Source organism: Plastoroseomonas arctica (assembly GCF_018128965.1).
GTDB classification, from domain to species: domain Bacteria; phylum Pseudomonadota; class Alphaproteobacteria; order Acetobacterales; family Acetobacteraceae; genus Plastoroseomonas; species Plastoroseomonas arctica.
Window position 1 is genome coordinate 1 of sequence record NZ_JAAEDH010000025.1, and the last position, 55467, is coordinate 55467.

A 55467-nucleotide genomic window follows, 5' to 3' on the forward strand; every position below is an offset into this window, starting at 1 on the left:
GCTGCCGGCACGCGGCACGGCGCCCAGCGCACCGCGCCCGCCGTCACGCGCCCGGCGCCCGCGCTCGACACGCGAGGGCACGCTCTCCGCCAGCCTGCCCTGGCTTCGCGCCAGCGGCGCATTGCTGGAAACCGCCTCCGGCCAGCCGGTGATACTCCGCGGCCTCTCCGCCACACCCGCCGACCCACCCGGCGCGGCGCTCGGGCTGCTGCGCCGCGCCGGGATCGGCACCGGTGCCGCCTGCATCTGGGTGGACCTGATCGCGCGCCCGGAGATCACCGCGGACAGCCCAGCGCTCGACGCCGCCATCGCATGCCACGCGGAGACCGGTGCCTACACCGTGCTCCACACCGACGCCCCGCTGACGCTCGCCTCCCGCTACGCGGATGAGCCCGCGGTGCTGTTCTCGCTCGCCGGCAACGCTGCCGCGCTGCCCGCCCTTCTCGCCGCGCTGCGCGCCGTGCATCCGCGCGCGCTGGTGCTGGTGCCGGCCACCGCCGATGTCCTGCCCGGCACCGTGCTGCGCTGGGACCTCGCCGATGGGCTGCCCGCGCGCATCGCGCCAACGCCGCACCAGCCCATGCTGATCGCGGGCTGGCAGCCGATGCGCACCTCCGCCTTCGGCAATGAACGGCTGATGCAGCTCTGCGGCCGCGCCGGCATCTCCTGGATCGCGGCCGACGCCGCGCCGTGGATGCGCATCCATCGCGGCGTCGAGGATTGGAGCCGCGCGGCGCATGCGGTGCTGCGCGCCCTGGTGATCAGCGCCGGCTTTGTGGCACCCGGCATGGCGTAGCGCCCGGCGCCGATGGTGGCGTCAGGCGAGGAAGAGGGGATCGGACCATGGCCATCGGCCAGGAACTGCTGGATATCCCGTTCGCCGACATGGTGCGCAACCTCGCCGCCGCCGTCGCCGAGGGGCAGCTCTCGCTCGACCAGTCGTCAATGGCGACGCTGCAATTCCTGGCCGACGAGGCGAACGGTATCGCCATCATCCCCGAGATCATCGAGACCATCGCGCCGGCCAAGCTCAACACCACCGCCAACGGCCAGCCGGTCGAGATCGACACGGTGAGTGTCACCTCGGTGCCGTCCCCGCCAGTCAAGATGACGCTGCTCCAGGCCGGCATCGTGCCGACCTTCTACCAGTTCACCGAGGCGAGCATCGAGGTAAAGCTGTCCATCTCGATGAAGCGAACCGGCCCGCAGGAGACCAACGCCCGCCCCGGCTTCGTCAACCGCACCGTCATGGCATTCGGCTCACCGGTGAATTTCCGCTCCGCCAACACCTTCTCCTACACCGCCGAGGGATCGTCCGTGCTGCGCGTGACGATGAAGCCGGTGCCGCCACCGGTGCGGCTGCTGCCCGACATCGTGAGCGTCAACGCCACGCTCACGCCGCCCAGCGTCACCCGCACCACCCGATAGGAGACGCCGCGCCATGGCCAACGAGGTCGACTTCGCCGAGATCCTGATCACCCCGGCAGCCACCATGATCCGCGAGATCGGCGCGAGCGTGGCGGCCGCGCAGCAGGCGCTCGACCAGGGCAGCATCGCCGCCCAGGCGGCGCTGCGCGCACAAGCACCAGAGCTCGAAGCCGCCGGCTACCAGGTCACCTGGTACCAGATCCCCGAGGCGCAGGTGGAAATGAAGGTCGCCGTGCACTTCGAGAAGAAGACCACCGATGCGCCGTTGCGGATGTACCTCACGCCGTTCAACGCGAAGTATCGCACCGGGCTCGACTTCGCCGCCGAGGGCACCAGCACGCTCAAGCTCAGGATCGTCCCGGTGCCGCCGGTGACGCGGCCGGAATAGGCAAGGAGGCAGATCATGCCCGTCACCACGACCTTCACCGTCGACCGCGTCACCGACACCCAGCTGCGCGACGCGGCCTTCGTGCGCGGCAAGTTCGACGAGGCGACCCGCGCCGTCGCCGACCGCGACCGCGAACTCACCACGCTGAACACCCAGGTCGCCACGCTCGCCACGCGCAACACCCAGCTCGAGGCCAGCACCAAGACCCAGACAGCGGAGCTGCAGCAGGTGCGCGAATCCCTCGCCTCGGCGCTGTCGCGCAACCAGGCGCTGAGCGACCGCATCACCGCGCTCGAAACCACCACCCCGAAGATCGCGGTGGAGAGCCTGGTCACGCGCTTCAAGGCCGACGTGGACAAGATCAACCGCGAGGTGCGCGCCAACCCCGGCCTCGCAGGCATGCTCGTCGACAGCGTCGAGGTCGAGATCAAGGGCGGACTCGATGTCTCCGACGGCGTCGCGATCACCCAGCTGCCCGCCGGCGCACTGACCGCCGGCAACGCGAGCACGCTGCGCTTCAATCTCCGGCCCGGCCCGGTGTTGCGCATCGTCGACGAGGAGAACGATACGCGACGCTGACCGCCCCCGCTTTCGCCCAAGGCATGGCCAGGCTACCGTCCCGCCATGCCCCTCATCGATGCGCTCGCGCCCTACTATCTCTGGACGAAATCACTGCACCTGATCGCGGTCTTCGCCTGGATGGCGGGGCTGTTCTACCTGCCGCGCCTCTATGTCTATCATTCCCAGGTCGCGGCCGGCACACCCCAATCCGACCTCTTCATCACCATGGAACGCCGCCTGCTGCGCGCCATCATGAACCCCGCGATGATCGCCGCCTGGATCCTCGGCATCGTCCTCATCCTCACGCCAGGCGCGGTCGATTGGCACGCCGGCTGGTGGCACACGAAACTGCTCGGCGTGCTGGCCATGACCGCCTTCCACGGCCACCTCGCCGTCGCACGCAAAGCCTTCGCCGATGGGAACCGCCCCCACACCGAACGCTACTGGCGCGCGATGAACGAAGCACCGACCCTGTTGCTGGTGTTGATCGTGGTCATGGTGATCGTGAAGCCGTTCTAGGCAAGCCAGGCGGGGGGCTCCGCCCCCTCGACCCCCGCCGGGGATCGCGCCGATCCCCGGGCCCCTGCGTGTGTTGGTCCTCGGTTTGGGAGGGCTGTGTTTCATCGACGTGCGCCGGGGTTGGGAGGGGGCGCATCGCGCGAGCTCCCGTGCAGCTGGTGCTCCAGGCGCCCCCTCCCAACCCCGGCTCGCCTTCGGCGAGCCTCAGCCCCCTCCCAATTCAAGAACCAACAGATGGAGGTCCAGGATCGACACGATCCTGGCGGGGTCCAGGGGCAGAGCCCCTGGCCTTGCATGCCTACACGGCCTCGCGCACCTCGACCTCGGCCTCCGCGCCCATGGCGGCGGCCAGGGCTTCGACCCTTCGCATCACAGATTCGCCGGCGAACACGCCGCCGCCTTCGCGCAGTCGCAGCCTCACGCGGCTGCCGTCGCGTTTGACGCTGGTGCCGTCGAGCAGGGCGGTGGTGCCGCCGGAGAGCGTGTAGGCCAGGCGCAGGGCGGCGCCGAGGATTTCGGCGCGGCGGACGGTTCGGACGTCGAGCAGGACGCGGCCCATCTGCAGGTAGGGTGCGTCGGGTTCGGCTTCGTAGCGCAGGGCGACGACCATCGCGAGGAAGGCGCGCGCGTGGTGGTCGAGCCCGACGCCGGGTTGGCGGAGGACGCGGAGGAAGCTTTGTTCGGCGCGGTAGTCGGGGTGGTCATGGCTGCCGATGTCGGAGACCCAGCAGGCGGCGCCACGCAATGCCGCCTCGGCCTCGGTTTCCTCGGGGAACAGGGCGGCGGTCCATTCGGTGAGTGCGAGTGGCAGGCGCAGGTCGCGGCCGAAGCTGGCGGCGAGTTCCCGCGCGGCGGCCTGCAGCGGTGGTTCCCGGCGCACCTCGTCGTCGAGCAGGCTGGCGTACCAGCCTTCGCGCAGGCCATTGGCGGAGAACACCACGCGCGTGGCGCCGGTTGCGCGCAGCAGGCGGCGCAGCACCACGGCGGCGAAGGGCAGGTCGGCCAGGCGCTTGGCCGGCGCGCCGGCCATGCGTTCGAGCGTGCGGCGCGTGGCGGCGGTGACGACGCCGGCGAGGTCGCGCGCTTCCTCACGCTTCAGGCCGTAATGGTGGACGATGAACAGCGGGTAGGCGGTCTGCGCGATGTGCATGCGTGCCAGGGCGCGGAAGGCACCGCCGACGAGGTAGAGATCGCGGCCCTCGCCTTTCTTGAGCCAGCCGACGCCGCTGAGTTCCTTCTCGACCACGGCGCGGGCGCGCACCACGTCGTTGTTGGCACGCTCAGCGAGGCGGATGGCGCCGATCGGCAGGCTCGCGACGTGGCCGACGCGCCCGTGGCGTAGCTCGACCAGCTCCAGCGATCCGCCGCCGAGGTCCCCGAGCACGCCGTCAGCCTCGGGGAAGCCCAGCAGCAAGCCGTCGGCGGAAAGCCGCGCTTCCTCGTCGCCGGCAAGCACGCGGATCGGCACGTCGGGCATTCGCTCCTGCAGAGCGGTGACGAAGGCGGCGCCGTTCTCGGCATCGCGCACCGCGGCGGTCGCGAGCACCTGCAGCGGGTCGGCGGCCATGGCTGTGGCGACGGCGTGGTAGCGCAGCATGATGGTCAGCGCCTGCTCGATCGCCTCCGGATTCAGCTGTCCGGTGGATTGCAGGCCGCGCCCGAGGCCGAGGACGGCTTTTTCGTTGAAGATCGCGACCGGGTTGCGGGCGCGGCCCTCGAAGATGACCAGACGCACGGAGTTGGAGCCGAGATCGACGACGCCGCATCGTTCATGCGTGCGCGGGGCGAACTCGATTGCGCGGTGCTTCTTGGCTGCCATTAGAAGCGCTCGGGGGCGCTGCCCCCGGACCCCCGCTGGGGTATGGAGGCATACCCCAGACCCCACTCAACGAAAGAACCGGGCATCAATCCTGGGCGATGCGGTCTTGGCGGCTGCGCTTGCCGGCGGCCACGCGCGGGGGCCGGCTGAGTGCGCTGCCGCGGCCCGAGAGCGACGGGTTGATCATGAAATACTGGTGCGCGGAGACCGGGCTGGCGCCCTCCGGCGTGCGGATATAGGCGCCGTCTCTGCCGAGGTCCCAGCTCTGCATCGTATCCTTCAGGTTCACCACCATGATCTGGTCCAGCACCTGAGCGTGCACGGTGGCGTTCTCGATCGGCACCAGGGTCTCCACGCGCCAGTCCATGTTCCGTGCCATCCAGTCGGCCGAGGAGATATAGACCTTGGCGCGACGGTTGGGCAGCTTGCCGCCATTGCCGAAGGCATAGACGCGGCTGTGCTCGAGGAAGCGGCCGACGATCGACTTCACGCGGATATTGGTGCTGAGGCCCGGCACACCCGGGCGCAGGCAGCAGATGCCGCGGATCACGCACTCCACCTGCACGCCGGCCTGCGAGGCGCGGTACAGCGCATCGATCAGCTGCTCGTCGACCAGGCTGTTCATCTTGAGCCAGATCGCGCCGGGCTTGCCCTCGCGGGCAATGGCCGTCTCGCGCTCGATCAGGGCGAGCAGGGTCGGGCGGATCGTGAGCGGGGAGAAGGCCAGCGCCTGCATCGTATCCGGTCGCGCATAGCCGGTCATGTAGTTGAACAGCTTCTGCGCGTCGCGTGTCAGCGCCGCGTCGGTCGTGAAGAAGGAGAGGTCGGTGTAGATCTTCGCGGTGAACGGGTGGTAGTTGCCGGTGCCGAAATGCGCGTAACTGCGCAGCGCATTGCCCTCTCGCCGCACCACCAGCGAGACCTTGGCGTGGGTCTTCAGCTCGACGAAGCCATAGACGACTTGGACGCCCGCGCTTTCCAGCTCGCGCGCGAGGGCGATGTTGCGCTCCTCGTCGAAGCGCGCCTTCAGCTCGACCATGGCGGTGACGGACTTGCCCGCCTCCGCCGCCTCGATCAGCGCCTTGGCGATCGGGCTGTTGCGCGTCGTGCGGTACAGCGTCTGCTTGATCGCGACCACGTTGGGGTCGTGCGCCGCCTGGCGGAGGAACTGCACCACCACGTCGAAGCTCTCATAGGGGTGGTGGACGACGATGTCCTTGGCGCGGATGGCCGCGAAGCAGTCGCCGCCGAAATCGAGGATGCGTTCGGGGAAGCGTGGCGTGTAGGGCGTGAACAGCAGATCGGGCCGGTCGTCGACGATCATCTGCGTGATATCGCCCACGCCCAACAGGCCATCGACGACGAAGAGGTTGCCGCGCTCGGCATCCAGCTCCTCGGCGACGAAGGCGACAACGTCAGGCGGCGTCTCGGCGGTGACGGAGACGCGGATGGCCTTGCCGCGGCGACGGCGCTTGAGCGCGCTCTCGTAGCTGCGCACCAGGTCCTCAGCCTCTTCGGCGAATTCCACGTCGGTATCGCGGATCAGGCGGAACTGGCCCTGCTCGGCGGATAGGAAGCCGGGAAACAGCCGGTCCAGGAACAGGCCGATCACATCCTCCAGGATGAGGAAGCGGATCGCCGGCTGGCCGCGCGTCGCGTCCGCTGAGGCATCGGGCGGCAGGCGGATGAAGCGGTCCACCTGGGAGGGCAGCGGCAGAAGCGCGCGCATCACGCCGCCATCCTCCTCGCGCACCAGCTTGAACACCAGGCACAGCGCGAGGTTTGCGATGAAGGGAAAGGGGTGCGCGGGATCGACGGCGAGCGGCGTGAGGACCGGGAAGATGCGGTCCATGAAATAGTCCTGCAGCCAGGCCTTGTCGGCCTCGCTCACCTCCTCGGGCTGCACCAGCGCGACGCCGGCGGTGCGCAGCAGGGCACTGAGCTCGACCCAGCTGCGCTGCTGCTCGTGGATCAGCTTGCCCGCCTCGTCATGGATGGCGGCGAGCTGCTGGCCAGGGGTGCGGCCATCGGGCGAGACGTGGGAGATGCCGGCGCGCTCCTGCCCGATCAGGCCGGCGACGCGCACCGAATAGAATTCGTCGAGGTTGGAGGCGGAGATGGCGACGAAGCGCAGCCGCTCCAGCAGCGGGTGGTGCGGGTTCGCCGCCTCCTCAAGGACGCGGGAATTGAACGCCAGCCAGGAGAGCTCGCGGTTGATGAACCGGTCCGGGCTGTCGGCGGCGATCGCGGGAGCGATCTCGGTCTGAGCGTCCATGGTGGGGTTCTTTCTCCCAAATCGGGCGCAAGCTACAGCAGGGGGGGGTCGTCGCGCGAGGCGTCGGCGGTCGATTCCTCCAAAGCTTCATCTGTGGCGGGAAACCCCTGGCATCCCGACAGTGCGCGGCGTACGAGCGGCCTGGTGACGGCGCCGCCCTCGGCCAGGGCCAGACGATCGATCCGCGCCACCGCCTCGCCCAGCGCCGCAGCCGAGCGCGGCAGCAGGCGCAGCAGCCAGCCCTGCAGGTCGGCGGCAACCAGCACCTGCCGGTCGGCGAAGAGCTTGGCGAGCAGCGCTTCCAGCAGCGCGTCCGAGGGCGCCCCGATCCCGGCCGCCGCCGTGGCGCGCAGGCGCGAGGCGAGGTCGGGCAGCGCCACGGTCCAGCGCGCGGGTGCCGTGCGGCCGGCCATCAGCAGCGTCACCGCGCGCTCGCCGCAGAGATTGATCAGGTGGAACAGCGCGGCCTCGTCCTCGACGCAGTCGGCGTCATCGAGCACAAGCCCAACGCCCGAAACCTCGGGCAGGCCGCGCAGCGTGGTGGCTTCTGCGCGCGCCCAGCCGCGCTCGCCGGCGATGGCGGCGAGCATGTGCGACTTGCCCACGCCGGGTGGACCGAACACGCAGAAGCGCCCGCTGGGCCAGGAATCGGGCCGGTCGAGCCAGGCCAGTGCCTCGCGGTTCGAGGCGTCCTCGACGAGATCGGCGCGCGCGCGCGACGGCGTCGGCGGCAGGGCAAGGGTGAGCTGGCGTCCGGAGGCCTGACGGGTCATGGCGCGCGCTGCCCGAGGGCATGGAACACCCTCATCAAAGCCCCGTCCTGGGCGGGTCGAGGTAGAGCGGGCTCTCCAGGTAGCGACGCAGCCAGTAGCGCGCGACCACACCGATCGCCGCCGCGATCGGCACGGCCAGCAGGACGCCGAGGAACCCGAAGGCCACGCCGCCGGCGAACAGCGCGAAGATCACCCATACCGCGTGCAGCTCCACCCGGTCGCCGAGCAGCCGCGGATAGATGATGTAGCCCTCCACCACCTGGCCCACGAAGAACACGCCGGCCACCAGCAATACCCCGGTCCAGTTGCCGAACTGCCCCACCGCCAGCAGCAGGGCCGCGATGAAGCCGGTGAGGCTGCCGATATAGGGGATGAAGGACAGCACGCCGGTCACCAGCCCCACCGTCAACCCCAGCTCGAGCCCCACCAGTTGCAGCCCGGCGGCGTAGATCATCGCGAGAATGGCGCAGCAGATCAGCTGTCCGCGCAGCCAGGCCGCCAGCACCCGGTCCATGTCGCGCCCCAACGCCCGCAGCGTCGAGGCCGAGCGCCGCGGCAGCCAGCTTTCGATGCGCGTGACCATGCCCGGCCAGTCGCGCAGCAGGTAGAATGCGACAATCGGCATCACCACCGCGAGCATGAAGATGTTGGCCAGCGCGAAGCCGCCGCCGATCACCCGCGTGGCGGAACTGCCCAGGTAGGAGAGGAAGGACGCCACCTGGCCCACCGCCAACTCGCGCAGGCGCACATCCACCAGCTCCGGCCCCAGGGCTTCCTCCAGGCGCAGCAGCGCGTCGCGCAGCGCCGCGCCGACGCCGGCGACATAGGCGGGCAGCCGCGTCACCAGCACGCCGATTTGCGCGATCAGAAGCGGATACAGCAGCAGCAGCCCGAGAAGCGCCACCGCCGACAGCAACAGGATCATCAGCCCGGCGGCGAGCCCGCGCGGCACGCCGTAGCGCTCCAGCCGCGACGTCGGCGGGTCGAGGAAATAGGCGATCACGGCGGCCAGCACGAAGGGCGTCAGGATCGACTGGAACAGCCACAGCGCAAACAGAAGGCTGCCGAGGAAGCCCGCGATGAGTGCCACGCGCTGCGTGCGCGTCGCGCTGCGCGGTGCCGCGGGCGGCAGCAGCGTGCCGCGCCCGGGCGGCGGCGCCCCGCTCACGCCCGGCCCGCGGCGCGGTTCATGCCGCCGAGGCGCGTGCCGCGCGCACCACGTAGATGCCGCCCGACAGCAGCGTTGACGCGGCGGTGAGCCAGAGCGTCGCGTCCAGCAGCATCTCCGGCACGCCGGCCAGCGCGAGTGCGACGAGCGCGATCTGCAGCGCGGTGTTCGCCTTGCTGACCAGGATGGGCTCGATCGGCATCCGGTGCCCCGCGACCCAGAGCACGAGATAGCCGCCCACGATCAGCAGGTCGCGGAACACGACCAGCACGGCGATCCAGTCGGGCAGCACGTTCACCGCCGCGAGTGTCACATAGACCGAGACCAGCAGCGCCTTGTCGGCCACCGGGTCCAGCACCGCGCCCAGGGCCGATCGCGTGCCCGTCGCGCGCGCCAGCCAGCCATCCAGCCCATCGGAGATGCCGGCGGCGATGAACACCATCAGCGCGATATCCAGCCGCCCGCGCAGGATCAGCAACACCACGGCCGGGACCGCGCACAGGCGCAGAAGCGTGATCAGGTTGGGCCAAGTGAGCGGACCCCGCCTCCGGTCAGGATCGTGCAGCGCCAAGACCCACGCGCCAGGCATCCGGCGCCCCGACCTGCGGCGCCCCGCTCTGTGGCACGAGGAGGATGCCGCCCGTCGCCAGGGCTTCCGCCGCGGCCGGCGGCTGGGCGCGCAGCGCGATGCGCAGCCGGGCGCGGTCCATGGCGATCGCCACCACGTCGATGCGCGCGACCTCGGGCGCCGCAGCCAGGCGGCGGCGGATCTCCATCCATTCCGTCATGCCGCCGTAGCGGGCCACGGCCTCGATCGTCGCGACCGTCGCCGTGTTGCGCGGAGCGAGGGCGGTCGCCGGGTCGACGCCGCTCAACACCGCCTGGCTGCCGCTGCGGCGAAAATTCACCGTCACCACGCCGGTATAGCGGGTGGGTCCGGTGCGCTCCTCCTCGATGACGATCGATTCCACCAGCGCCTCGAGCTGCCCGTCCGAGAGGCTGCGCGCGGCATTGTCGCCGGCAATGCGGCCCCAGGCGATGCGCCGGGCCGACGCCAGGGCACGGTCGCGCGCGATGACGCCGTTCTCAGCGCTGGCTTCGGCTGGCACGCCGCGCTGGGAGTAGTCCGGCTGCTGCGCTTGCGCCGGCAGCGCCAGCAGGATCAGCATTGCGCCGAGGCGCGCGCCATGGTTCACCGCGCTCGACCACCCGCGCCGGGAGCATTCCCGCATAGCCGCGTCTCCCTGCCTGAACTCTCACCGAGCCAATAGCCCATCGGAGCCCGCCATGACCAGCCTCACCTACCGCGATGCGGGCGTGGACATCGATGCCGGCGACGCGCTGGTGGACGCGATCAAGCCGCTGGCGAAATCCACCGGGCGCCGCGGCACCATGGGGGGGCTGGGCGGGTTCGGCGCGCTGTTCGACCTCCGCGCGGCGGGGTTTTCCGACCCCATCCTGGTCTCCTCGACCGATGGGGTGGGGACCAAGCTCAAGCTCGCGATCGACGCCGGCAACCATGACCATGTCGGCGTGGACCTGGTCGCGATGTGCGTCAACGACCTGGTGGTGCAGGGCGCCGAGCCGCTGTTCTTCCTCGACTACTACGCCACAGGCAAGCTGCGCGTGGACCAGGCCCGCGCGGTGGTGGCCGGCATCGCCGAGGGCTGCCGGCAGGCCGGCTGCGCCCTGGTCGGCGGCGAGACGGCCGAGATGCCGGGCATGTACGCCGCCGAGGATTACGACCTGGCCGGCTTCGCGGTGGGCGCGGCGGAGCGGGGCAACCTGCTGCCGCGCACGCTGGCGCCCGGCGACCTGATCCTGGGCCTGGCCAGCACGGGGGTGCATTCCAACGGGTTTTCGCTGGTCCGCCGCGTGATTGCGCATGCCGGGCTGACGCTGGCCTCGCCCGCACCCTTTGCCGAAGGGCTGACGCTGGGCGAGGCGCTGCTGACGCCGACGCGGATCTATGTGCGCGCGCTCCTCGCCTTGCACCGCGCCGGGCTGCTCAAGGCGGCCGCCCACATCACCGGCGGTGGCCTGCCCGGCAACCTGCCGCGCGTGCTGCCGGATGGGCTGGGCGCGGTGCTGCAGGGCGGCAGCTGGCCGGTGCCCCCCGTCTTCGCCTGGCTGGCGGAGGCCGGCAACGTCACGGCGGACGAGATGCTGCGGGTGTTCAATTGCGGGGTCGGGATGGCGGTGGTGATTGCGCCGGGCGACGTTGCGGCCGCGACCGCGATCCTGGCGGCGGAGGGCGAGGCGGCACCGGTGATCGGCGCGCTGGAGGCGGCGCCCGGCCCGGCCGGGCTGCGCATCGACGGGCTGCCGGATGGGTGGCCGCGCGCGTGAGCGCGGTGTCGGCTGCCTCCATCTCTGCGTCTCTGCCGGTTGCGAGCCCGGTTCAAGGGCAAGCGGCCTTCGGCCGGCGCTGCGCGCCCCCTGAGCCGGACACGCGACCGGCAGAAAGGCTGTGATCGAGAAATGCCTGGTTGTCAGCCCGCCCCCTTTTTCGACCCAGACCGTCGTTCCGGCCGGCGGGCGCGGGTCAAGGGGCGCGCAGCGCCGGCCGCAGGGCGCTTGCCCTTGACGCGCGCTCGACGGACGGGCCCAGCATCATGGGGCGACGAAGGGGCAACCAGCCCATGACGCGCCGCCGCACCGCCATCCTGATCTCCGGCCGAGGCTCCAACATGGCGGCGCTCATCGCCGCCGCGCAGGCGCCCGACTATCCCGCCGAGATCGCTCTTGTCCTCTCCAACCGCGCCGATGCCGGCGGGCTGGCGCTGGCGCGATCCGCCGGCATCGCCACCGCCACCGTGGAAAGCCGCAGCTTCAAGGGCGACCGCGCCGGCTTCGAGGCCGCCATGCAGGCGGTGCTGGACCAGAAGGGCATCGACCTGATCGCGCTGGCCGGCTTCATGCGCGTGCTGACGCCAGGCTTCGTCGCGGCCTGGGAGGGCAGGATGGTGAACATCCACCCCTCGCTGCTGCCGGCGTTTCCGGGGCTCGACACCCATGCCCGTGCGCTCGCCGCCGGGGTGCGGCTGCACGGCTGCACCGTCCATCGGGTCAGCGCCAGCGTGGATGAAGGGCCGATCCTCGCCCAGGCCGCAATCCCGGTGCTGGTCGGCGACACCGAGGCGAGCCTCGCCGCGCGCGTGCTGGAACAGGAACACCGCCTCTACCCGGCAGCCCTCGCCTGGGTCGCCGCCGGCCGCACCGACCCGCCCGAGGCCCGGGGCGCCCTGGCAAACCCCTTGCCCGACACCGCCTGGCTTCCTAAAAGCCGCTAGAACACGCCCCATCGCGAGGACCACCCATGGCCGACCCGCAATATGAATTCGGTGGCAGCGACAACGCCGCCATCGCCGAAGACCGCGCCAAGATGTGGGACGCCTTCACCGGCGCGACCAAATACGCGGTCATCGCCGTGGTCGTCATCCTGGTCGGGATCTACCTGCTCTGGGGCTGAGGGGCGGCCCTCAGCCGACCAGCTCGCAGCCGGCGAAGAAATAGGCGATCTCGATCGCCGCATTCTCCGCACTGTCCGAGCCATGGACGGAATTCGCCTCGATGCTCTCGGCGAACAGCTTGCGCACCGTGCCTTCGGCGGCGTTCGCCGGGTTGGTGGCCCCCATCAGGTCGCGGTGCTTCGTGACCGCGTTCTCGCCTTCAAGCACCTGCACCACCACCGGGCCCGAGATCATGAACTCGACCAGGTCCTTGTAGAAGGGCCGCGCGGCGTGCACGGCGTAGAAGGCCTTGGCCTGCGTCTCGCTCATCAGGATGCGCTTCTGACCGATGATGCTGAGGCCGTTCTCCTCATAGATCGCGTTGATCTTGCCGGTGAGGTTGCGGCGCGTCGCATCCGGCTTGAGGATGGAGAAGGTGCGTTCGATGGCCATGATGCCGGTTCCCTGATCGCTGGTTTCGCCGGGCGATTAGGCGGGAAGCGGGCCTGACGCAACCCCAACTCGGAGGTATCCCATGCGGCTTGCGGGCAAAACGGCCATCGTCACCGGCGGCTCCTCCGGCATCGGCCGGGCGATTGCGCGGCTGTTCGCCCGCGAAGGCGCGCGCGTGCTGATCGGCGACGTATCGGAGACGGTGCTGGAAGGCGGCGAGCCGACCTGCGCCATGATCGCCGCCGACGGTGGGTCAGCGCTGTTCCAGCACTGTGACGTGTCGGCCTGGGCCGATGTCGATGCGCTGGTCAATCGCGCGGTGGCCGAATGGGGCGCGCTCGACATCATGGTGAACAACGCCGCCATCCGCGGCGCCGGCGTGCCGCTGCTGGAGACCACGGAGGATGACTGGGACCGGGTGATGGCGATCAACGCGAAGGGCGTATTCTTCGGCTGCAAGCGCGCGGTGCAGCAATTCCTGACCCAGCCAGTGCAGGGCGATGCGCGGGGGCGGATCGTCAACATCTCCTCCCAGCACGGCATGGTCGCGGCACCGGGGAAGCTCGCCTACGGCACCGGAAAGGCGGCGGCCGCCTACATCACGAAGCAGGTCGCGGTGGACTACGCGAAGGATCACATCCTGTGCAATGCGGTGGCACCGGGGCGCATCCTGACCGGCCGGCCGAACCCGGAGGCGCTGGAGTATTCGCACAGCCGCACGCCGATGCCGCGGCTGGGGCGACCGGACGACGTGGCCAGCGCGGCGCTGTTCCTCGCGAGCGATGCCAGCTTCGTCACTGGTCACAACCTCATGGTCGATGGTGGTTGGATGGCGTTCTGATCGCCATCGCGATCAGAATGCCCTTTCTCGTGCCTCAAGCGGCGGGCGCCGCGTGCCGCGGCTAGCCTCGCGCCACGGGGTGCGCGACGCGTTCGCGCCGGGCGGTCCGCGCAAGGGCTCGGCCCGATGGGGTGGTCTCAGAGCGCCGCACCGGTGATATAGACCCGCCCATGAACCGTCTCTGGATCGCGCTCGGCGCGCTCGCCGGCCTTGGCGCCGTGGCCCTCTCCGCCTGGTCCGCCCATGGCCTGCCGCAGATGCTGGAGCCGGCGCCGCTCGACGCCGTGCGCAGCGCCATCACCCTGCAGGGCTGGCACGCACTCGCCCTGGTGGCAACCGGCCTCTTTGCCGCGCAGCGCGGCGGCATCCTTCCGCAAATCGCCGGCGCGGCCTTCTTCCTCGGCATGCTCATGTTCTGCGGCGCCGTCTATTCGGCCAATCTCGCCGGCATTCGCCTCGGCCCCGTCGCCCCCGTCGGCGGCATCACGCTGATGCTCGGCTGGGCGCTGCTGTTCCTGGCGGCCGTGAAACGCGCGTGATCGCCGCCGTCTACCGCGCAGACCCCGGCTTCATCCCCGAACTCGCCGAGGAACTCGCCCGCTCCGGCCGCACGATCTCGGATTGGTGCGGCCCGCTCGCCCTCTCGCCCGAGCCACCCGTCCCCGCCGCCTGGGCGATCGACATCTGGACCGCCCCGCGCGAGGCATCCTTCGCCTCGATCAAGGAAGGCGCCGACGCGCTGCGCGCCATCCAGCGAAACTGGAGCCACGTGCCCGCCCTGCATCACCGCCGCTCCGCCCTGCTCGAAGACAGGCTGCCCCCACTCAAGCAGCGTCCCACGGCCTTTCCCGAACCCGCGCCGAGCGGCCATCTCGGCGCCTGGACGCTGCTCGCGCCCGACCGGCTGCTCTATTCGCCGACCAAGACCAGCCCCTATCCGGCGAGCGCGCCGATCTTCATCGAGGATCGTGAAGGCCCGCCCTCCCGCGCCTACCTGAAGCTGTGGGAAGGGCTGACCCGCATCGGCCGGCACCCGCAGCCTCGCGAGACCTGCCTCGACCTCGGCGCCGCGCCGGGGGGATGGAGCTGGGCGCTCGCGCGGCTCGGCGCCAGCGTCATCGCCGTGGACAAGGCCCCGCTCGCGGAGAATGTCGCGGCCATGCCGAACGTGACCTGGCGCCAGGAGAGCGCCTTCGGGCTTGACCCCGCCACAGAGCCACGGCCCGATTGGCTGTTCAGCGACATCATCTGCTACCCCGAGCGTCTGCTCACTTTGGTGAACCGCTGGCGAACAGCGCATCCCGCGACGAAGATCCTGTGCTCGATCAAGTTCCAGGGTGCCACCGACCATGACGCAGCGGCGCAATTCGCGTCGTTGCCAACCGCGCAGCTGTTCCACAGCACGCATAACAAGCACGAGCTGACCTGCGCGATCCTGGACTAAGCGGGAAAATCGTGCCACGACACAAGCATCGCGGGAATACGGATCGCCGTATCTCCGTAGGACGCGTTTTCCGAGGCGGAGTCGAGCGATACACGATGCGAACCCGGCGCTTAAACGCGCAGAGCGCGCATCCAAAACGGTGCGTACTCCGACACGCAGCACGTGTATTTACCAGCCTCGCCGGCATCTGCCATGCTTCGCCGATACCGTTGCAAGGCGTCGGATCAGGCCCATGGAGTTCCACTCGCGCCGGCTACCTCCATGAGCGCGTCCCGTCGCGTCGCCCTCGTTGAGGATGATCCCGTCCAGCGCCACATCGTGGCCGAATACCTGGCGCAGCACGGCCTGCGCCCCGCCCCCTTCGGCAATGCGCGCGACTTCCGTCGTGAATACGCGCAGGAGCTACCCGACCTCGCTTTGATCGACGTCCATCTCAACGACGCCGAGGATGGCTTCGCCCTCGCGCGCTGGGCCCGCGCCCGGTCGGCGCGCATGGGGATCATCATGCTGACCGCCGCGGGCGACGTGATCGACCGCGTCGCCGGCCTCGAATCCGGCGCCGACGACTACGTGACCAAGCCGTTTGAACCGCGCGAACTCCTCGCCCGCGTGCGCGCCCTGCTCCGCCGCGCCGCCGATGCGCCGGCCCCGCCCGCGCTGCAGGTCGAGCACCGCGTCGGCACCGCCCGGCTCGATCTCGAGCGCCACGTCCTCACGCTGGCCGATGGCAGCGAGGACACGCTGACGGCCAGCGAGTTCGACCTCCTCGCCCTGCTGGTGCGCCACCCGAACCGGCCGCTCACGCGCGAATGGCTGCTCGAACAGGCCGCGCATCGCGAGGCGGAGGCCTTCGACCGTGCCATCGACAACCGCATCATGCGGCTGCGCAAGAAGGTGGAGGCCGATCCGGCCAAGCCGCAGGCGCTGAAATCCGTGCGCGGCGTGGGCTACATGTTCGTCCCGCCCAGCGACTAGATCCCGAGCGCCGGGCGCGCCGCGGCGAGCGTGTCCTGCAGCAGGCGCGGCAGCTTCGCCGCGATCGCCGCCGTCGCCTCCGGGTTTCCGCTGCGCGCGGCCTCCTCCAGCGCCTGCGCCGCTTCCGCGAGCAGCCGCGCGCCGATCATCCGCGCCGACCCCTTCAGTCGATGCGCGATCTCCGCCTGGCGCGCCGGCGTCAGCTCCGGCAGCGAGGCGATGTCGTTCGCCGCCTGCTGCGCGAAACCGTCGAGGATGCCGCGCAGGCGTTCGCGCTGTTGCCCGAACAGGCCGCGCAGCGCGTCCGGGTCGAACAGGGCACCGCCGCCCTCCGCCCCCTTCACAGCATCGGGGTGGAAGCGCCGCAGCACGCGCGAGAGACCCTCGATCGACACCGGCTTGGCGAGAAACCCATCCATCCCCGCCGCATAGCAGCGCTCCGCCTCGCCCTTCAGGGCATTGGCCGTCACCGCGATCAGCGTCGTGCGCGGCAGCGACAGGCGCTGTTCCTCGGCGCGGATCGAGCGCGCCAGCTCGAACCCATCCATCACCGGCATGTGGATATCGAGCAGCACCGTGTCGAAGCGTTCCTTTCGCCACAGTGCGAGCGCCTTCTGGCCATCGGAGGCCGCCATCGCCTGGACGCCGAGCAGCTCCAGCTGCGCGGTGATCACCTCGAGGTTGGTGGGGTGGTCGTCGACCACCAGCAGATGGCCCGGGCCGGACGCCGTCTCGCTCATCAGCTCGGCTTCGCGCCCCGGTGCCGCGAGCAGCGATGCCTGGACCGGCTTGAGGCGCAGGGTCACCGTGAAGCAGCTGCCCCGGCCTGGCGTGCTCTGCAGCGTCACCTCGCCCTGCATCAGCTCGGCGAGCCGACGCACGATGGACAGCCCGAGCCCGGTGCCGCCGAACCGCCGTGTGGTCGAGCTGTCCGCCTGGGTGAAGGGCTGGAACAGCCGCTCGATGGTCTCGGCATCCATGCCCACGCCGCTATCCTCGACCGCGATCGCGACCAGTGCGGTCGGCCCTTCCTCGCGGATCTCGGCGGTGATGCGGACGAAGCCGCGCTCGGTGAATTTCAGCGCATTGCCGACCAGGTTGAACAGGATCTGGCGCACGCGGGTGGGATCGCCTTCGAAGATGTTGGCCGCGCCGTCCGGAATCGTCGCGAACAGCGCGAGGTTGCGCCGGCTGGCCTCGGGCGTGAGCGTCTCCACCGTGCCCTCGATGATGCCGCGCAGGCTGAACGGCACGGCTTCGAACTCCAGCCGCCCGGCCTCGATCTTCGAGAAGTCGAGCACGTCGTCGATGATGCGCAGCAGCGAATGGGCGCTCTCGCGCATCACCGTGACGCTGCGCGCCTGGTCGGGGCGCAGGTCGGACCGGCTCAGCACCTCGAGCATGCCCAGCACGCCATTCATTGGTGTGCGGATCTCATGGCTCATCGAGGCGAGGAAGGAGGCCTTGGCGCGGCCGGCCGCCTCGGCCGCATCGCGTTCCTCGCGCAGCGCCGCCTCGGTGCGCTTGAGCTCGGTGATGTCGCGCTGGATCAGCAGGCGGCGGTCGGCGGGCAGGCGCACCGTGCGGTGCTCGATCCAGCGCCCGTTTGTGCGCTGGCGCTGGTAGGGCGCATCGTCGGCCTGCTGCAGGCGCTCCATGTAGAGGTCGAGATCGCCCTCGATGGTCGGGCAGACGCGCGGCACCTCGCCGCTCTCGAGCATGTGGCGATGGTAGCCGTCGCGGATATTGGCGTGGTCGTCGAACAGCGCCCTCGGCAGGCCGTTCATCTCCCACATGGCGCGGTTGTGGATGATCCAGTCGCCATTGTACTCGACCAGCGCGACGCCGTCGCCGAGCGTATCCAGCACCGAGCGCAGCGTGGTTCCCGCGGCTTCCGCGCGGGCCTGGGCGCGCACCGCATCCTCCTCTCGCGCCTTCAGCGGCGAGATGTCGCGCGCATGGCCGATGACGCGGCCGCCGGAGATCGGGCGATAGGTGAATTCCACCCAGGCGCCGTGCGGCATGCGGCGGCTGTAGCGCAGCGGCTGGCCGCCATAGATCGTCGCGACGCGGTCGCCCACCGTCGTGTCCTCGTCGCGCGCAAAGCCGAAATCGCCGCGGCGGTAGAGCCAGCGCAGCCCGGCCTCGAGCGAGCTGTTCGCCGTGAACAGGTGGTCCGGCATGCCCAGCAGGTCGCGGTAGCGGTCGTTCGACAGGACGACATCGCCATCGGCGTCGAACAGCACCACCATCGCGTCCATGCTTTCCAGCACCTCTCGCAATAGCCCCCGTTCGGATTCGAGCTCCGCCTCGCGCCGCTTCAGCTCGCTGATATCGCGGTAGAAGGCGAGCAGCCCGCCATCGGGCAGCGGGATCATGTTGAACTCAATCCAGAAGCCGCCCGCGGTCAGGCGAACGTAGCGATTGCCGCCCGGCTTGCGCATGTAGCCCACGCGCTCACTCACCAGGGCTTCGAGTGCGACGGGATCATCGGGCACTGGGCCGAAATCGCCGCGCATGGCCTGGAAGCGGACGATGTCGGCACCGCTTGCGCCGGGATGGGCGATCTCGGGCGAGAACCTGCCGAACTCCATCAGCCGGCGGTTCGAGGTGCGCCAGCGGAACTCGCTGTCGAACAGCATCACCCCGTCGGGCAGGTTCTCGATGATGGTGGCGAGCACCTCGCGCTCATCGGCCAGCTGGCGCTCGGTCTGCCGGGCCTTGGTGGCATCGCGGCAGATCGCGAGGCGCCCGATGCCCGGCGCCGGCATGACGACCATCTCGAAAGTCCGGCCATCCGCGCTCTGCCACTGGCAGGTCCGGCGGTCATCGGCGGCGAAGGCTTCGAGGATGCTCGCCGCCGCCGCATCGTCGAGGAAGCCGGCCTGCCGCATGGCGTCGACCTGGTCACGCAGCGGCGTGCCGGGTGCGGTGAGTGCGGGTTCGAGGCTGAACATGCGGTCGAGGCTGGGGTTGGAGAGGACGCGGCGGAGCTGCTCGTCATACACAGCGACGCCGGCGACCAGCCCATCCAGCAGCGCCGGCAGCAGGGCCGCCGCCAGCACCGGCGAGAAGGCGCGATCGGAAGGGTCGAGGATGGCGGCGGGATGCGACATGGCGCGGACGCTACCCCGCGGCGCCTCCGCCCGTCTGTCGCGTCTGTCGCGCGCGAGGCGCCGGTGCGGCCTAGGAGCTGGCCTGCTGCGCGCCCGGCGCTTGCCGCTGGGCGTTCGACGGTGCGCCGCAGCCGGCGCCGCCTTGCATCATCCGTGCGAGCTGCGCCTCGGCGTCCTCCTTCGTGGCGTGCCAGGGGCCGACCGCGTGGCCCTTGCCCTTCGCATCGATCGCGACGAGCTCGAACCCCCATTGCATGGGCGAGCGATACGACTGCCTGATCGCGTAGGTAACGGGCATCACGACCGAACTCCTCCTGTCCCAGCGCCGTTCATGGTGTGGCAGCGCTTCGTGGCGATCCGACGGCGGCGGCGTGTCGTGCCGCTCAGCCTTCGCGGCCGGCAACGGCCGGGGCCTGGCTGGCCTGGGTCTGGATGATCGTGATCGAGTTCGGGTTCTGCAGGCTGCCATTGTCGGTGCGGATGCCGGCCCGGGCGGGCGAAGCGGCGACGACCAGGCCGATGGCAAGGGCGGCGAAGGCGAGGGCGATGGGGCGCATGGTCGGTGTCCTTTTCGGGCCGCAAGCGACGCGTGCTTGCTGATGGACGCTTTATGGCCCCCCGTCGGTCGCGGGATGATCGCGCCGCGTCGCCCGAATTGTCGCGTCTGCCGCGCCGGGCCTACTCCTCGATGCTCACCCCGGTGAGGCCGACCATCTCGGTCCAGCGCGCCAGTTCTTCGCGCTGGAAGGCCGCGAATTCCGCCGGGCCCATCGTGGCGAGGGTGAAGCCGGCGCCTTCCAGCCGCAATGCGGTCGCGGGGTCTCGCAGCGCCGCCAGCGCGGCCTCGGCGAAGCGGGCGATGGCGGCGGGCGGCGTGTTGCGCGGCGCGAACAGCCCGAACCAGGCATCCACCGCCATGTAGGGCACGCCCGCCTCGGCGGCGGTGGGGATGTCGGGGAAACCCGGCAGGCGCGCAGGGGCGCCGATTTCCAGCGCGCGGAGGCGACCCTCACGGACGAGGCCGGCGACCGGAGGCCATGTGGCGACGTAGAAATCCACCACGCCGGCGACGATGTCCGTCGTGGCCGGCGCGGCGCCGCGATAGGGCACATGCACCGCGTCCAGCCCGGCGCGGCGGACGAAGCTCTCCGCGATCACGTGGCTCGCCGAGCCGGCCGAGGAGGAGGCGTAGGATAGCCGCCCGCCCGCCGCGATGAGGCCCGCGATGTCGCGCGCGCGATGGTTCGCCGCGACGACCAGGGCGTGGTGCACGGTGGCGACGCGCGCGACGGGGACGAAGCTGTCGATCACGTGGTAGGGCAGCCGCGCCATCATCGCCTGGTTGCTGGCATGGGTCTGGTTGTGGCCGAGCACGAAGCTCAGCCCGTCGGGCGCGGCACGGGCCACGGCCTCGGCACCGACCACGCCGCCGCCGCCGGCCCGATTTTCCACAACCACGGGTTGCCCCAGCGACGCCTGCCCCCGTTCGGCGATGCTGCGGGCGAGCAGGTCGGTCGGGCCGCCCGGCGGCGCCGGCACAATGATGCGGATCGGCCGCGCATCCTGAGCCACGGCGTCCATGGCCGGCATCGCCAGGGCCGCCGCCATCATCATCCTGCGCGTGGTCATCTCTGTCTCAGCCCTTTCGGAGATGTCTCGTCTCTGGGACACGGATTCGTGAGAAAACACAACTTTTGATTGTATTTTGCGACATTACGCGGCTTTATTACGCCTGTTGCGGAGCATGTTCCATGGCCGAACCACTGCCGCCAGCCCCCGAAGACCCTGCGCCGGAGCCCGGCACCGCGCGTGCGCTCTGGCCGACCTTCATGCGGCGTACGCTGCCGGTCGAGGATGTGGAGGAGGCGGCGCCGGAGCCGCGCCGCCCGGACGGCGAGGAACCTGAGACGAAGCTGAACGTCTAGGCCGCCGCGGCACCTTCCAGTTTCTCCGACAACTCCAGCCATTCCGCTTCCAGGATGGTCGTCTGGTGCGCGATCGCCGCGCGCCGCGTATTCGCCCAGGCGATGTCCTTCGGCTTGAACCGCGCATAGGTCGCGGCGTCGCCGAGCTTGGCTTCCAGCAGCGAAAGCTCCTTGGCGTATTTCGCCATCGCGACCTCGACTTCCTTGATCCGGCCCTTGAGGACTGCCTGGGCAGCGCGGTCCTCGGCGGCGCGCTTCTTCTGGCCGGCCGGTGCCGCGCCGTCGTCGCGCCCGCCGCGGGCACGCTGGGCGAGCAGCACGCGGTAATCGTCGAGGTCGCCCTCGAAGGGCACCACGGTGCCGTCGGCGACCAGCCACAGGCGCTCCGCGATCAGCTCCACCAGATGCGGGTCGTGGGTGATGAGCAGCACCGCGCCGGAATAGTCCGACAGCGCCTTCACCAGCGCCTCGCGCGCGTCGATGTCGAGGTGGTTGGTCGGTTCGTCGAGGATCAGCAACTGCGGCGCATCGCGCGTGGCGAGTGCTAGCAGCAACCGCCCCTTCTCGCCGCCCGAGCACGCGCCCACCCGGTTGGTCGCGCGATCCGCATCCAGCCCGAAGCGGGCGAGCTGGGCGCGGCACTGTGTCTCGGTCGCCTTGGGCAAGGCCGCCTGCATGTGGCTCAGCGGCGTGCCGGAGAGGTCCAGCGCCTCCGCCTGGTGCTGTGCGAAATAGCCCACGCGCAGCCGGGTGGAGCGCGCAACCTCGCCGGCCATGGGCGCCAACCTGCCAGCCAAGAGCTTGGCCAGCGTGGACTTGCCGTTGCCATTCGCGCCCAGCAGCGCGATCCGGTCATCGGGGTCGATGCGCAGATTCATCTTCGACAGGATGGGCTTCTCGCCATAGCCGGCGGCCGCGTTGTTGAGCTGCAGGATCGGCGGCGGCAGCGCCTCGGGCTCGGGGAAGGCGAAGCGCGTGACCGTGTCCTCCACCACCGCCTCGATGGGGGGAAGCTTTTCCAGCGCCTTCAACCGGCTCTGCGCCTGGCGTGCCTTGGACGCCTTGGCGCGGAAGCGATCCACGAAGCCCTGGATGCGGTCGCGCTCGGCGGTGAGCTTCGCGTTGGTGGACAGCGTCTGCGCGAAGCGCTCCGCGCGCACGCGCACGAACCGCTCGAACCCGCCCGTGTAGAGCGTGATCTTGCGCTGATCGAGATGCGCGATGGAATCCACGGCGCGATCCAGCAGCCCGCGATCATGTGAGACCAGGATCACTGCGCCGGAAAACTTCGCGATCCATCCCTCAAGCCACAGCGCGGCTTCCAGATCCAGATGGTTCGTCGGCTCGTCGAGCAGCAGCAGGTCGGGCTCGAGGAACAGAGCCTGCGCCAAGGCGACACGCATCCGCCACCCGCCCGAGAAGTCGCTGATCTTGCGCGCCTGCGCCGCCGCATCGAAGCCCAGCCCCGCCAGCACAATCGCAGCACGCGCCGGCGCGGAATCCGCACGAATGGCGATCAGCCGGTCATGAATTTCCCCTAAGCGCGCGCCCTCCGCCGTCTCGCTCTCCGCCAGCAGCGAGGCGCGCTCGGTATCCGCCGAAAGCACAACCGTCAAAATACTGTCCGGCCCTGCCGCCGCCTCCTGCGCCACATGCCCCATGCGCGCGCGGGCGGAGAACTGGATATCCCCCCCATCCACCTGCAGCTCGCCGGTGATCGCCTTGAGCAGCGTGGACTTCCCCGCGCCGTTCTTGCCCACCAGGCCCACCTTGTGCCCGGCATCGATCTGCAGCGAGGCCCCGTCCAGCAGGGCCCGCCCGGCAACGCGTATGGTGAGGTCTCGAAGCGCCAAAATCGTCATGCGCGGCTTCTACCAGCGCAGGACGCACAAAACACCCCTCAAGCCGCGCGCAGCACCCGCCCGGCCACGGCATCCAGCTTCCCGACCAGCGCCGGGTCGCGCTGCTCCGGCGCCGTGATGATCGCGTATTCCAACGCCCGGTCGCACCCCGCCGGGCACGGCAGCCGCGGCCCAGCCAGACCCGGGACCACCGCCTTCACCAGATCGCGCGCCTTGTCCGCATTGGCGAACAGCACCTTCACCACCTGGTCCACCGTCACCGCCTCATGGTCCGGATGCCAGCAATCGAAATCCGTCACCATGGCCACCGAGGCGTAACAAAGCTCCGCCTCGCGGGCCAGTTTCGCCTCGGGCATATTGGTCATCCCGATCACCGAGCACCCCCAGGAGCGGTACAGCTCGCTCTCCGCCTTGGTGGAGAACTGCGGCCCTTCCATCACCAGATACGTCCCGCCCCGCGTCACCGGCAGCCCAATCTCCCGCGCCGAAACCTCCAAGGCATCGCCCAAGCGCGGACACGTCGGATGCGCCACCGACACATGCGCCACGCACCCCGTCCCGAAAAACGACTTCTCCCGCGCAAACGTCCGATCAATGAACTGGTCCACGATCACGAAATGCCCCGGCGGCAGATCCTCGCGCAGCGACCCCACCGCGCTCAACGAGATCACATCCGTGACACCGCTCCGCTTCAGCGCATCGATATTCGCCCGATAATTCAACCCCGAAGGCGGCGTCGGATGCCCCCGGCCATGCCGCGGCAAGAACACGCATTGCACGCCCGCCAGGCGCCCAAACAACAGCGCATCCGAGGGCTCGCCCCAAGGCGTCTCGACGCGCCGCCACTCGCGCCCCTCCAGACCCACGATGTCATAAAGGCCGGAGCCGCCGATCAGACCGATTACCGTGTCTTGCTGCATGGCCCCAACCTACCGCCCCACGCTTGACGAGACCACCCCGCCGCGCGCCTTCTCCGCCGCGACGATCGAGGACCCAACTATGCGCCTGCTGCTGCTGCTCACACTCATCACACTCGCCGCCTGCGAGACCAACCGAAGCTCGCCACTCGGGCCCAGAGGAACGGCGCTGCCGCCGCCGGATGCGATCACCGGAAGGTAAGACTGGGGAATTTCCCCAGACCCCAATCTTTTATTTTTGCAACTTGGGCAGTCACCACGAAACACCACAATGGCATCGACCTGGATCAATAGTCTCTTCGTGGATCACGCGGCGCTGCGCATCGGCTGGCGCAACTGGGCCGTCGTCGAACCCAACCGGCTGTACCGCTCCAACCACCCGCTGCCCTGGCAGCTCCGCACGGCCGCGCGGCGGCACGGCATCAAAACCGTCATCAATCTCCGCGGCCACCGCGAAGCCTGCGGCTCCGACACCCTCGCCCGCGACGAAGCCGCCCGCCTCGGACTCACCCAGATCGACGCCCCCTTCGAGAGCCGCGGCGCACCCCACAAGGACCGAATCCTGAGGCTGGTGGACACCCTCAAGCGCGTCGAGGAACCCATCCTCATCCACTGCAAATCCGGGGCCGACCGGACCGGCTTGGTCGCCGGCATCTGGCTCCTCCTGCAAGGCCGCCCCGTCGAACAGGCCACCGCCCAGCTCACCCTCCGCCACGGCCACATCCGCCAAGGCAAGACCGGCATCCTCGACGCCTTCTTCGCCAGCTACGCGGCGGCGGCCCCAAAACCCTTCCTCGACTGGCTGCGCGAGGATTACGACGAAGCCGCCCTCCACGCGTCCTTCCAAAGCCAGCCCTGGGCCGACCGCCTGCTCGACAGCGTCCTCCGCCGCGAATAGCCCCTCAGGCCGGCTCCGCTTCCACGAACGCCTGCGTCCGCACCAGCCGCGCATACAGCCCGCCCGCCTCCATCAGCGCGGCGTGGCTCCCCTGCTCCACCGCCCGCCCCCGATCCATCGCCACGATCAGATCCGCATCCCGCACCGTCGACAGCCGATGCGCGATCACCAGCGTCGTCCGCCCCGCCCGCAACCGCGCGAGCGCCTGCTGCACCAGCGCCTCATTCTCCGCATCCAGCGCGCTCGTCGCCTCGTCCAGCAGCAGGATGCGCGGGTTGCGCAACAGCGCGCGGGCGAGCGACACGCGCTGCTTCTGCCCTCCGGACAACCGCGACCCCCCAGTGCCCAGCACGGTCTGGTAGCCCTGCGGCAGCACGGCCAGGAATTCATGCGCGGCCGCCGCGCGCGCGGCATCCTCCACCTCCGCTTGGCTCGCCCCCGGCCGCCCGCAGGCGATGTTCGCGAATCCCGTATCGTCGAAGATCACCGCATCCTGCCCGACATAGGCGATCGCATCGCGCAGGCTCGCCAGCGTCACGTCGCGGATATCCGCGCCATCGATGCGCACCGCACCCGCCGTGACATCATGCAGCCGCGGCACCAGCGCGAGCGCCGTGGACTTCCCCGCCCCCGAAGGCCCCACCAGCGCCACCGTCCGCCCCGGCTCGGCGACAAAACTCAGCCCCTCCAGCGCGGCATCCGCATTCCCCTGTTCATACCGAAACCCGACGCCGTCGAACTCTACGCGCCCCTTCCCCTCCGGCAGCGCGACCGCCCCCGGCTTCTCGACGATGCGCGGCCGCTCATCGATCACGGCATAGACGCTGGACAGCCCCGCCAGCCCTTCCTGCAACGCCGCGTTCAGCGACCCCAGCGCGCGCACCGGGCGCGAGGCGATCAGCAGCGCGGCGACAAACCCGGTGAACTCGCCGATGGTCCCCGCCCCCGAGCTCACCCGCCAGCCGAGAAAGGCGATCACCGCGGCGACCGCGATGCCGCCCAGCGCCTCCAGCATCGGGTCTAGACTCGCCCGCGTGCGCTGGATGTGCAGCAGGCTCTCGCGCAGCCCGGCGAAGATGCGCGCCGCCCGCGCTTCCTCCTGCGCCTCCAAACGATAGGCGCGCACCACCCGCGCGGCCGCAAAACTCTCGGTCAGTACCGCCGCTGTCTCGCCCATGCGCTGCTGCATCCCGCCCGAGGCGCGGCGGATGCGCTTGCCCAGCCGCGTGATCGGCAGGATCGCGATGGGATACAGCGCCATCGCGATCAAAAACAATTGCCAGTCCAGCCACAGCATCGAGGCCGCCAGCCCCACCACCGTCAGCACATCCGCGATCGCGTTGATGGACTTGGTCAGCGCCTCGCGGATCATCGCCGCATCCACGGTGAAGCGCGCCGCATGCCGCGCCGGCGCGTCGCGCCCCACCGCCGCGAGGTCCGCCCGCGTCAGCGCGCGGAACAGGTCGCCCTGCAACCCCTCGATGACGCGCAGCACAACCGACTGTATCGCCACCGCCTGCCCGAACTGCGCCAGCGACTTCGCCATCGTGATGATGATGATCACCACCGGCACCAGCCACAGCGTCTCGGTGTCGTTCGCGGTGAACCGGTCAAAACTCTGCTGGATCACCACGGGATACAGCGCGGTGAAGCCGGCGACCAAAGCCGTGCAGACCAGCGCCATCGCGACGCCCGACCGATGCCGAAGCACCTGTTCCCGCCAGAGGCGCCGGATCAGCGGGACGGTAGAGGCGGGAAGCGGCTTGGCCATGTCCGGGCCGTAGCAGGCCGCGCCGGCTTGTTCAATTTTGCCCCTGGGCCAGAACCCGCGCGAGCTCCGCCCGGCAGGCCTCCACGTCATCGGTGCAGCCGCGCGCCAGCCACCAGGCCCGCGTCGCCGCCAGCGCGGCGCCGAGCGCCGGGCCAGGTGCGGCACCGAGGCTCAGCCCATCCCGCCCGAGCAGCGGAAACACCGGCCGCGGTAGTGCGCGCAGCCGGTCGCGCAGCGCGCCGCGATCCACCCCATTCCGCGCCTCTGCCAGCGCCACCCGCGCGAACAGCACGTCGTGCCCATCTTCAGCGAGCGCCCGGCGCAGCGCGTTGTCATCGCCGTCGGGCAGGGCTCCCTGCATCGCCGCAAGCTGCGCCGCCTCCGCGCCCGAGAATTTCAACCGGTGCGCCAGCGCCGCGAGGTCGGCACCCGGCCGCAGCAGGGCGGCGAGGCGCAGCATCGGTTCGGGCTCCACGATCCGCGCCAGCGCATCCGTCGCGCCCGCCTCTGGCAACACGGCGGGGAGCACGCCCGCTTCATCCATCCGCGCGACCGCTTCGGCGGGCATCGGCCCCGCCAGCAGGCGTTTCAGCTCCATCCAAACGCGCTCCACCGACAGCCGCGCCATGCCCGGCACCCCGGCGCGGATTGCCGCCAGCGCCGAAGCGTCCGGCGCGCCGCGCCCATAGCGCGCGAAAAACCGGAAGAAGCGCAGGATGCGCAAGTAGTCCTCGGCGATGCGCGTTGCCGCGTCCCCCACGAACATCACCCGCCCGGCCGCGAGGTCCGCCTGCCCGCCGAAATAGTCGAACAGCACGCCATCCGCGCCCATCGACATGGCGTTGATGGTAAAGTCTCGCCGCGCCGCATCCTCGCGCCAATCGGTGGTCCATTCGACCTCCGCATGGCGCCCGTCGGTCGCGATGTCGCGCCGCAACGCCGTCACCTCATGCGGCACGCCATGCAGCACGGCCGTCACCGTGCCATGCGCGATCCCGGTCTCGAACACCTTGGCCCCCGCCGCACGCAGCCGCCGCGCGATCTCCTCCGGTGCCATCGGCGCCCCGATATCGACATCCTGCACCGGCTGCCCCGCAAGACTGTCCCGCACCGCCCCGCCCACCGCGCGCGCACCCGGCAGCGCCACCAGGATCGCCGCCGTCGCCGGTGCGTCGAGGAAGGCCGGGCTCACCGACGCGGCTCCGTATGGCCCGGAACGATCCGCCCATCCTCGAGATGCGGCGCCACATACACGCCCGGCGCCTCGCGCCGCGTCAGCCCGTAGAAGGCAGCGCCGCCCACCGATGCCGCGACCGCGAGCACCGCCAGCAGCAGCAGCACGCGCGAGGGCTCGCCCTCCGGGTTGCGCTGGCGCCACAGCAGATAGGCGCCGAACGGCAGGGCGAAGAGCAGCAAGGCGATGATGGTGGTCACAAGCGGCTATATGGGGCGCGACGCGTCCGTTGCGCTAGCGTCGCTGGATGACGACTCACCCGCCGCGCTTCCACGGCCGCGGCTTTCCGCGCAGGATCGACTCACGTCGCTGTCATCGGCCCGCGCTTGACGCCGCAGGGCGATTGCGATGCTTTAAAGACGTTCCCCCGCCGCAAGGAGCCACCGCCATGACGCGCCTGCTGCTCAGCACCCTCCTGCTCATCCTCGCCGCGCTGCCGGCGATGGCCCAGGCGCCCGCGAACCTCCAGGCGCAACGTGCGCGCACCATCAACACCGGGGGCGCCCAGGGCGCCTACCACACGCTGTTCTGCCCGCCCTTCCCGCCGGCCCTCGCCCGCGTCTATTTCAACGGCTACGCCTGCACCACCTCGCGCGGGACGCTTGAGAACATCACCCGCGCGCTCGAGGCGCCAGGCGCGATCGGTTTCGCCCAGCTCGACGTCTACAGCCGCGAGGCCGCCCGCCGCCCGGCCGAATTCCAGCGCCTGACCGTCATCCGTCGCGACATCGCCTGCGAAGGCCTGTGGATGATCACCCGGAACGACCGCCTTGCCACGCTCGGCGACGTCCAGGGCCTCGCGCGCCGCATCAACTTCATCCTGCCGCCCCGCGAAAGCGGGTCCACCGCCAGCTTCAGCTACCTCCGCGAGATCGACCCCGAAGGGCTCGGCCGCATCGCCGAGGCCAATATCCGCTACGGCCGCGACTCGACCGACGTGATCGAACAGGTCGCCGCCAGCACCGACGGCGCGGTCGGCTTCTTCGTCCAGTTCGCCGACCCCTCCAACGCCAACATCAAGCTGCTGGTCGAACGCAACCTCCACGTCGTGCCGGTCGTCAGCCGTGAACTGCTGCGCGCCCGCGTCGATGACGAGGCCGTCTACCAGGTGCAGGAATTCGCCCTCAGCGAAGGCGGCGTCTTCGGCATCGGCGGCCGCTCGCGCACGGCGACCACCGCCTGCACCCCCGTGGCGATCTTCACCGCCACGCCCGACGTGCTGCCGGCAGGGTCCGCCCGCGACGACCAGCGCGACCTGATCCAGCGCCTGCGCGAAGTGCCCTCGGCGCAGCTGCTGCCGCAACAGAGCGCGATCGCGCGGCTGATCTCGGGGACGCGGCGGCTGTCCCAGGGGGCGGTGGATGGGATGGTGAATGCGGCCGAAAGCGCACGCCGGCTGGCGGAGCGGGCGGTGAACTAGAAAGCCGGGGAAAGGAATTTCCCCGGACCCCTTTCTTTTATTTTTGGCTTATTGGTTCAGGCTGGAAGGTGGCACCGGGCAATCCAAACGCAGATCGTCTATCTAGGGGGCATGAGCGATGCGCCGCCCTTTTGGAAGACGAAGACTCTCGCAGCGATGACGCGTGCGGAGTGGGAAAGCCTCTGCGATGGGTGCGGGCGCTGCTGCCTGCACAAGCTGCGCGACGCCGAGACGGACGAGCTCGCCTGGACCGAGGTCGCCTGCCGGCTGCTCGATACCCATTCCTGCCGCTGCTCGGACTACGAGCACCGCAAGGCCTTCGTGCCGGATTGCGTGAAGCTCACTGCGAAGAAGGTGGCCGCGATCGACTGGCTGCCACCCAGCTGTGCCTATCGCCTGCTCGCCGAGGGGCAGGAGCTGATGTGGTGGCACCCGCTGGTCTCCGGCAGCGCCGAGACAGTGCATGAGGCCGGCGTCTCCGTCCGCGACCGCGCCGTGACGGAGCGCGCCTCGGGTCCCCTGGAAGGCCACGTCGTCCGCTGGCCCGGCCTACTCCCCAAATCCGCGCGCCCTCGCCCCAAGAGCCGATAGATAGAAATAAAAGAATGGGGGTCTGAGGGAAATTCTTTCCCCCCAGTCTTCCTACTCCCCGATATTCAGCAACGCCCCTCGCACCCGCGCGCCCTCGAACTGCCGCATGAACACCCACGACGCGATCGCCAGCCACATCGCATCCAGCGCAAACGCCGCCGCCAAATGCCCCCATGCAATGTGCCCATCGAGCAGCGCCGCGCGCATGCCTTCAAAGACGTGTGCGGCGGGGATGGCGAGGGCCACCGGCTGCAGCCACACCGGCAGCACGGCGACCGGGTAGAACACGGCCGAGAAGGGCGTAAGGCCGAACAGCACGCTCCAGGCCAGCGCCTCGGCCCCGGCGCCGTGGCGCAGGATCAGCGAGGTGACGAGCAGGGCGACCGCCCAGCCCATCATCAGCAGGGCGACGAAGAAGGCCACGATCACCGGCCCCAGCGCGAAGAGCCCGAAGCCGTAGAAGACCCATGCCAGGAACATCGCAGGCAGCACGCCGACCAGGGTGCGCAGCACGCTCATCGACATCAGCGCCGCGACGAGTTCGCGCGGGCGGAGTGGCGAGACGAAGACGTGGCCTAAGTTGCGGGACCAGATCTCCTCGAGGAAGGAGAGGGCGAAGCCCATCTGGCTGCGCAGCGCCACCTCCCACAGCAGCACCGCGCCGAGCAACGCGCCGGCGGCGATGGTGCCGGTGCCGGGCTGCAGGCCCGCGATGTAGCTGCTGATGAAGCCCCAGACGACCATTTGCAGCACCGGCCAGTACATGAGCTCGACCAGGCGCGGCCAGGACCGGCGGTAGAGGGACACGTGCCGGTAGACCAACCCCCAGACGCGGCGCAGGGCGGGGTTCATGCCATGGTCTCCGCCCGGGTGCCGCGGGCGATGTCGAGGAAGACCTGCTCCAGATCCTCCCGCCCGTACTGCGCGGTGAGCGCGGCGGGACTGCCCTGGTCTAGGATGCGGCCTTCCTTGAGCATCAGGACGTGGCCGCACAGGCGCTCGACCTCGGCCATGTTGTGCGAGGCGAGCAGGATAGAGCAGCCGCTCTCGGCGCTGTAGCGTTCCAGCCAGCCGCGCACCCAGTCGCCGGTGTCGGGATCGAGGCTGGCAGTCGGTTCGTCGAGCAGCAGCAGCGCGGGGCGGTTGATGAGCGCTTTGGCGAGGGCCACGCGGGTCTTCTGCCCGGCGGAGAGTTCACCCGCGGGGCGGTCCAGAAGCTCGGTCAGGTTGAGGTCTTCGGCCAGCGTGGCGATGCGGCGCTCCATATCGGGCACGTCGTAGAGGTGCGCGTAGATGCGGAGGTTCTCGGCGACCGAAAGCCGGTGCGGCAGGGCAATGTAGGGCGACGAAAAATTCATCCGCGCGAGGGCGGCGAAGCGATCCTTCGTCATGTCGTGGCCGAGGGCGAGGATGGTGCCGCCGCTGGGCACCAAGAGGCCGAGGAGCATCGCGATGGTGGTGGTCTTGCCCGCGCCGTTGCCGCCGAGCAGCCCCCAGGTCTCCCCCATGGGCAGACGGAAGGACAGGCCGTCGACGGCCGGGCGAGGCGGCGGGGCGCCCCGCCGCGGCGGGTAGGTCTTGCTCAGGTTCTCGACGAGGAGGGCGGTCATCGGCGAGGTATGGGAGATTACCGACAGGCCGCCAAGCGCCGGTCGATGAACACCGCGCGTGCGTCATGCGGCCAGGCGGCGGCGCTCCATCAGCCGGCCGGAGAAGATCCGGAACCCCATCTCCCAGCCCCAGGCGATGGCGGCTGGGCGGTCCACCTCGGCCAGCAGCATCCGGTCAGCAGCGTGGGGCAGGGCGTCGGCCAACGCGCGCGCCTCCGCGGTGCCGAGCGCGGGCAGGCCCTCGCCCCAGGCGAGGCGGACCAGGTCGAAGCCGGCGGCCTCGGGCGGGACGAGCGCCAGCGTCGCCGCCGCCTCGACTTCGAGGGCCACGCGGTATTGTCCCGCGCGCAGCCTCTCGCGCGCGACGAGGAAGGCGTCGGGGTCGCACAGCACCTCCTCGGCGGTGAAGGCGATCGCGATGCGACCGCGCAGCATGGCCGGCAGCAGCGCGTCGAATTTCTGGAACTCGGCGCTGTTCACCGCACCCGTTCCGAGCGGCAGCAGGCTCGCATGCAGGTCGCGCAGCGCGTCGGGCCGTGCGAGGCCGGCGAGGATGCGGCGGTCGATCGCCTTAAGGAGCTTGCGGCGCAACCAGGGCGCGCTGTCCGGGTCATGCGAGGGCAGGATGGCGCCGCAGACGGAGGCGACATCGATGCGCCGTTCTTCCCACAGCGGTTGCGGGGCGCCGCCCCCGGGATCCAGCCGGCAGGCCCAGAAGGCGCGCAGCATCGGCGAGAGATCGGCCATGGCGAGCGCCTTCTCCGCGCCGCACAGCGCCTCCGCCGTGAAGCCGAGCGCGGGCGCGGCTTGTGCCGGCCGCACCTCGCTGCTGGCCGCGAGGCCGAGGGCCTGCTCGACGACAGCGATCAGCACCGCCGCCTCGGCCGGCAGGCGCAGGTGACGGACGATGCGGGCCGCACCTTCGGGCGCGCCCCCATCGGCAGAAGAGGCGCCGTCCAGGGCGCCGAGCAGCAGGTCGCGGATCTGCGCGAGAAGATGCGCGGGTGGCACCTCCACGGCACAGACATCCCCGTTCGGCAGGTCGAAGCAGCGGCTGCGCGTGGAGCTCCGCAGCGGCGCCCAGGCGGCTTCCAGCAGCCGCCGGTGATGCCCGCGCCGCATCCCCGCCGGCAGGGCGGAGAGCCGCAGCACCAGAACCTCGCGCTCGACCCCGGAGGCAACGGTGTCGCGCACCAGCGCGGCGAGCTCCACCGCATCCGAGGTGCCCAGCGGCGAGCGGACCAGGGCGCTGAGCACGGCGCGGTCCGATTGCAGCGCGCTCATGAGCCTCGGCCCGAGGCGGAGGGCGCGGCGTCGATCCGGGCGCCGCCGAAGATGCGGATGTCGAGATCCAGGCCCCAGTCCAGTGCCGCCGCCGTGTCGCAGCCGATAAGGATGATGCGGGGAGGGTCGAGCTGCCGCAGCCCATCGGGCGTCGGGCCGTCGCCCAGCGCCGCGGACCATTCCACGATGAACCAGTCCGCCACCACCACCCGCGGCCGGACCCTGTCCAGCGTGCCCGCGCCGAGGCCGCGCAGCGCGACGCCCCAGCCCCGCCTTCGCGCCGCCTCGGCCAGCGACGCGAACGCCGCCGGATCGGCCGCGGCGGCCAGCGGCAGCGCCGCGACGGACGCTGCCGTGAAAGCCGGCTGGGGAAGGATGGCGCGGATCGGCAGGTCGATCAGCAACCCCGGCGCCGGCCCCAGCAGCGCGTCGGCTTGCGCAGGATCGGCCAGTGCCGCCAGCAGCCGCAGCGCAACGCCCTCGCTGGCGTGCCGGGCAAGGTCGTCGCCAGGCGCGGCCCCCGGTACCCCCGGTTCGGGACGCAGATGCAGGAAGGCGAGGGCCGGCGCGACACCCGGCGCGAGGCGCAGGAGAGGCCGACGCGACACCGCACGACCGAGGTCGATGGCGGCGGCGCGTGCGTCCGGGCTCGGGTTCGGTGGCGGGGCGGCGCGCCTGGCGGTCGCTGCGCTGGGGAAGGGCATGGTCACGGCACCTCGCATTCTGCGGGGAGGAAAGAGGTCCATCGTCCCACGCATCTCTGAAGGAAGCGTGAGGATCGCCATGGCGGACCCATCCCCGCCTTGCGCCCCATGTGACGGGTGCGCTACGCGGGCCTATGCCCCTCGAACCAGCCGCCGACCGGCCTTTCAGTGACACCCCGGCCGCCGAGCTGGCCGACGCCATCCGCAGCCTCAAGCGCGGCACCGCCCTGGTGGTGGGCGACGCCATGCTCGACCGCTACGTCTACGGCATCGTCAGGCGCGTGAGCCCTGAGGCCCCGGTTCCGGTGCTGACCGTGGAGCGCGAGATCGCGATGCCCGGCGGGGCCGGCAACGTGGTGCGCAACCTCACCGCCGTGGGCGTGGCCGTCGCCTTCATCTCGGTGGTGGGCGACGACCAGTCGGGCTCCGATCTCACCGGGCTGATCGGCGGCCAGCCGGGTGTCGAGCCCTGGCTGCTGGTGCAGGGCGGCCGCGCGACGACGACCAAGACGCGCTTCATCGCCGCGGGCCAGCAGATGCTGCGCGCGGACCATGAGGTGGTGGCCCCGGTGCACCCGCGCTTGGCCGAGCGCGTGGTGCGCATCGCCTCGGACGCCATCGCGGCAACCGCGGTCGTCGTCCTTTCCGACTACGGCAAGGGCGTGCTGGCCGGGGGTGTGGCCGAGCAGCTGATCGCCGCCGCGCAGGCTGCCGGGCGCCGCGTGCTGGTGGACCCCAAGGGCCGCGACTACACGCGCTATGCCGGCGCCGACCTCATCACCCCAAACCGCGCCGAGCTCGGCGAGGCCACGGGGATGCCGGTGGACAGCGAGGAGGCGATCGTCGCCGCCGCGCGGAGCCTGCGCGACACGCACGGCTTCGGCGCCGTGCTGGTGACCCGCAGCGAGGATGGCATGACCTTGTTGGAGGGCGATGCGGTGCGCCACTTCCCCGCCGAGGCGGCCGAGGTGCACGACGTCTCGGGTGCCGGGGACACGGTGATGGCGATGGTCGCCGCCGGCCTCGCCGCGGGGCAGAAGCTCGCCGTCGCGGTGCGGCTCGCGAACATCGCCGCCGGCATCGTGGTGGGCAAGATCGGCACCGCGGTGGCGCGCGAGGCCGACCTGCTCGACGCCATCTCGGTCGAGCGCGGGGCGCTGCGCAAGGTGGTGACTGGCGCAAGCGCGTCCGAGCAGGTGGAGCGTTGGCGCCGTCGTGGCTGGCGCGTTGGCTTCACCAATGGCTGCTTCGACCTGCTGCACCCCGGCCATGTGCACCTGCTCGAACAGGCGCGCAGCTGGTGCGACCGGTTGGTGGTGGGGCTGAACTCCGATGCGAGCGTGAAGCGCCTGAAGGGCGCCGCGCGCCCGATCCAGGCGGAGGCGGCGCGTGCCGCGGTGCTCGCCTCGCTCGCCAGCGTCGATTGCGTCACCGTGTTCGAGGAGGACACGCCGGAGACCCTGATCCGCGCGCTGCGCCCGGATGTGCTGGTCAAGGGCGCGGACTACACCGTGGAGCAGGTGGTGGGCGGCGAGCTGATGGCAGAATGGGGCGGCCAGGTGAAGTTGGCGCAGTTGCTGCCGGGGCAGAGCACCACGGCGACGGTCGCGCGCATCAAGGGCTGATCAGCGCCTCGGCGGGCATGAAGCCAAGGAATCCGGAGCCGGGGCTGAAGACCGCGAGGCAGCCTTCGGGATATTCCGCCTGCGACAGGGCGCGGTGGAGGATCATCTGGAGCGGCACGATGTGGCCGACCAGGACATCATTGCCGGCGGCCGGCGTGGCCGCGAGGTGCCAGCGCGTCTGTTCGATGTTGCGCGAGAACTGCCCTGCATCTGGCGTGTAGTCATCGGCGGTGAGGAACGGCTCGACGCGCACGGCGTCAGCCCCGAAGGCGAGCCGGGCCGTGTCCAGCGCGCGGAATACCGGGCTGGCCAGCACCGAACCCAGCGGCAGGCGCAGGCGCCGCCACGCAGCACCCAGCGCCTCCGCCTGGGCGATGCCAGCCGCCGAGAGGTTGCGCTGCCCCGCGCGGTCGCCAAGGCGTCCCCGATCCGCCTGCGACCGGTCCGTGATCGCGTGGCGCAGGTAGATGTTGAGCCCGCCTGCGCGCAGCGCGGCGATAAGTGCCGGATCGGCGCGCGCCGATGCAGGGATCAGGTTCGCGAGCAGGGCACGGCGACGCAAGGCCCTCAATCGCCCTGCACCGTTTCCCAGGCATAGCCATCGCCGGCGCGCGCGACGCGGCCCATGGAGGGCACCGGGAAATGCGCGGTGCAGAGCAGCGCGCGCGTCTCGCAATGGCAGTCCAGGAATTTGCGTCGCGTGGCCGCGCCCTGCGCGCCATCAACATCCGCGCGCATGCCAAGATCGGGGTAGCGCAGCTGCAGCGGCGAATGGATGAGGTCGCCGCTCAGCACCGCGTCGGTGGCGCCGCGCCCGACCTCGATCGCGCAGTGATGCGGGGTGTGGCCAGGCGTGGGCGTGAAGCGAAGGTGGTCGCCGATGGCGTGGTCGTCCGCCACCAGCTCCGCGCGGTTCGCCTCGATGATCGGCAGCACCGAATCGGCGTATGGGTGGACGGTCGCCTTGGCGTTCTCGCCGCGCCAATAGGCCTCCTCGGCGGCGGAGAAGACGTAGCGCGCGTTGGGGAAGGTCGGCACCCAGCGGCCGTCCTGCAGCTTCGTGTTCCATCCCACATGGTCCACGTGCAGGTGCGTGCACATCACGTAGTCGAAATCCTCGGGCGCGAAGCCGGCGGCTGCGAGGTTGCGCAGGAAGGCGTCGTCGTCGCGCATGTGCCAGAATGCGCGGGTCGGCCGTTCCTTGTGGTTGCCCACGCAGGTGTCGACCAGCACGGTGTGGTGCGGCGTCTTCACCACATAGGATTGGATCGGCAGGTTGAGCAGCCCGGTCTTGCCGTCGCGCCATTCATTCGGATGCGCGGCGGTGTCGGCCTCCATCACCTCGGGTGTGAGGCCGGGGAAGAAGGCGAGCGGATCGAAGATCGGCGTGTCCTGCTCGAGGATGCGGTGGATGGTGACGTCGCCGAGGGTGATCATGCCGCGAGCAACCGGTTAAGGTTCTCCGCGTGATCCAGGGTCGCGAGGCGGTCGAACACGGCGCCGGCGTTCAGCGGCGCGGCGCCGGCGCAATCCATGAACTTCTCGCGCAGCTCGATGAGCGTCAGCGGGTCCTTGGCATTGCCGTGCGGAAAGCGGATGTCGCCGCTGTCCAGCACGCGGCCCGTACCGGTGCGCACGCGCACGCGATCGGTGAGTGCGAAGATCGGCTCCACCGGGCATTGCGTGTCGGTCTGTACGATGCGGAGTTTTTCGAACTGCGCCTGCACCTCCGGCTTGCCGACGAAATCGTCGGTGAGCTCGCCAAGGCCCACGCGGCGCGCGACGAGGGCGGAGGCAATGGCGAATTCCAGGCTGAACTTCGCCTCCAGCCCGGTGGTGGGCCGGTGGTTGCGCAGCATCGAGGCCTGGGTCGCGCCGACCGAGACCTCGATCTCCGCCACATCCTCGGGCCGCAGATTCTCCCGTGCAGTGAGGGCGAGCATGCCGTCGATGGCGCGGTGCGTCGCGTAGCACATCGGGTAGCGCTTGATGCACAGCCCCGTGTCGAGGACGCGCAGCGTCTGGCCCAGCGTGGCGGGCGCCTCGCGGTCGGCGCGTCCCGATGGCGAGAGCGCGGCGAGGAAGCCCGCATGATGCTCCATCGCATCCGCGCTCGCGGTGAATCCGCGTGCGGCCAGGCGCACGGCCTCGACCGCCGCCGCCGCAGCACGGCCGGCATGCAGCGGCTTGGTCATGGAGCCGAAATTCGCGACCAGCCCGCTCGCCATGCTGCCGGCCAGCGCCACCGCCTGCGCCGCGCGCGCCGCATCCATGCCATGCAGATGCGCGAGTGCCGCCGCGGCACCGACCGTGCCGAAGACGCCCGTGGGGTGCCAGCCCTTGCGGTGATGCGGGTCCGGCTCACGCGCGATCAGCTCGGCCCAGACCTCGTAGCCGACCAGGTAGGCGCGGATGGCGGCGGCGCCATCGACGCCCAGCCGCTCGCCCTCGGCCAAAATCGCGGGCACCAGCACGGTAGAGGGATGTCCGCCGATGGCGACGTCGTCATAGTCGAGCGCATGCGCCGCGGTACCGTTGAGCAGCGCCGCATCCGCGCTGTAGCCGCGCATCGGGCCGAGCAGGAAGGTGGCTTCCTCGGCGGCACTGCGCCGCTCCGCGATCTGCGCCGCGAGCAGCGTCACGGCGGGCTCCTCGCGCCCTGCGATCATGGTGCCGATGGTGTCGATGAAGCCGGAGCGGATGATCGCTGCCGCCTCCTCCGGGATCGCGCCCGGCCCTTGCGCGATGTAGGCGCCGATATCCTGCGTGAGGCTCAAGGGCGGTCTCCTAGTAGCTGCGCGGCATGCCGAGCACATGCTCGCCGGTGTAGGACAGGATCATGTTGGTGGAGACGGGCGCGATCTGCAGCAGCCGCGTCTCGCGCCACTTGCGCTCCACATCGTATTCGCGGGCATAGCCGAAGCCGCCATGGGTCTGCAGGCAGATTTCCGCCGCCGCCCAGGAGGCTTCGCTCGCCAGCATTTTGCACCAATTGGCTTCCGGCCCGCAGGGCTCGCCGGCATCGAACATCGCGGCGGCCTTCTGGACCATGAGGTCGGCCGCCTCGGTTTGCACATGGGCGCGCGCGATGGGGAACTGGATCGCCTGGTTCTGGCCGATGGGGCGGTCGAACACGACGCGGGTCTTCGCGTACTCGGTGGCCGTCTTCACGAACCAACGCGCATCGCCGATGCCCTCGGCGGCGACCAGGATGCGCTCCGCATTCATCCCGTCGAGGATGTAGCGGAAGCCGCGGCCCTCCTGCCCGATCAGGCTGTCGGCGGGGATGCGGAGGTTGTCGAAAAACACCTCCGTCGTGTTGTGGTTGATCATCGCCTTGAGCGGGCGAATGGTCATGCCGCGCCCGACACTCTCGCGAATGTCGATGAGGAAGACGGACAGGCCATCGGTCTTCTTCGCCACCCGGTCGAGCGGCGTGGTGCGCGCGAGCAGCAGCATGAGATCCGAATGCAGCGCGCGGCTGGTCCAGACCTTCTGGCCATTGACCACATAGCCATCCGCATCGCGCACCGCGCGCGTCTTCAGCTTGGTGGTGTCGGTGCCACTTGTCGGCTCCGTCACGCCGAAGGCCTGCAGGCGCAGCGCGCCGGAGGCGATGCCTGGCAAATAGCGGTTCTTCTGCTCGTCCGAGCCATGCCGCAGCAGCGTGCCCATGATGTACATCTGCGCGTGGCAGGCGCCGGCGTTGCACCCGCTCGCGTGGATTTCCTCCAGGATCACCGACGCCGCGCGCAGCGGCAGCCCCGCGCCGCCATAGGCTTCGGGGATCAGCGCGCCGAGGAAACCGCTCCGCGTCAGCGCCTGCACGAACTCGGTTGGGTAAGCCTCGCGCGCTTCCAGGTCGCGCCAATAGGCGCCGGGGTAGCCCGCGCAGATGCGGCGGATGGCGTCGCGGATTTCGGGATGGTCGGCCACCCTCAGCGCCCCTTGAACACGGGCTTACGCTTCTCGTTGAAGCTTTTCACGCCCTCGATCCGGTCCTCGGTGCCGACCAGGCGGTTATACGCCTCGATCTCGAAGCGGAACCCCGTCCGCACATCCATCTGCAACCCGTAGTGGATGGATTTCTTCGCCTGCCGCACGCTGTGTGGCGCATTGCCCGCGATGGTGCGCGCCGTCTCCATCGCCGCCGGGAACACCGCCTCGGGCGGCAGCACCTGGTTAAGGATGCCCCATTCATGCGCCTGCTCCGCGGAGAAGGGCTTGCCGGTGAGGATGATCTCCTTCGCCCGCCGTTCGCCCACCGCGCGCGGCAGGTTCTGCGTCCCCCCGGCGCCGGGCATGATGCCCAGCGTCACCTCGGTGAGCGCGAAGCGGGCAGCATTGCTACCGTACGCGAAGTCGCAGGCGAGCACCATTTCAAGGCCGCCCGCATAGGCATGCCCGTTTACCGCGGCGATCACCGGGATGGGGCAGTCCATCAACGCCCAGTAGCTGCGCTCGAAAATCTCGTGCTGGCGCTGCCAGGCAGCGTCGGTCATGCCGTTGCGCTCCTTCAGGTCGCCGCCGGCGCAGAAGATTTTTTCCCCCGCGCCGGTGAAGACCACGCAGCGCGTGTCGCCGGGGTCCTCGGTCAGCGCCGTCCAGCAGGCGAGCAGGTCGCGCCCCATCTGCGTGTTCAGCGCATTCGCCGAGGCCGGGCGGTTCAGGCGCACCACCAGGATGTGCGGCTCCGGCGTCTCGAGCGCGAGGGTCTCATACGTCATGGTTTGGCTTTCGTGATCTGCGCCGTATCGGCGCCCAATGCGGGGGGTTTGCGACGCGGCTGCGGCCGCGCGCCATCGAAGCGCAGCGGCAGACCGATGGCCTGCACGCCGCTCTCCGGCATGGATTGCATCAGGCCCAGCGCTTCCGTCTGCGGATGCGCGAGCATCTCGGCCACGCTCTGCGCCGGCGCGCAGGGCAGGCCCGCGGCCTCGAAGATCCCAGTCCATGCGGCGTTCGACCGCCGCACCATCTCCGCCTCGATCAGCCCGTAGAGCAGCGCCTCATGCGCGACACGGTCCGGATTGGAGCGGAAGCGCGGATCGGCGACCCATTCCTCGCGCCCCAACGCGGCGCACAGCTTGCCGAACAGCGAATCATTCCCCGCCGCGACCACCAGATCGCCGTCCGCCGTGCGATACGCGCGATACGGCACGATGCCCTGCGCGCCCGATCCCTTGCGCTCCGGCAGCGTCCCGCCGGCGAGGTACTGCGCCGCCGGCACGCTCATCCAGGCCGCCGCCGTCTCGAACAGGGACACGTCCACGATGCCGCCCACCCCCGTCGCCTCGCGCCGGTGCAGCGCCGCCAGGATGCCGATCACCGCCCACAACCCCGTGCCCATGTCGACGATGGACACGCCCACGCGCACCGGCGGCCGCCCTTCCTCGCCGGTCACGCTCATCAGCCCGGAAAACGCCTGCATCAAAGGGTCATAGCCCGGCCGGTCCGCGAGCGGACCCACGCCGCCGAAGGCGCCGAGATTGCAGTAGATCAGCCCCGGCTTGGCCGCGACCAGCGTCGCGCCGTCGATGCCGAGCTCCTCGACCTGGCCCGGCCGCATGTTCTGCAGAACCACGTCGCATTCATCGATGATGAAGCTGCGCAGCGCCTCGCGTTGTGCCGCGTCGCGTAGATCGAGCGCAGCGGAGCCCTTGTTGCGGTTCAACGTCTGGAAGATCGCGCTCTCGCCCTCCCAGAACGGTGGCCCCCAGCGGCGCGCATCGTCACCGGCGGGCTTTTCCACCTTCAGCACGCTCGCACCGAGATCGCCCAGCACCTGCGCGGCGAAGGGTGCGGCGACGCTGTGCCCGAGTTCGCAGATGGTGATGCCCGCGAGCGGCAGAGGACTCATGTTTGTTGCTTCCTGGACGCGGCGCATTGAAGCCCTCGCGGTGCACAGCGTCAACGCGGCGCCGATTGACCGGTCCGTGCGCCAGCCATAGCGTCCGCGCCATGCAAGATGGCATCGCCTGGTCGTCGGACCTTCTCGCCACGGCGCAGCGTTTCGGCCCGCGCGTCGCCGTGACCGATGGCGTGGCGCAGCTCACCTTCGCCACGCTCGCCGCGCGCGCGCACGGCCTTGCGCATCACCTTCTCGCCATCGCCGCGACGCCCGCCGAACCCATCGCGAGCCTGATGCCCAACGGCCCCGATGCGGTCATCACCAGCTACGCCATCACCATCGCCGGTTTTGCCGAGGTGCCGATCAACGTCGCTGCCACCGATGCCGAGCTCGGCTGGTATGCGACACTCGCAAAATTCCGCCGCATCGTCGCGCCGCGCGACCAGGCCGACCGCCTGCGCGCCCTCGGCCTCGACGCGATCGCCGCCGAGGATGGCGGCGAAAGCACCACGCCCCTGCCGCCCGTGCCCACGGACTCCTGGGGTCGCCTCGCCTTCACCTCCGGCACCACCGGCAGGCCCAAGGCCATCGTGCATAGTCATGGCGGCCGTTGGATCGCGCATCTGCTCCAACGCGCGGTGATGCCCTTCGCCCCGCAGCCCGGCGACCGCATCCTGTTGATGACGCCCTTCCCGCACGGCGCCTCGCTGCTCACCTACGCCTGGCTTGAAGCCGGCGGCGAGGTCATGCTGCTGCCTGGCGTCGTCGGAGAGCGTATCGCGCCCTTGCTCGAGACCAACGCGCTCAGCGCCATCTTCGCCCCGCCCACCGTATTGGCAAAGATCCTCTCGCTCTTCCCGCGCCGCCAGTTCGCCGGCGTGCGCACCATTTTCTGCGGCACCCAGGCGCTGCTGCCGGACCTGCATGCGCGCGCCACCGCCGCCTTCGGCCCCGTCGTGCGCGTCACCTACGGCATGAGCGAATGCTTCAACCCCATCACCATCCTGCCGCCCGATCAGGTCGCAGACGCCATGGCCGAAACCGACGGCACCTCCGGCGCATGCGTCGGCTCGCCCGGCCCCAGCGTCGAAATCACCATCGATCCCGAGACCACCGAAATCTCGCTGCGCGCCCGCCAGCTCTACGCCGGCATCATCACTGCGGACGGCTACACCCCCCGGCCCCCCGGCGCCTTCCACCGCACCGGAGACCTCGGCCGCATCGACCCCCAGGGCCGCCTGTGGCTGATGGGCCGCGCCGCGGACGTCATCAAGACCGGTGGCTACCGCGTGCACCCCGCCGAGATTGAAACCGTGCTGGAACCCGCGGCCCAGGGCCGGGCGCTGGCCATCGTCACCCTGCCCTCCGAGTACTGGGGGGAAGTCATCGTCTGCGTCGCCGAGGACGCGCCGGTCGGCTGGGAAGCCGACGCCATCGCACTCGCGGCGCAACTGGCGAAGTACAAGCGGCCGCGCGCCTACCTCACCTTCGCCGCCCTGCCTCGCAATGCCCAGGGCAAGCTGGTGCGCGCGCGGCTGCGCGAGGCGATCCTCCAGACCCACAGTCTCGAAGACGGCCCGCACCCGCGCCTGAACGCCATGCCGGGGGCGTAAAGACGGCGCTGCGCCGGCGCTGCCCGGTGCGCTTGCGTCGCGGCGCCGCGTCGTGAAAACTTCCCTTGTCTTCACGCTGCGGGATGCGGTCCGAAAGGACGCCCGGCGTTGTTTCCCGCCGCCCGCGGCAGAGCATGGGGAGATCCGTATGCCGGAGTCCGAAGCCGAGCTCGACGCCCTCGCCCTCGCGCTGTTGCGCCGCCTCGGGCTGCCGTCCGGTCCGACGCTGCCGGACGGCCCGACTGGCGGGCCCGACCCGCGCCTGCCCGAACTGCCTCCCTTCGACAAGCAGGTGCCGGACCTGGTCCGGCCGGCGCGCCTGGCGATCCAGGGCGTGGAATTCACCCAGGCCACGCAGTATTTCACCTCCGGCTTCGGCGAGGACAACGCGATCCCCATGGTCGCGCTCAAGCCGATGCTGGTGCGGGCCTACCCCCACGCCATCGCAGGACTGCTCACCGGGGACACGCTCTCCGGCCAGCAGGTGACCGGCGAACTGGTGCTGAGCCGCTGGGGCAAGGAGGTCTACCGGACCGCCCCGACCCGGCCGGGCGGCGCCCGGCTCGGCCGGTTGCCCGAGCTCGATCGCACGCTGTGGGACAAGGAGAACGATCTGTGGGTGACGTCGCGGGACGGGCTGTCCCTCACCCACATCCGCGGCAACGCACCGCTGAATTTCTTCGTCCCGGCCTGGTATCTCCGCGCCGCGCCGACGGTCGTCACGGTGCGGCTCTGGGTCGCCTCGGCGCCGGGCATCGCCGCCGTCGCCTCGCGGCGGCTTGACGTGCTGAATGTCGCGGCACCCAGGGTGGCGCTGGTCCGCATCAAATGGGACAACGGCGCGGGCATGGTGGTCACGCCGGCCGATGCCGACATGCTCGGCACGCTGCGCCTGGCCGAGCGCATGCTTCCGTTCCCGTATTTCGACACAACCATCCTCGGCGTGGACTACACGCGCAGCGGCAATTTCGGCCAGCTTCCCGGCAGCTCGGGCGCCTGCAACGCGCTGTGGAACGAGATGCTGGCGCGGCTGAAGGAAACCCGCATCTGGACGCGGCTGTTCCAGCTCGCCGACATCGTCATCGGCATCGTGCCGGCGGCGGCAATCCCGGTCGGCCAGGCCGGCGGGGTCAATACCGGCTGCGGCAGCGGCGGCGACGGCGTTGGCGCCTTCTTCGCGGGGCAGGAGATGACCACCGCGCACGAGCTCGGCCACATCTACCAGCGCGCGCATGTCAACGTGCCCAACGACCCGTCGGACGATCCGAACTATCCCAAATACGTCAAGGGCTTCGACCGCTCGATCGGCGAGGTCGGGCTGGACGTGGCGCTCTCCCCGCCGACCCTCTACGACCCGGCGACGGCGATCGACGTGATGGCCTACACCACGGCGGCCGCGGAGCCGCAATGGATCTCGCCCTATACCTACTCGAACATCCTCGACCGCCGGTCGCTCTACGCGACCAGCCCGGCTGATACGCGGCGCCTGCGGCCCTGGCTGATCCTGACCTTCGGGATCGAGCGTCTGGCGCGCGGCGGCCGCACCGTGGAGCTGGTCAAGGCGATGGTGGTGGAAGCGGCCGGTCACGTCGGCGGCAGTGCGACGGCCGGCGAGAGCCCCGTCTCGATCGACCTGCTGGATGCGCATGACCGCATCCTCGCCACGCACCACGCCTACCCGATCCGGTCGCAGCCAGGCGGGTGCGGCTGTCATGGCGGCCAGGGTGGCGTGCCCGAGGGCCGCGAGCCCTATCTCACCTTCGTCGAGGCGATCCCGCTGCCCGACGGCGAGGTCGCGCGCATCACCTTCCACACCGGCGATGCGCCGCTGCTGGTGGTCGAGGCGGGCGAGCCGCCGCGCGTCAGCCTCACCGGACCTGATCGGGAGGAGGACGGGTTGCACCTGCGCCTCGAGGTTTCGGCCAGCGAAGGGCGCGCATCCACCCTGGTCCTGTTCACTGGCGATGATGGCGAAACCTGGGTCCCGGTCGTCCAGGATCCGCCGGAGGGGACACCGCTGGTGATCGATCCGCAGCGTCTGCCCGGCGGGTCGCGCTGCCGGTTTCGCGCAGTCGCGACGGCCGGGCTCCGCTCGGCCACGGCCGAGACGGACAGCTTCGAGCTGCCGCGGCGCGGCCGTGGCCTGTTCGTCCAGTTGGAGACCGACCCTTGCGAGCGAGCGACGGTGCGGTTGCGGGCCCTCGTGGATGCGCGCGGCCTGGGCGCGGTCCCGCCGCAGGATGTGCGCTGGGAGTCCGACCGCGACGGCGAGCTGGGGCAGGGCTTCGAGCAGGTGGCGCGGCTGTCGGAGGGCACGCACGCCATCTCAGCCTCGATGCCGGACGGCCTGGGCGGCCGGTTGACGGAGCGGGCCATCATCATCATCGGCGGCCGCCCCCGCCACCTCGGCCCAGCCTGAACGAGGAGGCAGGTCCAGCATCGACTCGATCCTGGCCTTGCCTTCGTCCCCTCAGTTGTTCAGGCGGATATTCGTCGTCTCGATGATGCGGCGGAAGTTGGCGGTCTGCTCACGCAGGTAGGTGGTGAAGGCGGCACTGCCGCGCAGGTCCATCTCGATGCCGATGCCTGCGACGCGTTCGCGCGCGTCGTTCGAGTCCATGCCTCGCAGGGTGGCTGCCTCGACGATGTCGAGGATCGATCGCGGGGTCGCGGCGGGCGCGACGAGTCCGATCCATGCGCCGACGTCGAAGCCCGGAATGGGGGCATCGGTCGCGATGCCCGGGATGCCCGGGGCGAGCGTGCTGCCACGCGCGAAGGAGATGCCGAAGGGGCGCAGCGAATTGCCGCGGATCAGCGGCTGCGTCGCGGCCAGCGTTTCGATGCTGTAGTCCACCTGCCCCGCGACGACGGCGGTCAGCGAGGGTGCGCTGCCTTGGAACGGGATGTGTTCGGCCCGTATGCCGAGCGCGGAATTGAACCATTCGATGATGAGGTGTGCAGTCGCGCCGGTGCCGGAGGAGCCGAAGGTGTAGTGCCCGGGGCGCGCCCGCAGCGCAGCGACGAATTCCGGCAGGGTAGTCGCCGGGAAGGCCGGGTTCGCGACCAGCACGTAGGGCGAGACGCCGACAAGCGCGACGGCGGCGAAGTCCCGTTCCGTCTCGTAGGGCGTACGCTGGACCAGCGGGTTGATGGTGTAGGGGCCGGAGGAGGCGGCGAGCAGGGTGTAGCCGTCCGGTGCGGCCTTGGCGACGGTATCGGTGCCGATCATCCCGCCGGCTCCGGCGCGATTTTCCGCGATCACGGCTTGGCCGAGCACTTCCGAGAGGCGCTGCGCGATGACCCGGCCAGCAAGGTCGGTCGCCTGTCCGGGCGGCCACGGGACGATCAGGCGGATCGGGCGGTTGGGGTAGCTCTGCGCCTGCGCGGCGGCGATCCCGCCGATCAGGGCGGCGATGGCGAGCAGGGCGATGCGGCGGATCATGGACGTGGCCTCCCGAATGCGTCCCGCGCAAGCTTCGCGCGCGGTTGCATCCGGCGGCACGACGGGATCGACGACGCTGAGGCTAGCGTCGTCGCCGGGAACCCGCCAGGGGTGCCTCAGTAGGGCTTGTAGACCACCACTGGGGCCGGCGCGTAGTAGGCGCGCGGCGGCGGCGGCGCATAGTAGGCCGGCGCGGGCGGCACGTAATAGGCCGGCGGCGGCGCATAGTAGACGGGCGGCGGCGGCGCGCGATAGGCGAGCCCGCCGACGATGGCGCCGAGCGCCAAGCCACCGACGATGCCGGCGGCGACGCCACCGCCGTAATAGCCGCGGTGGCGGTAGTACTGTGCCTGCGCCGGGGCTGCGGCGGCGAGGCCCAGCATGGCGGTGGCGGCGATGAGACCCAGGCGATGCGTGCGTGTCATTGGGAAGCTCCGTGATGAGCCGTTGCGTTTTCGATCCATATTAAATTGCTCCCGAGGCATGGCGAAATCAAGGCGATTCGACCTTCTGTTACAACTGCACACAAAGGTGACGGTTCAGGCGAAGCGGGCGAGGGAGAAGCGCTCGGGGATGGCGGCGCGGCCCGCCATCGCATCGGCCGTCATCCGGCCCACGATCGGGGCCAGGGTATAGCCGTTGAAGGTGACGGCGTTGAAAAACCCCGGCAGGCCGGGGGTCTCGCCGAGCAGGGGCGCGCCGTCGAGGTGGATGTTCATCGCGGTCCAGGCGCGCACCAGGTGCAGGCCGGCGAGCGCGGGCAGGACGCGCTGCGCAACCCAGAGATTGCCCTCGATGCCGCCGCGGGTGTTGCGCGTGGCGCCTTGGGCATCATGCGTGCCGGGCCAGCCGCCACCGATGAGCACATGGCCGCCGGATCCTTGCTTGAGGGAAAGGTGGCGTCCGGCATGGGCAACGGCGTGGCGCAGCATCGGCGGGGCGGCCTCGGTGGCGAGCACCTGCTGGACGGAGCCGCGCACCGGGATGGGGTGGCCGGACAGCGCCGCGACCTGGCCTGCCCAGGGGCCGGCGGCGTTGACGATACGGCCGCAGCGCAGCGTGCCGGCCTCGGTGGTGACGGTGAAGCCGCCTCCGTCGCGTGCGATGGCGATGACGCTGGTGTTCGCATGGATGCGGGCGCCGGCCGCGCGGGCGAGCCTCGCCAGCGCGAGGGTGGCGCGCAGCGGGTCGATCATGCCCTCGGCCTCGCAGAAAGCGGCCGCGATGAAATGCGGGCCAAGATCGGGCGCGAGGTCGCGCAGCTCGTTGGCGCCGATGAAGTCGGTGCGGATGCCGTGCCGCGCCTCGATGGCGGCCTTTTGGACCAGCCAGGCCTGTTCCTCTGCGGTCTCGGCCAGCATCAGCCCGCCGGAACGCTTGAGGCCGAGCGGTTCTCCGGCATCGCGCGCGATGGCCTCCCACAGCGCGATGCTCTCGGGCGCCAGCGGCAGGGCGGAGGCGGCCGGGCCCTCGCCACCGCGCGCCACGGCGGGGTCGCCGATATCGTAGGAGAGCAGCTGCACGTGCAGCGTGCCGGCGTTCGCTGTGCTGGCGGCGACGCCGGGCTGCGCGCGGTCGAGCACCGCAACGTCGTGCCCGTCGCGTGCGAGATACAGCGCCGTGGACAGGCCAGCGACGCCGCCGCCGATGACGAGCACGTCGCAATCGGTGGGCGGGTTGGCGCTGGGAGTGCCGCGCCAGGCGATGGCGGGCGGTGCGGCGACGATGGGCGCGCCGCCCCATTCGGGATGCTCGCGCGCGAGTACGGCGATCGGCACCGGTCGCAAGGGCGCGCGTGGCGCCGAGAAGTCGGCCTCGGCCTCGGCGCCGCAGAGGCGGCCGATGCTCTCGGCGCAAAAGCGGCCCTGGCAGCGGCCCATGCCCGCCCGCGTCGCGCGCTTGAGCGCGGGGAGGGATTGGGCGCCCTCGGCCATCGCGGCGCGCAGCGTGCCGGCGGTCACCTCCTCGCAGCGGCAGAGGATGGTGGTGTCCGCCGGCGCTGCGAGCGGTGGCGCGGCGTAGAGGCGCCAGAGCGCACGCTGGAATTTTTCCGCGCGGTGCAGGGCGCGGGTGTTGCGGGCATCCTCCGGGGCTGTGAAGCCGAGGTCGCGCGCGGCGGCGAGACCGGCTGCGCGGCCGCTTTCGAGGGCCACGCGCGCGCCGCCGAAGGATGCGCCGTCGCCCACCGCGAAGATTGCAGGGTCGCTGGTGCGGCCATCGGCATCGGCGACGGTTTCCAAGCGGCCGTCGCGCAAGCGCTGCGCGCAGCCGAGTGCGCGGGCGAGTGCCGTATCGGGCGCGAAGCCATGGTTGAGCGCGCAGGCGCCGGCTTCGACGCGTTGCTCGCCGGTCGCCGTCGCGATGCGCAGCGCGGCGAAATGCCCGGCGGCGTCCGCTTCGCAGCCCAGCAATGTCGCGCCGTAGATGATCGGCACGCCGCGCAGCCGCCGCAGGGATTGCGCGCCATCCCACAGCAGGTCGGGCGCGCTCGCCGCCATGGCGAGCACCGCCGCCGCGTGTCGCAGCCCGGGCTTCGCCGCCGTCTCCACCACCGCCGCGACCTCGACGCCGCCGGCCACCAACTCGGCGGCGAGCTGCAGGTTGAGCGGGCCATTCCCCGCGATCACCACCCGCGTCGCCGGGCTCACGCGCTGGGCGCGGGCGAGGGACTGCATCCCGCCCACCGTCATCACGCCCGGCAGCGTCCAGCCAGGGATCGGCACCGGCGCTTCATGCGCGCCGGTCGCGAGGACGAGGCGTTTCGCGTTGAACCGCGCAGCACGTCCACCGACGAGAGCGGCCATGTCATCGACGGCGAAGGCGCCCCACACCTGTGCATCGGCGAGCATGGTCACGCCCGCCGCAATAGCCTCCGCGCGAAGGGCGTCGCCAAGCCGGTGCTGCGCGTCCGGCCGCGCCTGCTCGTGCGCGGCACCGAGTGGCTTCGCGTATTGCCCGCCGGGCTTCTCCCGCTCATCGAGCAGGATCGTGCGCGCTCCCGCCCTTGCAGCAGCGGCCGCCGCAGCGAGGCCTGCAACGCCGCTACCCACCACCAGCACGTCGCAGCTGGTGACGTCCTCCGCGCCCGGCGCCTCCGCGAGCGGTGCCGGATGCGCGGGCGCGGCGCTCTCCACCACCATGCCATCGGCCACCGCCACCATGCAGGCGCGCTGGTTCGCGCGGCCGTCGATGGTGACCAGGCAGTCGAAGCACGCACCCATCCCACAATGCAGCCCGCGTTCGGCACCCGAGACCGTGCGGCGCAGCGCCAGGATCCCCGCCGCCGAGAGCGCCGCCCCCACACTCTCCCCCGGCAGGGCCGAAATCGGGCGTCCGTCGAAGGCAATGCTCACCGCTTGTGCAGTGCTGTGTGTGTCAGGCGAGCGGAGGCGCATGGGCCGGGCTTGCAACCTCTGGCGAAACGGGTTGCCATGGTGGCCGGTCCAACGCCGGGGGTAAACCCAATGCCGGAGCCCTTTCGCGGCTGCTACACCGTGCTCGTCACGCCCTTCACGGCGGATGGCGGCGCCGTCGATCTCGCGGCACTCGCGCGGCTGGTCGAGTTCCAGATCGCCGAGGGCATCCGTGGCCTCATCCCGCTCGGCTCCACCGGCGAATTTTTGTCGATCAACCGCGAGGAACGCGCTGCCATCACCGAGTGCGTGGTGAAGACCGCGCGCGGCCGTGTACCCGTGCTCATCGGCACCGGCGTGGAGGACACGCGCGAGGCCGTCGCCCTCTCGCGCGAGGCGGAAGCGATGGGCGCGGACGGCGTCATGATCATCCCGCCCTACTACTCGGTGCCGACCGAGGATGAGCTGTTCCACCACTACAAGACCATCGCGGACGCCATCGGCATTCCCATCATGGTCTACAACAACCCCGCGACCGCGAATGTGGACCTGACGCCGCCGATCCTCGCGCGGCTGTCGACCATCCCCAACTGCCGCTACGTCAAGGAAAGCACCCTCGAAGTCACCCGCGTGCGCGACATCATCGCGCTCTGCGGCGACCGGATGGAGGTCTTCGCCGGCGTGCTCGGGTACGAAAGCGCCTGGCTCGGCGCGATTGGCTGGGTGGCCGTGTGCAGCAACGTCGCACCGCGCCTCTCGGCCGATATGTTCCACGCCGCCGCCTTCGACCGAGACCAGCCCCGCGCGCTGGCACTGTATCGCCGCCTGGCGCCCTTGCTGCCCTGGGTGGGGGGGCCGCGCTACGTCGCAGGCACGAAGGCTGCGTTCGATATCATGGGCATGAGCATGGGGCCGCCACGGGCGCCGCGGCTGCCATTGCCGAAGGCGGATGTCCCGGCACTGACTGAAGTTCTTCGCGGCATCGTGCAGTGACTGGGGGAAATGAATTTCCCCCAGACCCCCATTCTTTCTTTTTTGATTTATTGGTGCTGGCCCGGCAACCAGCAGCAACAAACAAAAATAAAAGAATGGGGTTCGGGGAAATTCATTTCCCCGACCTAACCCTCACCAAAGGACCCCCCTTATGACTCTCGACCGTCGTGCCCTTCTCGGCGCCGGCCTCGGCCTCGCCGCAACGCCCGCCCTAGCCCAGACCTGCACCCCTGCCGTACCCGATTCCGAGCTGGTGAAGCCCCGCACCCTCACGCTCTCCACCAACCCCACCCTGCCGCCCATGCAGTTCGTGGACAGCACCGGCACGCTGCGTGGCATGCGTGTGGAGCTCGGCGCCGAGATCGCGCGCAGGCTCTGCCTCACGGTGGAGAATGTGCGGGTGGAGTTCGCCGCGATGGTCCCCGGCCTCGCCGCACGGCGCTGGGACATGATCAACACGGGGATGTTCTACACCGAGGAACGCCAGCGCCTGATGTGGCTGGTGCGCTACGAACAGCAGGCCATCTCCATCTCCGTGCCCCGCGGCAACCCGCGCAACATCCGTCGCCTCGAAGACCTCGCCGGCCTCAATGTCGGCGTCGAGCAGGGCGGCTTCGAATTCCGCCGCAGCCAGGACATCGCGACGGACCTCACCGCGCGCGGCCTGCGCCCCATCACCGTGCGCGCCTTCGACAATTTCGCGGTGTCCTTCCAGGCGCTGCGCGTGGGGCAGTTGGATGCGGCGATCTCGATCGACAGCACCGCCAAGGAATATGACGACCGCGGCGATTTCACCCGCGCGATCTCGGGCCTCTACGGCACGCCGATCAATTTCGGCTTCCGCTCGCGTGCGCTGGCCACGCAGGTTGCGCGCGTGCTGACCGAGATGCGCGCCGATGGCAGCTTCATGGCGCTGCTCGATCGCTTCGGCGTCGCCGCCTATGACGGGCCTTTCGAAGTCGTCGGGCCGAGCTGATCGGCGATGCAGATCTGGCGTTGGGATGGATTCTTCGACTACCTCTTCAACGCCTATCTGCTGGAAGGGGCGCTGATCTCGGTCGGCGTCACGATCGCCTCGCTGTTTTGCGGGCTGGTGCTGGGCGTGGCCATCGCGCTGCTGCGGCTGTCGGGCAAGCGGCCGCTGGTGTGGTTCGCGGTGTTCTACTGCTGGATTTTCCGGGGCACGCCGCTGCTGGTGCAGCTGCTGCTCATCTACACCGGCCTGCCGCTGTTCGGCCTGCGCTTCTCGGTTTGGGAAGCCGCCCTCATCGGCATTTCGCTCAATGAGGGCGCGTACCTGTCGGAGATCGTGCGCGCCGGCATCCTCTCGGTCCACAAGGGCCAGCGGGAGGCGGCGACCGCGCTCGGCCTGCACAAGGTGCAGGTGTTCCGCCTGGTGGTCTGGCCGCAGGCGATGCGCGTGGTGATCCCGCCGCTCGGCAACTCGGTAAACGGGCTGCTCAAGACGACGTCGGTGGCGTCCGTCATCAGCCTCGACGAGCTGCTGCGGCGGACGCAGATCCTGATCCAGGAGCGGTTCCTGGTGCTGGAGCTGTTTGCCGTCGCGGCGCTCTACTACCTGGTGCTGACCACCCTGTGGGAGGTGGTGCAGCGGCGGCTGGAAAAACGCTACGGCCGGGGCTATGGCCAGGAAAGCGCCGACCGGCGATAGGAGACAGAGTGATGGCCCAGTACGACCTCGCGATACGCGGCGGCACGGTGGCGAGTGCCTTCGGCGTGATCCGCTGCGACATCGGCGTGAAGGATGGCCGTGTGGCCGCGCTGGCCGAAGCGATCAACGACGCGACCACCATTGTGGATGCCTCCGGCCTGCTGGTGCTGCCCGGCGGCGTGGACAGCCACTGCCATATCGAACAGCCCGAGGCGAATGGCAGCGTCCACGAAGAGAGTTTCATCAGTGCCTCAACCAGCGCCTTCGCCGGCGGCACGACATCGGTCGTCTGCTTCACCCAGCAGTTCAAGGGCGGCGGCGTGCTGGACATGCACCGCGCCTATCGCGCGCGCGCCGCGACCGGGATGCTGGACGTGGCGCTGCACCAGATCATTTCCGATCCCACTGATGTGGTGATGAATGACGAGGTGCCGCAACTGGTCGCGGACGGCGTGCGCAGCCTCAAGGTCTTCCTCACCTATGAGCCGCTGCATCTGAACGACGAGCAATACCTCCGCGTACTCGCCACCGCGCGCCGGCATGGTTGTCTGGTCACCGTGCATTGCGAGAATTACGACGCGATCAACTGGCGCGCCCAGGCGCTGCTCGCGGCCGGCATGACGGCGCCGAAGTACCACGCCTGGTCGCGCCCGCCGGTGGTGGAGCGCGAGGCGACGCACCGCGCCATCGCGCTGGCCGAGATGGTGGACCAGCCGATCCAGGTCTTCCACGTCAGCTGCGCCGAGGCGGCGGAGGAAATCGCCCGCGCCCAGGCGCGCGGCGTGAAGGTGTGGGGCGAGACCTGTCCGCAGTACTTCGCCCTCACCGCGGAGGACATGGCGCGCCCGGGCTTCGAGGGCGCGAAGTTCATGTGCAGCCCCGCCCCGCGCGACACGGCGGAGCATGCGCGCGTGTGGGGGATGATCCAGCGCGGCACGCTGGACGTCATCTCCTCCGACCATTGCGGCTATTCCTATGGGGGCTCGCTCGGCAAGAAGCAGAATGGCGATGGCGCGAACTTCGACGTGGTGCCCAACGGCATCCCCGGCCTCGCCGCGCGGCTGCCGCTGCTGTTCAGCGAAGGCGTGTCCAAGGGCCGCATCGGCATCGAGGAATTCGTCCGCCTGTCCAGCACCAACGCCGCGAAGCTGATGGGGCTGTATCCGAAGAAGGGCGCCATCGCGCCGGGGTCGGATGCCGACATCGTGCTGTGGGATGCGGGCAAGCGCGTGACGCTGACCAACGCGCTGATGCAGCACGCCATCGACTACACGCCCTATGAGGGCACCGAGGTCACGGGCTGGCCGGTCGTGACATTCCGCCGCGGCGTGATGGTGATGCGCGACGGCGTGGTGCAGGCGGAGCCGGGCACCGGCCAGTACCTGCCACGCGCGCCCTACCCGATGGTCGCGCCCCGCGGCGTGCTTGCGAACGGGTTCGACGCCGCACCCGTCTTGTAGCCCCGACGCGGCGCGCTAGACTCTACCCAACCGGGAGAGAACACCATGCCGACACGCCGCGCCCTCAGCCTCGCGCTGCCTGCGCTTCTCGCCGCGCGTGGGGCGAGGGCACAGGCCTTCCCCGACCGTCCCGTGCGCGTCATCGTCGGCTTCACCCCGGGCGGCGCCACGGATGGCGCCATGCGCGCCGTGGCACCGCGCTGGGGCGAGCTGCTGGGTCAGGCGGTGGTGATCGAGAATCGCGGCGGCGCCGGCGGCAACATCGCGACCGAGATCGTCGTCCGCGCGCCGGCCGACGGGACCACCTTGCTGCTCGGCACCGTGGGCCCTTTGGTGATCAACCCCGTCGCGGGAAACCTGCCCTTCGATCCCATGGCGGAGCTGGTGCCGGTGGGACCGCTGGCCTTCCAGACCGGCGTGCTCGTGGTGCCGGTGGACCGGCCCTGGCGCAACGTGGCGGAGCTGCTGGCCGAGGCGCGGCGCCGGCCTGGCGCGCTCAACTGGGGCTATTCGGGCATCGGCACCTCGGGCCATCTCGCCGGGCTGCTGATGGACTCCATGGCGGCCATCACCACGGTGGGCGTGGCCTATCGCGGCGGCGGGCCGCTTATGAGCGACCTGGTGGCTGGGCGGCTGGACTACGCCTTCTCCACCGCGCCGCCCGCCTTGCCGCAGGTGGAAGGCGGCAAGCTGCGCGCACTCGCCATCCCTGCTCTGACGCGCGCCTTCTACCTGCCGGAGGTGCCGACAGTGGCCGAGGCCGGGCTGCCGGAATTCGACACCGGGCACATCTACGGAATCCTCGCACCACGGGCGACGCCGACGGCGGTGGTCGCGCGGCTGGCGGAGACGCTGCGCGCGGCGCTGGGCGATGCCGCGACGGGTGCCGCGCTGCGTCGCCAGGGGCTGGACCCATCCCCGGGCGGGCCGGAGGATTACGCGAACGCGATCCGCGCCGACCAGGCGCGCTTCGTGCCGCTGGTGCGCAGCGCGGGGATCCGGGTGGAGTAGGCGGACTGCCTTAATCGCCAAGCCTCCGCCGGCCGCGCGCCCGGTACGCGCCTTCGGCGCCCTTGAGCCGGCCCCATGACCGGCGAAAAGGCCGTGATCGAAGCAAGCCGAGCAGTGCACTCCGCCTCCATTCTTCGACCCCTGGCCCTTGTTCCGGCCGGCGGGTGCGGGTCAATAGGCGCGCAGCGCCGGGCGAAGTCCGCTCGCTCTTGATGCGCATCCGACGGACGGGCCCAGCATCATGGGGCGACGAAGGGCAGGGCTCACCTGTACTGCTGCGCCCGCCACGCGATCGCCGCCCCCGCCAGCGGCAACGCGGCCAGCAACGCGAAAGCCATCGCATAGGACCCTACGCCCCAGAAGATCAGCGCGAAGAGCGTGGGCCCCGTCACCACGCCCGCGAAGGTGACGGACAGCACCGCCCCCGTCGCGTGCCCGGCCGCCCCGGGCGGCGCCAGGCGAGACGCCTCCGCAAGCGCCACCCCGTTCCATCCGGCGGCACAGAAGCCCAGCAGACACAGCACCACCACGAGTGCGGCCGGCGGCCAGCCGATCGCGAAGGGCAGCGGCAGCGAGCATGCCGCCGCCATCACGCCGAGCACCATCAGCACGAAGAAGCCCGACGCGGTACGATCCGCCAGCCAGGCCCAGGCCAGGCGCCCCACCGCGCCGGCGATCTGCAGCGCCGCCGCCACCGCGCCGGCCGCCACCGGCGACCAGGAAAACTCCTGGACCAGCATGGTGACCGCATAGGCGCCAAGCGAGAGCTGTGCGGCGGAGAACATCGCCCCGATCACCGCAATGGAGAGCAGCGCCGGCCGCCCGCGCAGCAGCTTCAGCCCGCCGCCCGCCCCGCGCAGCGGCAGCCCGGCGTCGCGCGCCCCGTCCCAGGCGCCGCGAAACACGCCAAGCCCCAGCGCCGCGCCCGCCACCACCAGCGCCACGCACAGCGCCGCGCCCTGCCACCCCACCGCCAGCGCCAGCGCCGGCAGCGCGAGTCCGGCGAGCGCCGCGCCGAG

55 protein-coding genes (1 of these 55 only partly in view) are annotated in these 55467 nt (G+C 70.4%); 25 read left to right on the forward strand and 30 right to left on the reverse strand.

Annotated elements, in window-relative coordinates:
• The 5 genes from GXW79_RS18215 to hemJ all read left to right on the forward strand — a co-directional run.
• Window positions 1-796: hypothetical protein (locus tag GXW79_RS18215; protein ID WP_211875872.1), on the forward strand; the 796-nt coding region annotated here is incomplete at its 5' end.
• Window positions 797-843: 47 nt separating this feature from the next.
• Entirely contained in the window at window positions 844-1428 is a 585-nt protein-coding gene (locus tag GXW79_RS18220; RefSeq protein WP_211875873.1) for a hypothetical protein, read from the forward strand.
• A gap of 13 nt (window positions 1429-1441) precedes the next feature.
• The gene (locus tag GXW79_RS18225; RefSeq protein WP_211875874.1) at window positions 1442-1816 is read left to right on the forward strand and encodes a hypothetical protein; all 375 of its coding nucleotides are present in this window, start codon (window positions 1442-1444) and stop codon (window positions 1814-1816) included.
• A 15-nt stretch (window positions 1817-1831) separates the two neighbouring features.
• Window positions 1832-2395 (forward strand): hypothetical protein, encoded by a 564-nt coding sequence (locus GXW79_RS18230; RefSeq protein WP_211875875.1) that lies wholly within the window; start codon window positions 1832-1834, stop codon window positions 2393-2395.
• 45 nt (window positions 2396-2440) lie between these two features.
• The gene (gene hemJ, locus GXW79_RS18235) at window positions 2441-2896 is read left to right on the forward strand and encodes a protoporphyrinogen oxidase HemJ (RefSeq protein ID WP_211875876.1); all 456 of its coding nucleotides are present in this window, start codon (window positions 2441-2443) and stop codon (window positions 2894-2896) included.
• A 298-nt stretch (window positions 2897-3194) separates the two neighbouring features.
• Here the strand turns inward: hemJ and GXW79_RS18240 are convergent, their stop codons facing one another.
• The 6 genes from GXW79_RS18240 to GXW79_RS18265 form a co-directional block, all read right to left on the reverse strand.
• The gene (locus GXW79_RS18240; protein ID WP_211875877.1) at window positions 3195-4715 is read right to left on the reverse strand and encodes a Ppx/GppA phosphatase family protein; all 1521 of its coding nucleotides are present in this window, start codon (window positions 4713-4715) and stop codon (window positions 3195-3197) included.
• 85 nt (window positions 4716-4800) lie between these two features.
• Window positions 4801-6990 carry an RNA degradosome polyphosphate kinase gene (locus GXW79_RS18245; RefSeq protein WP_211875878.1) on the reverse strand — a complete coding sequence of 730 codons (2190 nt, stop codon included), beginning with the start codon at window positions 6988-6990 and terminating at the stop codon, window positions 4801-4803.
• A 32-nt stretch (window positions 6991-7022) separates the two neighbouring features.
• Entirely contained in the window at window positions 7023-7763 is a 741-nt protein-coding gene (locus tag GXW79_RS18250) for a P-loop NTPase family protein (protein WP_211875879.1), read from the reverse strand.
• Window positions 7764-7797: 34 nt separating this feature from the next.
• Window positions 7798-8931, reverse strand: coding sequence for an AI-2E family transporter (locus tag GXW79_RS18255; RefSeq protein WP_367614956.1), 1134 nt, complete (start codon window positions 8929-8931; stop codon window positions 7798-7800).
• Window positions 8932-8950: 19 nt separating this feature from the next.
• Entirely contained in the window at window positions 8951-9502 is a 552-nt protein-coding gene (locus GXW79_RS18260) for a CDP-alcohol phosphatidyltransferase family protein (RefSeq protein ID WP_246504113.1), read from the reverse strand.
• Window positions 9483-10163: a hypothetical protein gene (locus GXW79_RS18265; RefSeq protein WP_211875881.1), complete on the reverse strand. Its 681-nt coding sequence runs from the start codon at window positions 10161-10163 to the stop codon at window positions 9483-9485. Before GXW79_RS18265 ends, GXW79_RS18260 begins: the two co-directional genes overlap by 20 nt.
• A 55-nt stretch (window positions 10164-10218) precedes the next feature.
• Here GXW79_RS18265 and purM point away from each other — a divergent pair, with 55 nt between their 5' ends.
• The 3 genes from purM (at window position 10219) to GXW79_RS18280 (ending at window position 12403) form a co-directional block, all read left to right on the forward strand.
• Entirely contained in the window at window positions 10219-11280 is a 1062-nt protein-coding gene (purM, locus tag GXW79_RS18270) for a phosphoribosylformylglycinamidine cyclo-ligase (RefSeq protein WP_211875882.1), read from the forward strand.
• A 293-nt stretch (window positions 11281-11573) separates the two neighbouring features.
• Entirely contained in the window at window positions 11574-12224 is a 651-nt protein-coding gene (gene purN / locus GXW79_RS18275; protein WP_211875883.1) for a phosphoribosylglycinamide formyltransferase, read from the forward strand.
• A gap of 26 nt (window positions 12225-12250) precedes the next feature.
• A complete protein-coding gene (locus GXW79_RS18280; RefSeq protein ID WP_211875884.1) occupies window positions 12251-12403 on the forward strand; it encodes a hypothetical protein in 153 nt (50 codons plus the stop codon).
• 10 nt (window positions 12404-12413) lie between these two features.
• Here the strand turns inward: GXW79_RS18280 and ndk are convergent, their stop codons facing one another.
• Window positions 12414-12836: a nucleoside-diphosphate kinase gene (gene ndk / locus GXW79_RS18285; protein WP_211875885.1), complete on the reverse strand. Its 423-nt coding sequence runs from the start codon at window positions 12834-12836 to the stop codon at window positions 12414-12416.
• 82 nt (window positions 12837-12918) lie between these two features.
• Between ndk and GXW79_RS18290 the strand changes: the two genes are divergently transcribed.
• From GXW79_RS18290 to GXW79_RS18305, 4 genes are all read left to right on the forward strand, one after another.
• Window positions 12919-13677 carry an SDR family NAD(P)-dependent oxidoreductase gene (locus tag GXW79_RS18290; protein WP_211875886.1) on the forward strand — a complete coding sequence of 253 codons (759 nt, stop codon included), beginning with the start codon at window positions 12919-12921 and terminating at the stop codon, window positions 13675-13677.
• Between the two features lie 170 nt (window positions 13678-13847).
• On the forward strand, window positions 13848-14216 hold the full coding sequence (locus GXW79_RS18295; RefSeq protein WP_211875887.1) for a DUF423 domain-containing protein: 369 nt from the start codon (window positions 13848-13850) through the stop codon (window positions 14214-14216).
• On the forward strand, window positions 14213-15121 hold the full coding sequence (locus GXW79_RS18300) for an SAM-dependent methyltransferase (RefSeq protein WP_211875888.1): 909 nt from the start codon (window positions 14213-14215) through the stop codon (window positions 15119-15121). The genes GXW79_RS18295 and GXW79_RS18300 overlap by 4 nt, the downstream gene beginning before the upstream one ends.
• 261 nt (window positions 15122-15382) lie before the next feature.
• Entirely contained in the window at window positions 15383-16096 is a 714-nt protein-coding gene (locus GXW79_RS18305) for a response regulator (RefSeq protein ID WP_211875889.1), read from the forward strand.
• Here the strand turns inward: GXW79_RS18305 and GXW79_RS18310 are convergent.
• From GXW79_RS18310 to GXW79_RS18325, 4 genes are all read right to left on the reverse strand, one after another.
• Window positions 16093-19212 (reverse strand): PAS-domain containing protein, encoded by a 3120-nt coding sequence (locus tag GXW79_RS18310; RefSeq protein ID WP_211875890.1) that lies wholly within the window; start codon window positions 19210-19212, stop codon window positions 16093-16095. The genes GXW79_RS18305 and GXW79_RS18310 overlap by 4 nt on opposite strands.
• A 70-nt stretch (window positions 19213-19282) precedes the next feature.
• On the reverse strand, window positions 19283-19510 hold the full coding sequence (locus tag GXW79_RS18315) for a hypothetical protein (RefSeq protein WP_211875891.1): 228 nt from the start codon (window positions 19508-19510) through the stop codon (window positions 19283-19285).
• 85 nt (window positions 19511-19595) lie between these two features.
• Entirely contained in the window at window positions 19596-19769 is a 174-nt protein-coding gene (locus GXW79_RS18320) for a hypothetical protein (RefSeq protein ID WP_211875892.1), read from the reverse strand.
• Between the two features lie 121 nt (window positions 19770-19890).
• Window positions 19891-20841 carry a Bug family tripartite tricarboxylate transporter substrate binding protein gene (locus GXW79_RS18325; protein ID WP_211875893.1) on the reverse strand — a complete coding sequence of 317 codons (951 nt, stop codon included), beginning with the start codon at window positions 20839-20841 and terminating at the stop codon, window positions 19891-19893.
• Window positions 20842-20963: 122 nt separating this feature from the next.
• Here GXW79_RS18325 and GXW79_RS18330 point away from each other — a divergent pair, with 122 nt between their 5' ends.
• On the forward strand, window positions 20964-21137 hold the full coding sequence (locus GXW79_RS18330; RefSeq protein ID WP_211875894.1) for a hypothetical protein: 174 nt from the start codon (window positions 20964-20966) through the stop codon (window positions 21135-21137).
• Here the strand turns inward: GXW79_RS18330 and GXW79_RS18335 are convergent.
• Complete coding sequence (locus GXW79_RS18335) at window positions 21134-22999, reverse strand: ABC-F family ATP-binding cassette domain-containing protein (protein WP_211875895.1); 1866 nt, start codon at window positions 22997-22999, stop codon at window positions 21134-21136. The two genes, GXW79_RS18330 and GXW79_RS18335, sit on opposite strands and share 4 nt — an antisense overlap.
• 38 nt (window positions 23000-23037) lie before the next feature.
• Entirely contained in the window at window positions 23038-23919 is an 882-nt protein-coding gene (locus tag GXW79_RS18340) for an S-methyl-5'-thioadenosine phosphorylase (RefSeq protein WP_211875896.1), read from the reverse strand.
• Here GXW79_RS18340 and GXW79_RS18345 point away from each other — a divergent pair.
• Together GXW79_RS18345 and GXW79_RS18350 are read left to right on the forward strand one after the other, a co-directional pair.
• Entirely contained in the window at window positions 23918-24118 is a 201-nt protein-coding gene (locus tag GXW79_RS18345) for a hypothetical protein (protein WP_211875897.1), read from the forward strand. The genes GXW79_RS18340 and GXW79_RS18345 overlap by 2 nt on opposite strands.
• A 69-nt stretch (window positions 24119-24187) precedes the next feature.
• The gene (locus GXW79_RS18350) at window positions 24188-24814 is read left to right on the forward strand and encodes a tyrosine-protein phosphatase (RefSeq protein WP_211875898.1); all 627 of its coding nucleotides are present in this window, start codon (window positions 24188-24190) and stop codon (window positions 24812-24814) included.
• A gap of 4 nt (window positions 24815-24818) precedes the next feature.
• Here GXW79_RS18350 and GXW79_RS18355 read toward each other — a convergent pair whose 3' ends face one another.
• The 3 genes from GXW79_RS18355 to GXW79_RS18365 are packed head-to-tail and all read right to left on the reverse strand — an operon-like array spanning window position 24819 to window position 28019.
• Window positions 24819-26585, reverse strand: a complete 1767-nt coding sequence (locus GXW79_RS18355) for an ABC transporter ATP-binding protein (RefSeq protein WP_211875899.1) — start codon at window positions 26583-26585, stop codon at window positions 24819-24821.
• Window positions 26586-26616: 31 nt separating this feature from the next.
• Window positions 26617-27777: a CCA tRNA nucleotidyltransferase gene (locus GXW79_RS18360; protein ID WP_211875900.1), complete on the reverse strand. Its 1161-nt coding sequence runs from the start codon at window positions 27775-27777 to the stop codon at window positions 26617-26619.
• Window positions 27774-28019 carry a hypothetical protein gene (locus GXW79_RS18365; RefSeq protein WP_211875901.1) on the reverse strand — a complete coding sequence of 82 codons (246 nt, stop codon included), beginning with the start codon at window positions 28017-28019 and terminating at the stop codon, window positions 27774-27776. The genes GXW79_RS18360 and GXW79_RS18365 overlap by 4 nt, the downstream gene beginning before the upstream one ends.
• Before the next feature lie 188 nt (window positions 28020-28207).
• Here GXW79_RS18365 and GXW79_RS18370 point away from each other — a divergent pair, with 188 nt between their 5' ends.
• On the forward strand, window positions 28208-29239 hold the full coding sequence (locus GXW79_RS18370; protein WP_211875902.1) for a hypothetical protein: 1032 nt from the start codon (window positions 28208-28210) through the stop codon (window positions 29237-29239).
• 111 nt (window positions 29240-29350) lie between these two features.
• Window positions 29351-29830, forward strand: a complete 480-nt coding sequence (locus GXW79_RS18375; protein ID WP_211875903.1) for a YcgN family cysteine cluster protein — start codon at window positions 29351-29353, stop codon at window positions 29828-29830.
• 51 nt (window positions 29831-29881) lie between these two features.
• Here GXW79_RS18375 and GXW79_RS18380 read toward each other — a convergent pair whose 3' ends face one another.
• From GXW79_RS18380 to GXW79_RS18395, 4 genes are all read right to left on the reverse strand, one after another.
• Window positions 29882-30682, reverse strand: coding sequence for an ABC transporter permease (locus GXW79_RS18380; RefSeq protein WP_211875904.1), 801 nt, complete (start codon window positions 30680-30682; stop codon window positions 29882-29884).
• Entirely contained in the window at window positions 30679-31440 is a 762-nt protein-coding gene (locus GXW79_RS18385; protein ID WP_211875905.1) for an ABC transporter ATP-binding protein, read from the reverse strand. Before GXW79_RS18385 ends, GXW79_RS18380 begins: the two co-directional genes overlap by 4 nt.
• A 63-nt stretch (window positions 31441-31503) precedes the next feature.
• Window positions 31504-32724, reverse strand: a complete 1221-nt coding sequence (locus tag GXW79_RS18390; protein ID WP_211875906.1) for a hypothetical protein — start codon at window positions 32722-32724, stop codon at window positions 31504-31506.
• Window positions 32721-33428 (reverse strand): hypothetical protein, encoded by a 708-nt coding sequence (locus GXW79_RS18395; protein ID WP_211875907.1) that lies wholly within the window; start codon window positions 33426-33428, stop codon window positions 32721-32723. Before GXW79_RS18395 ends, GXW79_RS18390 begins: the two co-directional genes overlap by 4 nt.
• A 134-nt stretch (window positions 33429-33562) precedes the next feature.
• On the opposite strand from GXW79_RS18395, the gene rfaE1 reads away from it, so the two are divergent.
• Complete coding sequence (gene rfaE1 / locus GXW79_RS18400) at window positions 33563-35053, forward strand: D-glycero-beta-D-manno-heptose-7-phosphate kinase (protein WP_211875908.1); 1491 nt, start codon at window positions 33563-33565, stop codon at window positions 35051-35053.
• On the opposite strand, the gene GXW79_RS18405 is transcribed toward rfaE1, so the two are convergent.
• Genes GXW79_RS18405 through GXW79_RS18430 form a run of 6 tightly spaced genes read right to left on the reverse strand, consistent with a single transcriptional unit; the run spans window position 35043 to window position 40913 of the window.
• The gene (locus GXW79_RS18405) at window positions 35043-35615 is read right to left on the reverse strand and encodes a histidine phosphatase family protein (protein WP_211875909.1); all 573 of its coding nucleotides are present in this window, start codon (window positions 35613-35615) and stop codon (window positions 35043-35045) included. The two genes, rfaE1 and GXW79_RS18405, sit on opposite strands and share 11 nt — an antisense overlap.
• Before the next feature lie 5 nt (window positions 35616-35620).
• Window positions 35621-36490 (reverse strand): MBL fold metallo-hydrolase, encoded by an 870-nt coding sequence (locus GXW79_RS18410; RefSeq protein ID WP_211875910.1) that lies wholly within the window; start codon window positions 36488-36490, stop codon window positions 35621-35623.
• Window positions 36487-37830, reverse strand: a complete 1344-nt coding sequence (locus GXW79_RS18415; protein WP_211875911.1) for an MmgE/PrpD family protein — start codon at window positions 37828-37830, stop codon at window positions 36487-36489. The genes GXW79_RS18410 and GXW79_RS18415 overlap by 4 nt, the downstream gene beginning before the upstream one ends.
• 10 nt (window positions 37831-37840) lie before the next feature.
• Window positions 37841-38989 carry an acyl-CoA dehydrogenase family protein gene (locus GXW79_RS18420; RefSeq protein WP_367614958.1) on the reverse strand — a complete coding sequence of 383 codons (1149 nt, stop codon included), beginning with the start codon at window positions 38987-38989 and terminating at the stop codon, window positions 37841-37843.
• Window positions 38990-38991: 2 nt separating this feature from the next.
• On the reverse strand, window positions 38992-39780 hold the full coding sequence (locus tag GXW79_RS18425; protein ID WP_211875912.1) for an enoyl-CoA hydratase/isomerase family protein: 789 nt from the start codon (window positions 39778-39780) through the stop codon (window positions 38992-38994).
• Window positions 39777-40913 carry a CaiB/BaiF CoA transferase family protein gene (locus tag GXW79_RS18430; RefSeq protein ID WP_211875913.1) on the reverse strand — a complete coding sequence of 379 codons (1137 nt, stop codon included), beginning with the start codon at window positions 40911-40913 and terminating at the stop codon, window positions 39777-39779. Before GXW79_RS18430 ends, GXW79_RS18425 begins: the two co-directional genes overlap by 4 nt.
• Before the next feature lie 101 nt (window positions 40914-41014).
• Here GXW79_RS18430 and GXW79_RS18435 point away from each other — a divergent pair, with 101 nt between their 5' ends.
• Complete coding sequence (locus GXW79_RS18435) at window positions 41015-42517, forward strand: class I adenylate-forming enzyme family protein (protein ID WP_211875914.1); 1503 nt, start codon at window positions 41015-41017, stop codon at window positions 42515-42517.
• A 148-nt stretch (window positions 42518-42665) separates the two neighbouring features.
• On the forward strand, window positions 42666-44936 hold the full coding sequence (locus GXW79_RS18440) for a hypothetical protein (protein WP_211875915.1): 2271 nt from the start codon (window positions 42666-42668) through the stop codon (window positions 44934-44936).
• Window positions 44937-44987: 51 nt separating this feature from the next.
• Here GXW79_RS18440 and GXW79_RS18445 read toward each other — a convergent pair whose 3' ends face one another.
• The 3 genes from GXW79_RS18445 to GXW79_RS18455 form a co-directional block, all read right to left on the reverse strand.
• Window positions 44988-45959, reverse strand: coding sequence for a Bug family tripartite tricarboxylate transporter substrate binding protein (locus tag GXW79_RS18445; RefSeq protein ID WP_211875916.1), 972 nt, complete (start codon window positions 45957-45959; stop codon window positions 44988-44990).
• A 116-nt stretch (window positions 45960-46075) separates the two neighbouring features.
• A complete protein-coding gene (locus GXW79_RS18450) occupies window positions 46076-46384 on the reverse strand; it encodes a hypothetical protein (protein WP_211875917.1) in 309 nt (102 codons plus the stop codon).
• 114 nt (window positions 46385-46498) lie between these two features.
• Window positions 46499-49312 (reverse strand): FAD-dependent oxidoreductase, encoded by a 2814-nt coding sequence (locus tag GXW79_RS18455; RefSeq protein ID WP_211875918.1) that lies wholly within the window; start codon window positions 49310-49312, stop codon window positions 46499-46501.
• 111 nt (window positions 49313-49423) lie between these two features.
• Here GXW79_RS18455 and GXW79_RS18460 point away from each other — a divergent pair, with 111 nt between their 5' ends.
• From GXW79_RS18460 to GXW79_RS18480, 5 genes are all read left to right on the forward strand, one after another.
• Window positions 49424-50305: a dihydrodipicolinate synthase family protein gene (locus GXW79_RS18460; protein WP_211875919.1), complete on the forward strand. Its 882-nt coding sequence runs from the start codon at window positions 49424-49426 to the stop codon at window positions 50303-50305.
• 151 nt (window positions 50306-50456) lie between these two features.
• Window positions 50457-51281: an ABC transporter substrate-binding protein gene (locus tag GXW79_RS18465; RefSeq protein ID WP_211875920.1), complete on the forward strand. Its 825-nt coding sequence runs from the start codon at window positions 50457-50459 to the stop codon at window positions 51279-51281.
• A 6-nt stretch (window positions 51282-51287) separates the two neighbouring features.
• Complete coding sequence (locus tag GXW79_RS18470) at window positions 51288-51977, forward strand: amino acid ABC transporter permease (protein WP_211875921.1); 690 nt, start codon at window positions 51288-51290, stop codon at window positions 51975-51977.
• Between the two features lie 11 nt (window positions 51978-51988).
• Window positions 51989-53437, forward strand: coding sequence for a dihydropyrimidinase (gene hydA / locus GXW79_RS18475; protein ID WP_211875922.1), 1449 nt, complete (start codon window positions 51989-51991; stop codon window positions 53435-53437).
• 45 nt (window positions 53438-53482) lie between these two features.
• The gene (locus GXW79_RS18480) at window positions 53483-54448 is read left to right on the forward strand and encodes a Bug family tripartite tricarboxylate transporter substrate binding protein (RefSeq protein ID WP_211875923.1); all 966 of its coding nucleotides are present in this window, start codon (window positions 53483-53485) and stop codon (window positions 54446-54448) included.
• 263 nt (window positions 54449-54711) lie between these two features.
• On the opposite strand, the gene GXW79_RS18485 is transcribed toward GXW79_RS18480, so the two are convergent.
• Window positions 54712-55467, reverse strand: the 3' portion of a protein-coding gene (locus GXW79_RS18485) for an MFS transporter (protein WP_211875924.1). Its footprint extends 429 nt past the window's final position; only the last 756 of its 1185 coding nucleotides appear in the window; the start codon falls outside the window, past its right edge; the stop codon is at window positions 54712-54714.

Bases quoted from the DNA above. Each gene is read 5' to 3' on its own strand.
- GXW79_RS18220 (WP_211875873.1), top strand. From the start codon at position 844: ATGGCCATCGGCCAGGAACTGCTGGATATCCCGTTCGCCGACATGGTG.
- GXW79_RS18225 (WP_211875874.1), top strand. From the start codon at position 1,442: ATGGCCAACGAGGTCGACTTCGCCGAGATCCTGATCACCCCGGCAGCC.
- GXW79_RS18230 (WP_211875875.1), top strand. From the start codon at position 1,832: ATGCCCGTCACCACGACCTTCACCGTCGACCGCGTCACCGACACCCAG.
- hemJ (WP_211875876.1), top strand. From the start codon at position 2,441: ATGCCCCTCATCGATGCGCTCGCGCCCTACTATCTCTGGACGAAATCA.
- GXW79_RS18240 (WP_211875877.1), bottom strand. From the start codon at position 4,715: ATGGCAGCCAAGAAGCACCGCGCAATCGAGTTCGCCCCGCGCACGCAT.
- GXW79_RS18245 (WP_211875878.1), bottom strand. From the start codon at position 6,990: ATGGACGCTCAGACCGAGATCGCTCCCGCGATCGCCGCCGACAGCCCG.
- GXW79_RS18250 (WP_211875879.1), bottom strand. From the start codon at position 7,763: ATGACCCGTCAGGCCTCCGGACGCCAGCTCACCCTTGCCCTGCCGCCG.
- GXW79_RS18265 (WP_211875881.1), bottom strand. From the start codon at position 10,163: ATGCGGGAATGCTCCCGGCGCGGGTGGTCGAGCGCGGTGAACCATGGC.
- purM (WP_211875882.1), top strand. From the start codon at position 10,219: ATGACCAGCCTCACCTACCGCGATGCGGGCGTGGACATCGATGCCGGC.
- purN (WP_211875883.1), top strand. From the start codon at position 11,574: ATGACGCGCCGCCGCACCGCCATCCTGATCTCCGGCCGAGGCTCCAAC.
- GXW79_RS18280 (WP_211875884.1), top strand. From the start codon at position 12,251: ATGGCCGACCCGCAATATGAATTCGGTGGCAGCGACAACGCCGCCATC.
- ndk (WP_211875885.1), bottom strand. From the start codon at position 12,836: ATGGCCATCGAACGCACCTTCTCCATCCTCAAGCCGGATGCGACGCGC.
- GXW79_RS18290 (WP_211875886.1), top strand. From the start codon at position 12,919: ATGCGGCTTGCGGGCAAAACGGCCATCGTCACCGGCGGCTCCTCCGGC.
- GXW79_RS18295 (WP_211875887.1), top strand. From the start codon at position 13,848: ATGAACCGTCTCTGGATCGCGCTCGGCGCGCTCGCCGGCCTTGGCGCC.
- GXW79_RS18305 (WP_211875889.1), top strand. From the start codon at position 15,383: ATGAGCGCGTCCCGTCGCGTCGCCCTCGTTGAGGATGATCCCGTCCAG.
- GXW79_RS18310 (WP_211875890.1), bottom strand. From the start codon at position 19,212: ATGTCGCATCCCGCCGCCATCCTCGACCCTTCCGATCGCGCCTTCTCG.
- GXW79_RS18315 (WP_211875891.1), bottom strand. From the start codon at position 19,510: ATGCCCGTTACCTACGCGATCAGGCAGTCGTATCGCTCGCCCATGCAA.
- GXW79_RS18320 (WP_211875892.1), bottom strand. From the start codon at position 19,769: ATGCGCCCCATCGCCCTCGCCTTCGCCGCCCTTGCCATCGGCCTGGTC.
- GXW79_RS18325 (WP_211875893.1), bottom strand. From the start codon at position 20,841: ATGACCACGCGCAGGATGATGATGGCGGCGGCCCTGGCGATGCCGGCC.
- GXW79_RS18330 (WP_211875894.1), top strand. From the start codon at position 20,964: ATGGCCGAACCACTGCCGCCAGCCCCCGAAGACCCTGCGCCGGAGCCC.
- GXW79_RS18335 (WP_211875895.1), bottom strand. From the start codon at position 22,999: ATGACGATTTTGGCGCTTCGAGACCTCACCATACGCGTTGCCGGGCGG.
- GXW79_RS18345 (WP_211875897.1), top strand. From the start codon at position 23,918: ATGGCCCCAACCTACCGCCCCACGCTTGACGAGACCACCCCGCCGCGC.
- GXW79_RS18340 (WP_211875896.1), bottom strand. From the start codon at position 23,919: ATGCAGCAAGACACGGTAATCGGTCTGATCGGCGGCTCCGGCCTTTAT.
- GXW79_RS18350 (WP_211875898.1), top strand. From the start codon at position 24,188: ATGGCATCGACCTGGATCAATAGTCTCTTCGTGGATCACGCGGCGCTG.
- GXW79_RS18355 (WP_211875899.1), bottom strand. From the start codon at position 26,585: ATGGCCAAGCCGCTTCCCGCCTCTACCGTCCCGCTGATCCGGCGCCTC.
- GXW79_RS18370 (WP_211875902.1), top strand. From the start codon at position 28,208: ATGACGCGCCTGCTGCTCAGCACCCTCCTGCTCATCCTCGCCGCGCTG.
- GXW79_RS18375 (WP_211875903.1), top strand. From the start codon at position 29,351: ATGAGCGATGCGCCGCCCTTTTGGAAGACGAAGACTCTCGCAGCGATG.
- GXW79_RS18380 (WP_211875904.1), bottom strand. From the start codon at position 30,682: ATGAACCCCGCCCTGCGCCGCGTCTGGGGGTTGGTCTACCGGCACGTG.
- GXW79_RS18385 (WP_211875905.1), bottom strand. From the start codon at position 31,440: ATGACCGCCCTCCTCGTCGAGAACCTGAGCAAGACCTACCCGCCGCGG.
- GXW79_RS18390 (WP_211875906.1), bottom strand. From the start codon at position 32,724: ATGAGCGCGCTGCAATCGGACCGCGCCGTGCTCAGCGCCCTGGTCCGC.
- GXW79_RS18395 (WP_211875907.1), bottom strand. From the start codon at position 33,428: ATGCCCTTCCCCAGCGCAGCGACCGCCAGGCGCGCCGCCCCGCCACCG.
- rfaE1 (WP_211875908.1), top strand. From the start codon at position 33,563: ATGCCCCTCGAACCAGCCGCCGACCGGCCTTTCAGTGACACCCCGGCC.
- GXW79_RS18410 (WP_211875910.1), bottom strand. From the start codon at position 36,490: ATGATCACCCTCGGCGACGTCACCATCCACCGCATCCTCGAGCAGGAC.
- GXW79_RS18425 (WP_211875912.1), bottom strand. From the start codon at position 39,780: ATGACGTATGAGACCCTCGCGCTCGAGACGCCGGAGCCGCACATCCTG.
- GXW79_RS18430 (WP_211875913.1), bottom strand. From the start codon at position 40,913: ATGAGTCCTCTGCCGCTCGCGGGCATCACCATCTGCGAACTCGGGCAC.
- GXW79_RS18435 (WP_211875914.1), top strand. From the start codon at position 41,015: ATGCAAGATGGCATCGCCTGGTCGTCGGACCTTCTCGCCACGGCGCAG.
- GXW79_RS18440 (WP_211875915.1), top strand. From the start codon at position 42,666: ATGCCGGAGTCCGAAGCCGAGCTCGACGCCCTCGCCCTCGCGCTGTTG.
- GXW79_RS18445 (WP_211875916.1), bottom strand. From the start codon at position 45,959: ATGATCCGCCGCATCGCCCTGCTCGCCATCGCCGCCCTGATCGGCGGG.
- GXW79_RS18450 (WP_211875917.1), bottom strand. From the start codon at position 46,384: ATGACACGCACGCATCGCCTGGGTCTCATCGCCGCCACCGCCATGCTG.
- GXW79_RS18460 (WP_211875919.1), top strand. From the start codon at position 49,424: ATGCCGGAGCCCTTTCGCGGCTGCTACACCGTGCTCGTCACGCCCTTC.
- GXW79_RS18465 (WP_211875920.1), top strand. From the start codon at position 50,457: ATGACTCTCGACCGTCGTGCCCTTCTCGGCGCCGGCCTCGGCCTCGCC.
- GXW79_RS18470 (WP_211875921.1), top strand. From the start codon at position 51,288: ATGCAGATCTGGCGTTGGGATGGATTCTTCGACTACCTCTTCAACGCC.
- hydA (WP_211875922.1), top strand. From the start codon at position 51,989: ATGGCCCAGTACGACCTCGCGATACGCGGCGGCACGGTGGCGAGTGCC.
- GXW79_RS18480 (WP_211875923.1), top strand. From the start codon at position 53,483: ATGCCGACACGCCGCGCCCTCAGCCTCGCGCTGCCTGCGCTTCTCGCC.